Source organism: Bradyrhizobium sp. CSA207, from assembly GCF_029051685.1.
Classification (GTDB): Bacteria; Pseudomonadota; Alphaproteobacteria; order Rhizobiales; family Xanthobacteraceae; genus Bradyrhizobium.
Genome location: NZ_JAACFT010000005.1, coordinates 114,477 through 170,842, shown reverse-complemented (window position 1 = coordinate 170,842; position 56,366 = coordinate 114,477). Strand labels below are relative to the sequence as shown.

At 63.5% G+C, this 56,366-nt stretch carries 51 protein-coding genes, 4 tRNA genes and 3 pseudogenes (1 of these 58 only partly in view); 17 read left to right on the top strand and 41 right to left on the bottom strand.

Features of this window, described 5'->3' with window-relative positions; translation table 11 throughout:
- From GWG65_RS07125 to GWG65_RS07070, 12 genes are all read right to left on the bottom strand, one after another.
- On the bottom strand, positions 1-564 hold the 5' portion of the coding sequence (locus GWG65_RS07125) for an ABC transporter ATP-binding protein (protein WP_275194681.1). It extends 1,458 nt beyond the left edge of the window; the window shows 564 of its 2,022 coding nt (coding positions 1-564); it begins with the start codon at positions 562-564; its stop codon lies beyond the left edge, outside the window.
- A gap of 133 nt (positions 565-697) precedes the next feature.
- Positions 698-2,758, bottom strand: coding sequence for an FAD-dependent oxidoreductase (locus GWG65_RS07120; protein ID WP_275194680.1), 2,061 nt, complete (start codon positions 2,756-2,758; stop codon positions 698-700).
- Positions 2,759-2,950: 192 nt separating this feature from the next.
- Positions 2,951-7,147, bottom strand: a complete 4,197-nt coding sequence (gene rpoC / locus GWG65_RS07115) for a DNA-directed RNA polymerase subunit beta' (RefSeq protein WP_275194679.1) — start codon at positions 7,145-7,147, stop codon at positions 2,951-2,953.
- A 128-nt stretch (positions 7,148-7,275) separates the two neighbouring features.
- A complete protein-coding gene (gene rpoB, locus GWG65_RS07110; protein WP_148737857.1) occupies positions 7,276-11,391 on the bottom strand; it encodes a DNA-directed RNA polymerase subunit beta in 4,116 nt (1,371 codons plus the stop codon).
- Between the two features lie 504 nt (positions 11,392-11,895).
- Positions 11,896-12,267, bottom strand: coding sequence for a 50S ribosomal protein L7/L12 (gene rplL, locus GWG65_RS07105; protein ID WP_213772832.1), 372 nt, complete (start codon positions 12,265-12,267; stop codon positions 11,896-11,898).
- Positions 12,268-12,321: 54 nt separating this feature from the next.
- Positions 12,322-12,840: a 50S ribosomal protein L10 gene (gene rplJ, locus GWG65_RS07100; RefSeq protein ID WP_275194678.1), complete on the bottom strand. Its 519-nt coding sequence runs from the start codon at positions 12,838-12,840 to the stop codon at positions 12,322-12,324.
- A 576-nt stretch (positions 12,841-13,416) separates the two neighbouring features.
- The gene (locus tag GWG65_RS07095) at positions 13,417-14,370 is read right to left on the bottom strand and encodes a 2-hydroxyacid dehydrogenase (protein ID WP_275194677.1); all 954 of its coding nucleotides are present in this window, start codon (positions 14,368-14,370) and stop codon (positions 13,417-13,419) included.
- A gap of 122 nt (positions 14,371-14,492) precedes the next feature.
- The gene (gene rplA, locus GWG65_RS07090) at positions 14,493-15,185 is read right to left on the bottom strand and encodes a 50S ribosomal protein L1 (RefSeq protein ID WP_148737861.1); all 693 of its coding nucleotides are present in this window, start codon (positions 15,183-15,185) and stop codon (positions 14,493-14,495) included.
- A 6-nt stretch (positions 15,186-15,191) separates the two neighbouring features.
- Positions 15,192-15,620, bottom strand: coding sequence for a 50S ribosomal protein L11 (gene rplK, locus GWG65_RS07085; protein WP_007602986.1), 429 nt, complete (start codon positions 15,618-15,620; stop codon positions 15,192-15,194).
- A gap of 133 nt (positions 15,621-15,753) precedes the next feature.
- Positions 15,754-16,311, bottom strand: coding sequence for a transcription termination/antitermination protein NusG (gene nusG / locus GWG65_RS07080; protein ID WP_015685389.1), 558 nt, complete (start codon positions 16,309-16,311; stop codon positions 15,754-15,756).
- Complete coding sequence (gene secE / locus GWG65_RS07075; protein ID WP_007611620.1) at positions 16,311-16,502, bottom strand: preprotein translocase subunit SecE; 192 nt, start codon at positions 16,500-16,502, stop codon at positions 16,311-16,313. The genes nusG and secE overlap by 1 nt, the downstream gene beginning before the upstream one ends.
- A 328-nt stretch (positions 16,503-16,830) precedes the next feature.
- Positions 16,831-16,906: transfer RNA gene (locus GWG65_RS07070), tRNA-Trp, on the bottom strand.
- A 162-nt stretch (positions 16,907-17,068) separates the two neighbouring features.
- Here GWG65_RS07070 and GWG65_RS07065 point away from each other — a divergent pair.
- Complete coding sequence (locus GWG65_RS07065; RefSeq protein ID WP_275194676.1) at positions 17,069-18,292, top strand: serine hydrolase domain-containing protein; 1,224 nt, start codon at positions 17,069-17,071, stop codon at positions 18,290-18,292.
- 179 nt (positions 18,293-18,471) lie between these two features.
- On the opposite strand, the gene GWG65_RS07060 is transcribed toward GWG65_RS07065, so the two are convergent.
- Positions 18,472-19,239, bottom strand: a complete 768-nt coding sequence (locus GWG65_RS07060) for an SDR family oxidoreductase (protein ID WP_275194675.1) — start codon at positions 19,237-19,239, stop codon at positions 18,472-18,474.
- A 72-nt stretch (positions 19,240-19,311) separates the two neighbouring features.
- On the bottom strand, positions 19,312-20,010 hold the full coding sequence (locus GWG65_RS07055) for a histidine phosphatase family protein (RefSeq protein WP_275194674.1): 699 nt from the start codon (positions 20,008-20,010) through the stop codon (positions 19,312-19,314).
- A gap of 134 nt (positions 20,011-20,144) precedes the next feature.
- On the opposite strand from GWG65_RS07055, the gene GWG65_RS07050 reads away from it, so the two are divergent.
- Positions 20,145-20,930: an SDR family oxidoreductase gene (locus tag GWG65_RS07050; protein ID WP_275194673.1), complete on the top strand. Its 786-nt coding sequence runs from the start codon at positions 20,145-20,147 to the stop codon at positions 20,928-20,930.
- A 492-nt stretch (positions 20,931-21,422) separates the two neighbouring features.
- Complete coding sequence (gene argE / locus GWG65_RS07045) at positions 21,423-22,595, top strand: acetylornithine deacetylase (protein WP_275194672.1); 1,173 nt, start codon at positions 21,423-21,425, stop codon at positions 22,593-22,595.
- Between the two features lie 203 nt (positions 22,596-22,798).
- Here argE and GWG65_RS07040 read toward each other — a convergent pair whose 3' ends face one another.
- Positions 22,799-23,425, bottom strand: coding sequence for a LysE family translocator (locus tag GWG65_RS07040; RefSeq protein WP_275194671.1), 627 nt, complete (start codon positions 23,423-23,425; stop codon positions 22,799-22,801).
- Positions 23,426-23,575: 150 nt separating this feature from the next.
- On the opposite strand from GWG65_RS07040, the gene GWG65_RS07035 reads away from it, so the two are divergent.
- Positions 23,576-23,872 carry a GIY-YIG nuclease family protein gene (locus tag GWG65_RS07035; protein WP_275194670.1) on the top strand — a complete coding sequence of 99 codons (297 nt, stop codon included), beginning with the start codon at positions 23,576-23,578 and terminating at the stop codon, positions 23,870-23,872.
- Between the two features lie 102 nt (positions 23,873-23,974).
- On the opposite strand, the gene GWG65_RS07030 is transcribed toward GWG65_RS07035, so the two are convergent.
- On the bottom strand, positions 23,975-25,033 hold the full coding sequence (locus tag GWG65_RS07030; RefSeq protein ID WP_275194669.1) for a phosphotransferase family protein: 1,059 nt from the start codon (positions 25,031-25,033) through the stop codon (positions 23,975-23,977).
- Between the two features lie 138 nt (positions 25,034-25,171).
- Positions 25,172-26,407 carry an acyl-CoA dehydrogenase family protein gene (locus tag GWG65_RS07025; protein WP_275194668.1) on the bottom strand — a complete coding sequence of 412 codons (1,236 nt, stop codon included), beginning with the start codon at positions 26,405-26,407 and terminating at the stop codon, positions 25,172-25,174.
- A gap of 215 nt (positions 26,408-26,622) precedes the next feature.
- Between GWG65_RS07025 and GWG65_RS07020 the strand changes: the two genes are divergently transcribed.
- Positions 26,623-27,294, top strand: a complete 672-nt coding sequence (locus tag GWG65_RS07020; protein WP_275194667.1) for a TetR/AcrR family transcriptional regulator — start codon at positions 26,623-26,625, stop codon at positions 27,292-27,294.
- Positions 27,295-27,301: 7 nt separating this feature from the next.
- Here GWG65_RS07020 and GWG65_RS07015 read toward each other — a convergent pair.
- The 10 genes and pseudogenes from GWG65_RS07015 to GWG65_RS06970 form a co-directional block, all read right to left on the bottom strand.
- A pseudogene (locus GWG65_RS07015) lies at positions 27,302-27,487 on the bottom strand (RidA family protein); the annotation flags it as partial.
- A 221-nt stretch (positions 27,488-27,708) separates the two neighbouring features.
- Positions 27,709-27,924 carry a hypothetical protein gene (locus GWG65_RS07010; protein WP_148737871.1) on the bottom strand — a complete coding sequence of 72 codons (216 nt, stop codon included), beginning with the start codon at positions 27,922-27,924 and terminating at the stop codon, positions 27,709-27,711.
- A 216-nt stretch (positions 27,925-28,140) separates the two neighbouring features.
- Positions 28,141-29,370 carry a CaiB/BaiF CoA-transferase family protein gene (locus GWG65_RS07005; RefSeq protein ID WP_275194666.1) on the bottom strand — a complete coding sequence of 410 codons (1,230 nt, stop codon included), beginning with the start codon at positions 29,368-29,370 and terminating at the stop codon, positions 28,141-28,143.
- A 136-nt stretch (positions 29,371-29,506) separates the two neighbouring features.
- Positions 29,507-31,819, bottom strand: coding sequence for a pentapeptide repeat-containing protein (locus GWG65_RS07000; RefSeq protein ID WP_275194665.1), 2,313 nt, complete (start codon positions 31,817-31,819; stop codon positions 29,507-29,509).
- Positions 31,820-31,869: 50 nt separating this feature from the next.
- Positions 31,870-32,632 (bottom strand): annotated as a pseudogene (locus GWG65_RS06995) (hypothetical protein).
- 140 nt (positions 32,633-32,772) lie between these two features.
- Positions 32,773-32,976: a DUF2188 domain-containing protein gene (locus tag GWG65_RS06990; protein ID WP_275194664.1), complete on the bottom strand. Its 204-nt coding sequence runs from the start codon at positions 32,974-32,976 to the stop codon at positions 32,773-32,775.
- Positions 32,977-33,002: 26 nt separating this feature from the next.
- On the bottom strand, positions 33,003-34,337 hold the full coding sequence (locus GWG65_RS06985; protein WP_275194663.1) for a sorbosone dehydrogenase family protein: 1,335 nt from the start codon (positions 34,335-34,337) through the stop codon (positions 33,003-33,005).
- Positions 34,334-34,786: a DUF2231 domain-containing protein gene (locus GWG65_RS06980; protein WP_275194662.1), complete on the bottom strand. Its 453-nt coding sequence runs from the start codon at positions 34,784-34,786 to the stop codon at positions 34,334-34,336. Before GWG65_RS06980 ends, GWG65_RS06985 begins: the two co-directional genes overlap by 4 nt.
- A 171-nt stretch (positions 34,787-34,957) precedes the next feature.
- Positions 34,958-35,031, bottom strand: a tRNA-Gly gene (locus tag GWG65_RS06975).
- Positions 35,032-35,367: 336 nt separating this feature from the next.
- Entirely contained in the window at positions 35,368-37,779 is a 2,412-nt protein-coding gene (locus GWG65_RS06970; protein ID WP_275194661.1) for an ATP-binding protein, read from the bottom strand.
- Positions 37,780-38,128: 349 nt separating this feature from the next.
- Here GWG65_RS06970 and GWG65_RS06965 point away from each other — a divergent pair, with 349 nt between their 5' ends.
- Complete coding sequence (locus GWG65_RS06965) at positions 38,129-38,842, top strand: transporter substrate-binding domain-containing protein (protein ID WP_275194660.1); 714 nt, start codon at positions 38,129-38,131, stop codon at positions 38,840-38,842.
- Between the two features lie 29 nt (positions 38,843-38,871).
- Here GWG65_RS06965 and GWG65_RS06960 read toward each other — a convergent pair whose 3' ends face one another.
- The gene (locus tag GWG65_RS06960; protein WP_148737886.1) at positions 38,872-39,057 is read right to left on the bottom strand and encodes a hypothetical protein; all 186 of its coding nucleotides are present in this window, start codon (positions 39,055-39,057) and stop codon (positions 38,872-38,874) included.
- Positions 39,058-39,250: 193 nt separating this feature from the next.
- Between GWG65_RS06960 and GWG65_RS06955 the strand changes: the two genes are divergently transcribed.
- Entirely contained in the window at positions 39,251-39,637 is a 387-nt protein-coding gene (locus GWG65_RS06955) for a YciI family protein (RefSeq protein ID WP_275194659.1), read from the top strand.
- Positions 39,638-39,646: 9 nt separating this feature from the next.
- Here GWG65_RS06955 and GWG65_RS06950 read toward each other — a convergent pair whose 3' ends face one another.
- On the bottom strand, positions 39,647-40,237 hold the full coding sequence (locus GWG65_RS06950) for a TMEM175 family protein (RefSeq protein WP_275194658.1): 591 nt from the start codon (positions 40,235-40,237) through the stop codon (positions 39,647-39,649).
- Between the two features lie 127 nt (positions 40,238-40,364).
- Here GWG65_RS06950 and GWG65_RS06945 point away from each other — a divergent pair, with 127 nt between their 5' ends.
- Both GWG65_RS06945 and GWG65_RS06940 read left to right on the top strand, forming a co-directional pair.
- Positions 40,365-42,422: an ATP-dependent helicase gene (locus tag GWG65_RS06945; protein ID WP_275194657.1), complete on the top strand. Its 2,058-nt coding sequence runs from the start codon at positions 40,365-40,367 to the stop codon at positions 42,420-42,422.
- Positions 42,423-42,510: 88 nt separating this feature from the next.
- The gene (locus GWG65_RS06940; protein ID WP_275194656.1) at positions 42,511-43,542 is read left to right on the top strand and encodes an LLM class flavin-dependent oxidoreductase; all 1,032 of its coding nucleotides are present in this window, start codon (positions 42,511-42,513) and stop codon (positions 43,540-43,542) included.
- A gap of 6 nt (positions 43,543-43,548) precedes the next feature.
- Here GWG65_RS06940 and GWG65_RS06935 read toward each other — a convergent pair whose 3' ends face one another.
- A complete protein-coding gene (locus GWG65_RS06935) occupies positions 43,549-44,367 on the bottom strand; it encodes a helix-turn-helix domain-containing protein (protein ID WP_275194655.1) in 819 nt (272 codons plus the stop codon).
- Between GWG65_RS06935 and GWG65_RS06930 the strand changes: the two genes are divergently transcribed.
- Together GWG65_RS06930 and GWG65_RS06925 are read left to right on the top strand one after the other, a co-directional pair.
- Positions 44,362-45,381 (top strand): NAD(P)H-binding protein, encoded by a 1,020-nt coding sequence (locus tag GWG65_RS06930; protein ID WP_342760631.1) that lies wholly within the window; start codon positions 44,362-44,364, stop codon positions 45,379-45,381. The two genes, GWG65_RS06935 and GWG65_RS06930, sit on opposite strands and share 6 nt — an antisense overlap.
- A gap of 105 nt (positions 45,382-45,486) precedes the next feature.
- Positions 45,487-46,458, top strand: a complete 972-nt coding sequence (locus GWG65_RS06925; RefSeq protein WP_275194654.1) for an MBL fold metallo-hydrolase — start codon at positions 45,487-45,489, stop codon at positions 46,456-46,458.
- 78 nt (positions 46,459-46,536) lie between these two features.
- Here GWG65_RS06925 and GWG65_RS06920 read toward each other — a convergent pair.
- Positions 46,537-46,622, bottom strand: a tRNA-Tyr gene (locus GWG65_RS06920).
- Between the two features lie 206 nt (positions 46,623-46,828).
- On the opposite strand from GWG65_RS06920, the gene rlmB reads away from it, so the two are divergent.
- Entirely contained in the window at positions 46,829-47,659 is an 831-nt protein-coding gene (gene rlmB, locus GWG65_RS06915; RefSeq protein WP_275194653.1) for a 23S rRNA (guanosine(2251)-2'-O)-methyltransferase RlmB, read from the top strand.
- Between the two features lie 62 nt (positions 47,660-47,721).
- Here rlmB and GWG65_RS06910 read toward each other — a convergent pair whose 3' ends face one another.
- A complete protein-coding gene (locus GWG65_RS06910) occupies positions 47,722-48,240 on the bottom strand; it encodes a hypothetical protein (protein WP_275194652.1) in 519 nt (172 codons plus the stop codon).
- Positions 48,241-48,300: 60 nt separating this feature from the next.
- Positions 48,301-48,786: a hypothetical protein gene (locus GWG65_RS06905; protein WP_275194651.1), complete on the bottom strand. Its 486-nt coding sequence runs from the start codon at positions 48,784-48,786 to the stop codon at positions 48,301-48,303.
- Positions 48,787-49,071: 285 nt separating this feature from the next.
- Here GWG65_RS06905 and GWG65_RS06900 point away from each other — a divergent pair, with 285 nt between their 5' ends.
- Both GWG65_RS06900 and GWG65_RS06895 read left to right on the top strand, forming a co-directional pair.
- Positions 49,072-49,533 carry a hypothetical protein gene (locus tag GWG65_RS06900; RefSeq protein WP_275194650.1) on the top strand — a complete coding sequence of 154 codons (462 nt, stop codon included), beginning with the start codon at positions 49,072-49,074 and terminating at the stop codon, positions 49,531-49,533.
- 195 nt (positions 49,534-49,728) lie between these two features.
- Positions 49,729-49,803: transfer RNA gene (locus tag GWG65_RS06895), tRNA-Thr, on the top strand.
- Positions 49,804-50,626: 823 nt separating this feature from the next.
- Here GWG65_RS06895 and GWG65_RS06890 read toward each other — a convergent pair.
- The 4 genes and pseudogenes from GWG65_RS06890 to GWG65_RS06875 form a co-directional block, all read right to left on the bottom strand.
- The gene (locus GWG65_RS06890) at positions 50,627-51,046 is read right to left on the bottom strand and encodes a GFA family protein (RefSeq protein WP_275194649.1); all 420 of its coding nucleotides are present in this window, start codon (positions 51,044-51,046) and stop codon (positions 50,627-50,629) included.
- A gap of 35 nt (positions 51,047-51,081) precedes the next feature.
- Positions 51,082-51,398, bottom strand: a pseudogene (locus tag GWG65_RS06885) (class I SAM-dependent methyltransferase); the annotation flags it as partial.
- Between the two features lie 43 nt (positions 51,399-51,441).
- Complete coding sequence (locus GWG65_RS06880; RefSeq protein WP_275194648.1) at positions 51,442-51,585, bottom strand: hypothetical protein; 144 nt, start codon at positions 51,583-51,585, stop codon at positions 51,442-51,444.
- Positions 51,586-51,758: 173 nt separating this feature from the next.
- On the bottom strand, positions 51,759-51,923 hold the full coding sequence (locus GWG65_RS06875; RefSeq protein WP_187435643.1) for a hypothetical protein: 165 nt from the start codon (positions 51,921-51,923) through the stop codon (positions 51,759-51,761).
- A gap of 103 nt (positions 51,924-52,026) precedes the next feature.
- Between GWG65_RS06875 and GWG65_RS06870 the strand changes: the two genes are divergently transcribed.
- Positions 52,027-52,416: a hypothetical protein gene (locus GWG65_RS06870; protein WP_275194647.1), complete on the top strand. Its 390-nt coding sequence runs from the start codon at positions 52,027-52,029 to the stop codon at positions 52,414-52,416.
- A gap of 304 nt (positions 52,417-52,720) precedes the next feature.
- Positions 52,721-52,975, top strand: coding sequence for a hypothetical protein (locus GWG65_RS06865; RefSeq protein ID WP_275194646.1), 255 nt, complete (start codon positions 52,721-52,723; stop codon positions 52,973-52,975).
- A 26-nt stretch (positions 52,976-53,001) separates the two neighbouring features.
- On the opposite strand, the gene GWG65_RS06860 is transcribed toward GWG65_RS06865, so the two are convergent.
- The 4 genes from GWG65_RS06860 to GWG65_RS06845 all read right to left on the bottom strand — a co-directional run bounded on the left by GWG65_RS06860 (position 53,002) and on the right by GWG65_RS06845 (position 55,509).
- Complete coding sequence (locus GWG65_RS06860) at positions 53,002-53,241, bottom strand: hypothetical protein (protein ID WP_342760630.1); 240 nt, start codon at positions 53,239-53,241, stop codon at positions 53,002-53,004.
- Between the two features lie 268 nt (positions 53,242-53,509).
- Positions 53,510-54,220 carry an outer membrane protein gene (locus GWG65_RS06855; RefSeq protein ID WP_275194644.1) on the bottom strand — a complete coding sequence of 237 codons (711 nt, stop codon included), beginning with the start codon at positions 54,218-54,220 and terminating at the stop codon, positions 53,510-53,512.
- 296 nt (positions 54,221-54,516) lie between these two features.
- Positions 54,517-54,924 carry a hypothetical protein gene (locus tag GWG65_RS06850; RefSeq protein ID WP_275194643.1) on the bottom strand — a complete coding sequence of 136 codons (408 nt, stop codon included), beginning with the start codon at positions 54,922-54,924 and terminating at the stop codon, positions 54,517-54,519.
- A 213-nt stretch (positions 54,925-55,137) separates the two neighbouring features.
- Positions 55,138-55,509 (bottom strand): hypothetical protein, encoded by a 372-nt coding sequence (locus GWG65_RS06845; protein WP_275194642.1) that lies wholly within the window; start codon positions 55,507-55,509, stop codon positions 55,138-55,140.
- A gap of 248 nt (positions 55,510-55,757) precedes the next feature.
- On the opposite strand from GWG65_RS06845, the gene GWG65_RS06840 reads away from it, so the two are divergent.
- Complete coding sequence (locus GWG65_RS06840; protein ID WP_275194641.1) at positions 55,758-56,297, top strand: tetratricopeptide repeat protein; 540 nt, start codon at positions 55,758-55,760, stop codon at positions 56,295-56,297.
- Positions 56,298-56,366 lie beyond the last annotated feature (69 nt).

The window sequence follows — 56,366 nt, the reverse complement described above, 5'->3', positions numbered from 1 at the left end:
GAAACGCGACAGGATCTCGCCGCGCTTGGTGCGGCCGAAATAGGCCGCCGGCAGGTCCTGAACGTGCTCGAACAGGCGCTTGCGCACGTCGGAAATGATGCAGGCAGCTAACCGCGCGTCCCAGCGCTCGTACCAGACCGCCACGATCGATGTGAAGATGCCTGCGGCCGCGAGCACGCCGAGGATCTTGTACAGGGCCTGGAAGTCTTCCTCACCCAGTGCGTCGTCGATCAGGTATTTCAGGCTGAGCGGCATGATGACGTTGAACAGCGTCTCGATGACGACGCCGAACCCCACGAATGCCAGCATTCGCTTGTAGTTCGTCAGATAAGGTTTGACGAAACCCAGGATGGTCGCAAGCGCGCCGGCGGCTTCGCGCGCGGTAAAGACGACGAGGTCTTCGTCCTCATCGTCGTCGTCGAGCTCCAGTTCGTCGTCCTCGCCTTCGTCGTCCTCGTCGTCTTCCAGCTCGGGCTTGTCATCGGCCACGAGCTTGTCCTTGAGCTCAGCCGCCTCTTCCGCAGCGAGCTTCTGTTTGTCGGGCGAAAGAGGCTTGGACGCCATGAAACCAACCGATGCTGACGGCCGGCATGACCGCAGAGAAAGCAGGGAAATAGCGCAGAGCCGCTATCGCACCGATTCTATGCGATCAGGATCAATTCGGCAAAGCAATTGGCGAATCCATCCGATCCTGCGGCTAGTCGTCGTCCTCGTCATCGACCTTGTCGAAGAAGGAATAACGCAGGCTGTCTGCGTCGGCATACCACTGGCCCGGGCCCTTGTTGGCGGCGAGCGTCGCCTCCCAGAGCGCATCGGTGCAGTCCTTGCGGTGCATCGACAGATCGAAGCCGTTGCCGAAGAAAAGTTCCGACCATTCCCACCAGGTGCCGAGCTTCTTGACCCCGCGCAACAGGTCGTAGCGGTCGATCAGCGCAGGCGCCATGTCGGAGGTGATCGAGCCGAACACGAGTCCGGTCTTGACCACGCGGTTCAACTCCCGGATTGCGCGAACCACCTGTTTCGGGGAAACATGGCAGAGGCTGGTCTCGAACACGAAATCGAACGCGCCGTCCTTGAACGGCATGTCGAGGATCGAACCGAGCTTGTTGTACTTCTTCAGCGCCTTCGGCGTCTTGGCGTGGATGGCCCGGTTGTTCTCGACGCCCCAGGCGTCGATGCCGCGCTCCCGCAGCGCGCCAACCAGCTCGCCGCTGGCCGAGCCCGCGACCAGCAGCTTGGCGCCCGTGGCCTTGCCCCAGACGATGCCAATGAGCTTCGTCAGGTAGTCGGGATCGGTGAATTCGCGCCATGCCTCGCTATAGGGGCCGAGGCCGCGATAGCTTTCGAAATAGTCGCGGTCGATCTTGTCGGAGAGCGGCTTGTCGCCCTGCGAACGCTCGCGGCGCAGCCGCATCATCTCGCTCAGGATGATGTCGGTCGCCGCATCCGAGGAGTCGAGCAGGCCGTTCAGCGTGGAGTCGAACAGATAGTCGCCGACCAGCACGATGCCGGGGTGCTCCTTCGGGTCGGGCCGATGATTGGTCATCACGTCGCGCACGGGCAGACCGCCCGGAATCGCGTTCACCGACGACAGCCAGCGGTGGATCTTGCCTTCCATGAAATGCGCGCGCGCATCACCGAGCGAAACCGGCAGCGATTTCAGCGCGGCGTCGATCAGCTCCTGGTCCGACAGGTTGGCGAAGGCCAGCGCATCGGAGCCGGGAATGAGCCAGTTCAGGACGCCGTGCTTGCCGACATCGTGGCGCGCGCCCTCGTTATAGACGCAGCAGCCGCCGAAGGCTTCCGACATGAACCAGGCGCCGGAAATCCTGTCACCCCAGAATGGCGTGTCGAACAGGATCGAGACGCGTAGATAGTGCGCCGGACGATCGAAATAGGACACGTGCTTGACCATCGACTTGCGGAGCTGCTCGCCCTCCCAGCCGACGGTCGCAAGCCATGAATGCGGCAGGCAGACCAGCACGAGGTCGAAGTCGCGCGTCTCCGGCCCCTTGCCGTTCATCATTCTGAGCTGATAGCGGCCGCTCGGCGCCTTGCCCACGGTGAGCACGCGGTGATCGAGCTGGATGTCGGCGTTGACCTCGGACTGGAGGCACTCGATGATCTGCTCATTGCCGTTCTGGATGGAATAGAGGCTGATATAGCCGTCGACATCCATCAGGTAATTCTTGAGGGCGTTGAGTCCGTTGGTGTTGTGGCTCTCGGTGGCGATATCGGAGCGTGCCATCACCTTGAAGAAGCGTTTTGCGGTCTCGTCCTCGACCTCCTCGTCGAGCACCTGCTCGGCGGTCTTGTAGGCCCAGGGGTTCTCGTTGTCGTGCGCGCCGACGCCTTCGTAATATTCGATCGGCGACATCTGCTCGGCGCAGCGCTTGCGGAACGCCTCGATCGCAGCCGCGGTCTTGGCACCGTATTTGCGGCGCATGCCGGCCACGTCATCGAGCAGCTCGCCGCCGAACTGCACCTGTTCTGCGTCCATCGGAATCGTCTGCAAACCGAAATGCTGGATCAGCTCGCGCAGCGGGTCGGGTCCGGTCATCGAGTAGTCGTAGATCTCGGCAACGCCGGCCTCATACATCGCGGGCGCGGAATCGAATTTGCGCGTCACGATCTTGCCGCCGAGCCGGTCGGACGCCTCATAAATGGTGACGCGGCAGAGGTCGCCGAGCTTGCGCTTCAGATACCAGGCGCTCATCAGCCCGCCGGGGCCGCCGCCTACGATTGCAAGATCAAGCATGTAAGTTCCGTGGTCTCCGGCCCTGCCCCTGCCACGGGACCACCGGTCTAAGCTCCCTTAGCAGAAGCCCTTTCCAGCCTGAAGGAAAGATGAACAAAGGTTGATCCTGCATCGCAACAAGCAAACAAAGCAGCAAAAAGGCCGGCTTTCGCCGGCCTTTTCATTGTCCTCGGTATTCCTACGGATGAACCATTATTCCGCGGGCGGCAACGCCATCGGCTCAACTTCCGGCGCCGGCGGCACGACGGCCGCCTGCTTCTCGCGCTCGTCGAGAATCATCTTGTCGCGCTTCACGGCGACTTCGCGGATCTTGGCCATGGATGCGCCGGTGCCTGCCGGGATCAGCCGGCCGACGATGACGTTCTCCTTGAGGCCCTCGAGCGGATCGACCTTGCCGTTGACCGCCGCTTCCGTAAGGACGCGGGTGGTCTCTTGGAACGAGGCCGCCGAGAAGAAGGAGCGGGTCTGGAGGCTCGCCTTGGTGATACCGAGCAGAACCGGCGTTCCCGTGGCGATCTTCTTGCCCTCTTCCTTGGCCTTCTCGTTGAGCTGGTCGAACTCGATCTTGTCGACCTGCTCGCCCGAGATCATGTCCGTGTCGCCCTGGTCGGTGACTTCCACCTTCTGGAGCATCTGACGGACAATCACCTCGATGTGCTTGTCGTTGATGAGCACGCCCTGGAGCCGGTAGACCTCCTGGATCTCGTTGACCAGATAGGCCGCGAGCTCCTCGATGCCCTTGACCGCCAGAATGTCGTGCGGTGCCGGGTTGCCTTCCACGATGAAGTCGCCCTTTTCGACGATGTCACCGTCCTGAAGGTGGATGTGCTTGCCCTTCGGGATCAGGTACTCGCGTGGCTCGTCGGTCTTGTCCATCGGCTCGATCGAGATGCGGCGCTTGTTCTTGTAGTCGCGCCCGAACCGGATGGTGCCCGCGATTTCGGCGATGATCGCCGCATCCTTCGGACGCCGTGCCTCGAACAGTTCCGCCACCCGCGGCAGACCGCCGGTGATGTCGCGCGTCTTGGCGCTTTCGGTCGAGACGCGGGCGAGGATGTCGCCCGCCTGGACCTTGGCACCGACGTCGACCGAGAGAATGGCATCGACCGACAGCATGTAGCGGGCATCGCCACCACGGGCGAGCTTGAGCACCTTGCCGTCCTTGCCCTTGACCACGATGGCCGGACGCAGGTCCGCGCCGCCGCGCTGCGAGCGCCAGTCGATGACCACGCGCTTGGCGATACCCGTGGCTTCGTCCAGCGTTTCCGAGATCGACTGCCCCTCGACCAGATCCTCGAAGCCGATGGTGCCTTCGACCTCGGTGAGAAGCGGACGGGTGTAGGGATCCCACTCGGTGATGCGTTGGCCGCGCTTGACCGTGTCGCCTTCGTCGACATGCAGGCGCGAACCGTACTGGATACGGTGCGTCGCACGTTCGGTGCCGTCGGCATCGACGATCGCCACCACCATGTTGCGCACCATCGCAACCAGGTGGCCTTCGCTGTTGCGCGCGATGGCCTTGTTCCTGATCACGATCTTGCCGTCGAAGTTGGATTCGACGAACGATTGCTCGTTGAGCTGCGCCGCACCGCCGATGTGGAAGGTGCGCATGGTGAGCTGGGTACCCGGCTCGCCGATCGACTGCGCCGCGATCACGCCGACCGCTTCGCCGTGGTTGACCGGCGTGCCGCGGGCGAGGTCGCGGCCGTAGCACTTGCCGCAGATGCCGTTGACGAGCTCGCAGGTCAGCGCCGAGCGGATCTTCACCTCCTGGACGCCACCCTGGTGGATCGCATCCAGATGGCTCTCTTCCATCAGCGTGCCGCGCTTGATGATGACCTTGCCCGAGCTGTCACGCACGTCTTCGCAGGCCGTGCGTCCGAGGATGCGCGAGCCGAGCGAAGCGACCACGGTGCCGGCATCGACGATGGCGCGCATCTTGATGCCGAGCTTGGTGCCGCAATCGTCCTGCGTGATGATGCAGTCCTGCGCGACGTCGACCAGACGACGGGTCAAATAGCCGGAGTTCGCGGTCTTCAACGCGGTGTCCGCGAGGCCCTTGCGGGCGCCGTGGGTCGAGTTGAAATACTCGAGCACCGAGAGGCCTTCCTTGAAGTTCGAGATGATCGGCGTCTCGATGATCTCACCCGACGGCTTGGCCATCAGGCCGCGCATGCCGGCGAGCTGGCGCATCTGGGCCGGCGAACCGCGCGCACCGGAGTGCGCCATCATGTAGATCGAGTTGATGTCGGCATCGGCTCCACTCGCCGTCTTCTTGGTGGAGGAGATCTCCTTCATCATCGCCTTGGCGATTTCCTCGGTCGCCTTCGACCAGGCGTCGACGACCTTGTTGTACTTCTCGCCATGGGTGATCAGACCGTCGTTGTACTGCTGCTCGAAATCCTTCGCCAGCGTACGGGTGGTGTCGACGATCTTCCACTTGGAGTGCGGCACGACCATGTCGTCCTTGCCGAACGAAATGCCGGCCTTGAACGCGTTGTAGAAGCCGAGCGCCATGATGCGGTCGCAGAAGATCACCGTCTCCTTCTGGCCGCAGTGGCGGTAGACCTGGTCGATGACGCCCGAGATCTCGCGCTTGGTCATCAGCTTGTTGATGATCTCGTACGAAATCCTCGGGTTCTTCGGCAGGAGGTTGCCGAGCATGACGCGACCCGCGGTGGTCTCGATCCAGCGCGTCGAGACCTTGCCGGTCTCATCCATGCCCTGCCACCGGTACTTGATCTTGGTGTGCAGGTGGATGACCTTGGCGTGCAGGGCATGCTCGAGCTCGGCCATGTCGCCGAACCTCTTGCCCTCGCCGGGCAGACCTTCCCGCATGACCGAGACGTAGTACAGACCGAGCACGATGTCCTGCGACGGCACGATGATCGGCTGGCCGTTCGCCGGATGCAGGATGTTGTTGGTCGACATCATCAGGACGCGCGCTTCCAGCTGCGCCTCGAGCGACAGCGGAACGTGCACGGCCATCTGGTCGCCGTCGAAGTCGGCGTTGAACGCGGCGCAGACCAGCGGGTGGAGCTGGATCGCCTTGCCCTCGATCAGGACGGGCTCGAACGCCTGGATGCCGAGACGATGCAGCGTCGGTGCGCGGTTGAGCAGCACCGGATGCTCGCGGATCACCTCGTCCAGGATGTCCCAGACCTCGGGCCGCTCCTTCTCGACCAGCTTCTTGGCCTGCTTCACGGTCGTGGACAGACCCTTGGCGTCAAGCCGCGAATAGATGAACGGCTTGAACAGCTCGAGCGCCATCTTCTTCGGCAGGCCGCACTGATGCAGGCGCAGCTCGGGACCGACCACGATCACCGAACGGCCCGAATAGTCGACGCGCTTGCCGAGCAGGTTCTGACGGAACCGGCCCTGCTTGCCCTTGAGCATGTCGGCGAGCGACTTCAGCGGACGCTTGTTGGCACCCGTGATGACGCGGCCGCGGCGGCCGTTGTCGAACAGCGCATCGACCGCCTCCTGAAGCATGCGCTTCTCGTTGCGGATGATGATGTCGGGCGCACGCAGCTCCATCAGCCGCTTCAAGCGGTTGTTGCGGTTGATGACGCGGCGGTAGAGGTCGTTGAGGTCCGAGGTCGCAAAGCGGCCGCCGTCGAGCGGCACCAGCGGACGCAGATCCGGCGGAATCACCGGAACCACGGTCAGGATCATCCATTCCGGCTTGTTGCCGGAGTGGCGGAACGCCTCGACGATCTTCAGGCGCTTGGCGAGCTTCTTGTGCTTGATGTCGGAGTCGGTCTCCTGCATCTCGGCGCGCAAGGACAGTTCGAGCTTCTCGAGGTCCATGCCCTTGAGCAGCTCGCGGATCGCTTCCGCGCCGATCATGGCGGTGAAGGAATCCTGGCCGTACTCGTCCTGCGCCTTCAGATACTCATCTTCCGACAGCAGCTGACGGTCCTTCAGCGCGGTAAGGCCCGGCTCCAGCACGACGTAGTATTCGAAGTACAGGATCCGCTCGAGATCCTTCAGCGTCATGTCGAGCAGGAGGCCGATGCGCGAGGGCAGCGACTTCAGGAACCAGATGTGCGCGACAGGGGCTGCGAGCTCGATATGGCCCATGCGCTCGCGCCGGACGCGCGACAGCGTGACCTCGACCGAGCACTTCTCGCAGATGATGCCCTTGTACTTCATGCGCTTGTACTTGCCGCACAAGCACTCGTAATCCTTGATCGGCCCGAAGATGCGCGCGCAGAACAGGCCGTCGCGCTCGGGCTTGAAGGTGCGGTAGTTGATGGTCTCAGGCTTCTTGATCTCGCCGTACGACCAGGACAGAATCTTCTCGGGGCTCGCGATCGAGATCCGGATCTGGTCGAAGACCTGAGCCGGTGTCGTCGGATTAAAGAGATTCATAATTTCTTGGTTCATCGTCTTCTCCTCGCGTGCCGGTCGCCTTCGGCAGCAAATTCGAAAATCACACTGCGGGGCGCCCCGCCCTCAAGTCCCAGGGTGGAGCACCGCTGCCCGGCCGAGCCGGCCGGGCATGATGGATCGCGTTACTCGGCTGCTTCCGCCGTCCCCGGCCCGACCTTGGAATTGTGCAGGTCGACGTTGAGGCCGAGCGAGCGCATTTCCTTGACCAGCACGTTGAACGATTCCGGAATACCGGCCTCGAACGTGTCGTCGCCGCGCACGATCGCCTCGTACACCTTGGTACGGCCGGCGACGTCGTCCGACTTCACCGTCAGCATCTCCTGCAGCGTGTACGCCGCGCCGTAAGCCTCGAGCGCCCACACCTCCATTTCGCCGAAGCGCTGGCCGCCGAACTGCGCCTTGCCGCCCAGCGGCTGCTGGGTGACGAGCGAGTACGGACCGATCGAACGCGCGTGGATCTTGTCGTCGACCAGATGGTGCAGCTTGAGCATGTAGATGTAGCCCACCGTCACCTTGCGATCGAACGCATCGCCGGTGCGGCCGTCATAGACGGTCGACTGACCCGAAGCGTCGAGACCGGCGAGCTTCAGCATCTCCTCGATGTCGGCTTCCTTCGCGCCGTCGAACACCGGCGTCGCGATCGGCACGCCGTGGCTCAGGTTGCGGCCGAGTTCGATCAGTTCGCCGTCGTTGAGCGACTTGATCGTCTCGTCGTCGCCATAGACCTTCTTCAAGGTCTCCTTCAGCGGCTTGATGTCCTGCTTCGACAGATACGCATCGACCGTCTGGCCGATACGCTTGCCGAGGCCGGCGCAGGCCCAGCCGAGATGCGTCTCGAGGATCTGTCCGACGTTCATGCGCGAAGGCACGCCCAGCGGATTGAGCACGATGTCGGCATGCGTACCGTCTTCCAGGAACGGCATGTCCTCGATCGGCACGATCTTCGACACCACGCCCTTGTTGCCGTGGCGGCCGGCCATCTTGTCGCCGGGCTGGATCTTGCGCTTCACCGCGACGAAGACCTTGACCATCTTCATCACGCCGGGCGGCAGCTCGTCGCCGCGCTGAAGCTTCTCGACCTTGTCGAGGAAGCGCTGCTCGAGCCCCTTCTTCGACTCGTCGTACTGCTTCCGCATGGCCTCGATCTCGGCCATCAGCTTGTCGTTGGGCGAAGCGAACAGCCACCACTGCGACTTCGGATATTCCTCAAGCACCGCACGGGTGATCTTGGTGTCCTTCTTGAAGCCCTTCGGACCCGCGATGCCCTGCCGTCCCTCGAGCAGCTCGGCGAGACGGTTGTAGACGTTGCGGTCGAGGATCGCCTGCTCGTCGTCGCGGTCCTTGGCCAGTCGCTCGATCTCTTCCCGTTCGATCGCCAGCGCACGCTCGTCCTTGTCGACGCCGTGACGGTTGAACACGCGCACTTCGACGATGGTTCCCTGCACGCCCGGAGGCACGCGCAGCGAGGTGTCGCGGACGTCGGAGGCCTTCTCGCCGAAGATGGCGCGCAGAAGCTTCTCTTCCGGCGTCATCGGGCTTTCGCCCTTCGGCGTGATCTTGCCGACCAAGATGTCGCCGGCACGCACTTCCGCGCCGATGTACACGATGCCGGCTTCGTCGAGGTTCTTCAGCGCTTCTTCCGAGACGTTCGGAATGTCGCGGGTGATTTCCTCAGGCCCGAGCTTGGTGTCACGGGCCATCACCTCGAACTCCTCGATGTGGATCGAGGTGAAGACGTCTTCCTTCACGATCCGCTCGGAGAGCAGGATCGAGTCTTCGAAGTTGTAGCCGTTCCACGGCATGAACGCGACCAGCACGTTACGGCCGAGCGCGAGTTCGCCGAGATCGGTCGACGGACCGTCGGCGATGATGTCGCCCTTCTTGACGATGTCGCCGACCTTCACCAGCGGACGCTGGTTGATGCAGGTCGACTGGTTGGAGCGCTGGTACTTCATCAGCCGGTAGATATCGACGCCCGACTTGGTCGGATCGAGATCTTCGGTGGCGCGGATGACGACGCGGGTGGCGTCGATCTGGTCGATCACGCCCGAACGGCGCGCCGCGATCGCGGCACCCGAGTCACGGGCGACCACGCCTTCCATGCCGGTGCCGACGAACGGAGCCTCGGCGCGAACCAGCGGCACCGCCTGGCGCTGCATGTTCGAGCCCATCAGCGCGCGGTTGGCGTCGTCGTTCTCGAGGAACGGGATCAGCGCGGCTGCGACCGAAACCAGCTGCTTGGGCGACACGTCCATGTAGTCGACCTTGTCCGGCGTCACCGGCAAGACTTCGCCCGCGTGACGGCAGACCACGAGGTCCTCGGTGAAGCGGCCCTTCGGATCGAGCGGCACGTTGGCCTGCGCGACCGTGTAGCGGCCCTCTTCCATCGCCGACAGGTACACGACCTCGTCGGTGACGCGGCCGTCCTTGACCTTGCGATACGGTGTCTCGACGAAGCCGTACTTGTTCACGCGCGCGAACGTGGCGAGCGAGTTGATCAGGCCGATGTTCGGACCTTCCGGCGTCTCGATCGGGCAGATGCGGCCGTAATGCGTCGGATGCACGTCGCGCACCTCGAAGCCGGCACGCTCGCGGGTCAGACCGCCCGGTCCAAGCGCCGAGAGACGGCGCTTGTGGGTGATCTCCGACAGCGGGTTGGTCTGGTCCATGAACTGCGACAGCTGCGAGGAGCCGAAGAACTCACGCACGGCGGCAGCCGCCGGCTTGGCGTTGATCAGGTCCTGCGGCATGACCGTGTCGATGTCGACCGAGGACATGCGCTCCTTGATCGCGCGCTCCATGCGCAGGAGGCCGATGCGGTACTGGTTCTCCATGAGCTCGCCGACCGAGCGCACGCGGCGGTTGCCGAGATGGTCGATGTCGTCGATCTCGCCCTTGCCGTCGCGCAGGTCCACCAGCGTCTTGATGACGGAGAGGATGTCTTCCTTGCGCAGCGTACGCTGGGTGTCGGGCGCATCGAGGTCGAGACGCATGTTCATCTTGACGCGGCCGACCGCGGAGAGGTCGTAGCGCTCGGCGTCGAAGAACAGCGACTGGAACATCGCCTGCGCCGAATCCAGCGTCGGCGGCTCGCCCGGACGCATCACGCGGTAGATGTCGAACAGCGCGTCCTCGCGCGTCATGTTCTTGTCGGCCGACAGCGTGTTGCGGATGTAGGCGCCGACATTGACGTGGTCGATGTCGAGCAGCGGCAGCTCCTTGTAGCCGTGCTCGTTGAGCGCCTTCATGGACTTGTCGGTGATCTCTTCACCGGCTTCCGCGTGGATCTCGCCGGTCTTCGGGTTGACGAGGTCCTCGGCGAGGTAGTTGCCGACGAGCTCCTCATCCGACAGGCGCAGCGCCTTCAGTCCCTTTTCCTGCATCTGACGCGCACCGCGAACGGTGAGCTTCTTGCCGGCCTCGAGCACGACCTTGCCGGTGTCCGCGTCGATCAGGTCGTTGATGGTCGAATAGCCGCGGAACCGGTTGGCGTCGAACGGAACGCGCCAGCCTTCCTTGGTCCGCTTGTAAAGGATCTTCTTGTAGAACGTGCTGAGGATCGCCTCGCCGTCCAGGCCAAGCGCGAACATCAGCGACGTTACCGGCAGCTTGCGGCGGCGATCAATACGCGCATAGACGATGTCCTTGGCGTCGAACTCGATGTCGAGCCAGGAGCCGCGATACGGGATCACGCGGGCGGCGAACAGCAGCTTGCCCGAGGAGTGGGTCTTGCCCTTGTCGTGGTCGAAGAACACGCCGGGCGAACGGTGCATCTGCGAGACGATGACGCGCTCGGTGCCGTTGACGATGAAGGTGCCGTTCATCGTCATGAGCGGGATGTCGCCCATGTAGACGTCCTGCTCCTTGATGTCCTTCACCGACTTGGCGCCGGTTTCCTCGTCGATATCGAACACGATGAGGCGCAGCGTCACCTTGAGGGGCGCAGCGAAGGTCATGCCGCGCTGACGGCACTCATCAACGTCGTATTTCGGCGGCTCGAACTCGTAGCGGACGAATTCCAGCATCGAGGTGCCGGAGAAGTCCGAGATCGGGAACACCGAACGGAACACCGCCTGCAAGCCTTCATCGGACCGCCCGCCCTGGGGTTCGTCGACCATCAGAAACTGGTCATACGACGCCTTCTGAACCTCGATGAGGTTCGGCATCTCGGCGACTTCCTTGATGTGTCCGAAGAACTTGCGAACGCGTTTGCGACCGGTGAATGTCTGCTGCGCCATCGTGGCCTCTCATTTCGTCGCCCGCCTGGGCGCGCCGTCCAGGACGCAGCTGCCGCCGCTCCCCGGGTTGAATTTTTCGAACCCGTTTTGGGGATCGAAAGTCCAGTTTCAGACCGTCATGTCCTGAATCTGTTCTTCAGACCTTCAAAACGCAAAACGACGCGCGGGGCGCAGTGGCGCGCCCGCCCGTCACAACGATCCTCTTCACGGACTGAAAAAGCCCGAAATAGCCTGCTCTCCCAACGGCTTACAGGGAATTGCGCTATCCCCGCCACCGCGCTTTCGTGCTGTCGACCCGATATGGGGCGACAATAGTGGAGATTCGAGGGGTAAACCCTCAAATCCCCACACTTTTTCGTGTTCGGCCTGCGTCGGGACGTTCCGTCGCACGCCTTTTGCATTCGACCCGCCTCTTCGGGGCCGGATGCCGGCCGCCCAAACTGCGAGTCGGGATCCCAAGCCTTGTTGACGCTCGCCCCGGGATCTCGCGCAAGCAAGCTTCGCTTACTTGAGTTCGACCTTCGCGCCAGCCTTCTCGAGCTGGGCCTTGATCTTGTCGGCCTCGTCCTTGTTCACGCCTTCCTTGACAGGCTTCGGCGCACCCTCGACGAGGTCCTTTGCTTCCTTCAGGCCCAGGCCGGTGATGGCGCGGACTTCCTTGATGACTTCGATCTTCTTGTCGCCGGCGGCGGCGAGAACGACCGAGAACTCGGTCTTCTCTTCGGCCGGAGCGGCGGCAGCAGCGGCCGGGCCGGCCACCGCGACGGCGGCAGCGGCGGACACGCCCCACTTCTCTTCGAGGAGCTTCGCGAGTTCGGCAGCTTCGAGCACGGTGAGGCTCGAAAGGTCGTCAACGATCTTCTGCAGGTCAGCCATTGTTCAGTTTCCTTACGTGTAAGTCTGGTTCGGGTTTGAGTTTTGCGAAGGGCGTCAGGCCGCTTCGCCCTTTGAGGCATGAGCCTGGATGACGCGCGCGAGCTTGCCCGCGGGCGCATTGGCGAGCTGGGCCAGCTTGGTCGCCGGGGCCACGATGAGGCCGACGATCTTGGCACGCAGTTCGTCAAGCGACGGCAGCGAGGCAAGAGCCTTCACGCCGTCGACATTCAGGACGGTCTTCCCCATCGAGCCGCCGACGATGACGAACTTCTCGTTCGCCTTGGCGAATTCGATGGCGACCTTTGGCGCCGCTACCGGATCGTTCGAAGTCGCGATCACGGTCGGCCCCTTCAGCATGGGGCCGATGGCAACGACGTCAGTGCCTTCAAGAGCAATTTTGGCGAGACGGTTCTTCGAGACCTTCACCGAGGCGCCCGCCAGCTTCATCTGCGTCCGCAGCTTCTGCATCTGGGCAACGGTGAGGCCGGAATATTGAGCAACGACCGCGACGCTCGTGGCCTTGAAGACCCCATTGAGCTGTTCGACCGCCTCTTTTTTTGCCGCTCGTTCCACAGCAAGCTCTTTCCGGTTGGCAGTCGTCGCGACAAGCGGGACCGCCGGGTTGCACCCATCGTCCCACCCAAACCTGAACCTCTGGGCCAAAACCCTTTGGACACGCCGGGGCGAGACAACGATTAAAGCCTGCCCTCCCGAAGCCTTTTGGGCCCACGGGGTGTCGAGGTCCGAACCAAACCCATTTCGCACCTGCCCGAAAGCGGAATGCGATGTGAAATCCGGTCTTCACCCGTCTATGCAGGCCATGCGATTAAGCCATTGGGAAATCGAAACTTCCCGCCGGCGCCTGCAGTCTTGGACAGGACAAGGTCAGCCGGCGAACCGCCCGACCTCTGCCCGCATCCCACCACCCGATGGTTTTCCTCCCTTTCCCGGCAAATCCTTGCGGACGTCCTGAAAAGGAATGATCTCCTGTCGTGTCGGGTTTTCGGAATGCGTGCACGGACGCGCTAGCCATGGCCAGCACGCCCGGAAGCGGTTCTTTAACCGCTCTCTGCCTGCTTGCCAAGAGCAAAATTCACACCAGTTCCAATCGATTGCCGGCCGGACCTGACGCGGCCGAAAAGGACCGATTCAGGCCGTTTTGACCGCGTGCGGCAGCGGCTTGGCCTGGAAGAACGCGCTCAGGTTCGCCAGCACGCAGTTCTGCATGGCGACGTGCGATTCGAGGGTGTGGCCGCCGATATGTGGGGCCAGCACGACGTTGGGCAGCGCCGTCAGCGCATCAGGAGCGTGCGGTTCCGTCTCGTAGACGTCGAGGCCGGCGCCGGCGATGCTCTTGTCGATCAGCGCCGCAACGAGGGCCCTCTCGTCGATCACCGAGCCGCGAGAGATGTTGACGACATAGCCATCCGCGCCCAGGCGCTTGAGGATACCGGCGTTGACGGCATGCTGGGTCTCGGGGCCGGCGCGGACCGCGATCATCAGCACGCTGCACCAGTCGGCGAGCGCCTCCAGCGTCGCGAAATATTGATAGGGCACATTGTGCTGGCTGCGGCTGAAATAGCCGACTTCGCTCTCGAACGCCGCGCAGCGCGCAGCGATCTTGCGGCCGATCTCGCCTATGCCGTAGACGCCGATGCGGCGGCCGGGCATGCCTGCCTGCGGCCGCATCATCGGCGACTGTTTTGAGGATGCCCAATCGCCGCTGCGGACATAGTGGTCGGCGGCCAGGATTCGCCGCGTCGTCGCCAGCATCAGGGTCATGGCGATGTCGGCGACCGAGGCAGCATTGGCCCCGGGGCTGTGGCCGACCGCGATGTTGCGCGCGGCCGCCGCCTTCAGGTCGATGCCGTCATAGCCCGTACCGTAGCAGACGATTGCACCGAGCTTCGGAAACAAGTCCATCGCCTCCGCATCGAGCGGCGTGCCGCCCGCGGTCAGCATCGCGCGAATGCCGCCGAGTTCGTCGGACGAGAACAATTCCCGCGCCGGCTTGCCACCGGTGTCGAGCAGCTCAAAACGCTCGGCGAAACGCGCCAACATCGTCTTCGGAAAGCGCGAGTAGATCAGGACCTTGTCAGCCATTGTTCTTGTTTCCGATGAACGCCGCCACAAACGACGAGGGGCAGAATCGGTTGCCCAATTCCGCCCCTCGCCTCATGCAATTTTTAAACCTCAGCCGAGGCAAGCCTTAGCCCAGGCAAGCCTTAACCGAGAATGGTGCCCGGCTCGACCTTCACGCCGGGGCCCATCGTCGAGGACACCGCAACGCGCTGGATGTAGGTGCCCTTGGAGCCGGCCGGCTTCGCCTTCGAGACCGCGTCCGCGAGCGCCTTGATGTTTTCGACCAGCTTGTCCTCGGAGAACGAGGCCTTGCCGACGCCGGCCTGCAAGATGCCGGCCTTCTCGACGCGGAACTCGACCGAGCCGCCCTTGGCACCCTTCACCGCACCGGTGACGTCCATGGTCACGGTGCCGATCTTCGGGTTCGGCATCAGGCCGCGCGGGCCGAGCACCTTACCGAGACGGCCGACCAGCGGCATCATGTCGGGGGTGGCGATGCAGCGATCAAACTCGATCGTGCCGTTCTGCACCTTCTCGACCAGGTCTTCAGCACCGACGACGTCGGCACCGGCAGCCTTGGCTTCGTCCGCCTTGGCGCCGCGGGCGAACACGCCGACGCGGAGCGTACGGCCAGTGCCGTTCGGCAGGGTGACGACGCCGCGGACCATCTGGTCGGCGTGGCGGGGATCGACGCCGAGATTGATCGCGACCTCGATGGTCTCGTCGAACTTCGCTTTCGCGCGTTCCTTGACCATCTTGATGGCGTCCGCGAGCGGATAAAGCTTTTCGCGGTCAACACCTTCGCGGGCTTTGTTCAAACGCTTTCCGATTGCCATGACCGTTTACCCCGCCACTTCCAGGCCCATCGAACGGGCAGAGCCCTCGACCATCTTCATGGCCGACTCGATCGAGTCGCAATTGAGATCCTTCATCTTCTTCTCGGCGATCTCGCGCACCTGCGCTTTGGTCACCGCGCCGGCCTTGTCACGGCCCGGCGCCTTCGAGCCGGACTGGATCTTGGCAGCCTGCTTGAGGAAGAACGACATCGGGGGCGTCTTCATCTCGAAGGTGAACGAACGATCGGCGTAGATCGTGATCACCACCGGAATCGGGGTATTCTTCTCTTCCTTCTGGGTCTGGGCGTTGAACGCCTTGCAGAACTCCATGATGTTGAGACCGCGCTGACCAAGCGCGGGACCGATCGGGGGCGAGGGATTCGCCGCACCGGCCGGGACCTGAAGCTTCAGGTATCCGGTCACTTTCTTTGCCATGTATCACTCCTGTTGTGCCGGCGGATGCGCCGGCGGTTTCAGGTTCGTGGTCTGGGTCGGGTGCGGTTGGCGACCGCCCTCTCCCTCCCACGGCCTAGTTTCGCGCGAAGCCCTTCGCTTCCCGCGTACCCGATCAGACCTTCTCGACCTGACCGAATTCCAATTCGACCGGCGTGGCGCGGCCGAAGATCGACACCGCGACCTTCACGCGCGAGCGCGCCTCGTCGATTTCCTCGACCACACCCGAGAACGAAGCGAACGGGCCGTCGGCCACGCGCACGTTCTCGCCGATCTCGAACGACACCGACGCCTTCGGCCGTTCCACGCCCTCCTGCACCTGGTGCAGGATGCGCATGGCCTCGGATTCCGAGATCGGCATCGGCTTGTTCTCGGCGCCGAGGAAGCCCGTCACCTTCGGCGTGTTCTTGATCAGATGAAACGCCTCGTCGGTCAGCTTCATCTTCACCAGCACATAGCCCGGGAAGAACTTGCGCTCGGCGTCGATCTTGCGGCCGCGGCGCACTTCCGTGACCTTTTCGGTCGGCACCAGCACCAGCTCGAACAGTTCCTCGAGCCCGCGTTGCTTGGCCTGCTCGCGGATCGATTCGGCGACCTTCTTCTCGAAGTTCGAATAGGCGTGGACGATATACCAGCGCTTGTCGGACGATTGGGTTGCGGCGGCTGTTGCCATCAGTGAATGCCCAAAAGGAAGGTGATGAGGTAACGGATGATCTGGTCGGCGGCGAAGAAGAAGATCGACGCCACGGCGACCATGACGAACACCATGATGGTGGTGATCGTCGTCTCGCGGCGGGTCGGCCAGGTGACCTTCGCGGTCTCCGAGCGGACCTCCTGCAAGAACTTGAACGGGCTGACTGCCATCGTTTGATGTCCAACGTCCGTCGACAGACGCGAATGAATTTCAGGGATCCGAACAGCCGCCGTTGGCCCAGCCCTCTCGTGAAGGATGAGCCGGAAACCGGGCTCGATTGTTCGGGGATTTCAAAGCCGCGCCGGAGATCCGCGTCTAACGGGCCGGCTGCGAGTGCGGCGTAGATACTGCGGATGGGGCCAAAGGTCAAGGTGGAGGCCGGCTGGCCGGCTTGCGCGCCACGGCCGACGGACCTGATCGGGATCAATAGCTTACCCGGCCCCGATGAACCGCGGCGCGAGCTTCCGGGCGTTCTGATCTCAGGCGTCGGGAATTAGCTGGCAGGAGTGGCAGGGCTCGAACCTGCGACCCCCGGTTTTGGAGACCGGTGCTCTACCAATTGAGCTACACTCCTACGGACCCTGCGTCGCCTCAGGGTCAGGCGCGCTTTCAAGCACAGGGGGCGGCCGGATTGCAAGGCCGGATTGCAAGGGTGAAGCGCGCTGGCTTCGCTTGTTTGTGCCGCGGCTTCTGGGCCACAGTTCATCCCGACAATAATGAACAGCCGGGAGTGACCATGACCGCTACAGCCGTCCCTCAAGCCGCGATCACGCCGAAAACCCCGTCCCTGCCCGAGGCCAAGCCGGAAACGCTGGGCCTGTCCCGACCCCGCCTCCAGGCGATGTCGGATGCGTTCAAACGCGAGATCGACAAGGGAACCGTTCCCGGAATTACCGTGCTGGTGGCGCGGCGCGGCCAGGTCGGCTGGTTCGAGGCGCTTGGGCGGCAGAGCCCAACCGGCTCCGCGCCGATGGCGCATGATTCGATCTTCCGGATCTTCTCCATGACCAAGCCGATCGTGTCGATCGGTATCATAACGCTGATCGAGGACGGCCACCTGCTCCTGAGCGACGCGGTCGCCAAATTCATCCCGGAGTTCGCCAATCAGAAGGTCGGCATCGTCAGTGGCGACGAGTTGGAACTGGTTCCGGCCAAACGGCAAATGACGGTGCAGGACCTGCTCCGCCACACCTCAGGCCTGACCTATGAGCACCAGGGCGACGGCCCCGTGCACAAGCTCTACCAGGACTCGCGGGTGCGCAGCCGCAAGATCAGCAACGCTGAGCATGCCGCACTGGTCGCAAGCTTCCCGCTCGTCTGCCACCCGGGCGAGGAGTTCAACTACAGCCGCTCCACCGACATCCTCGGCCGCATCATAGAAATCGTCAGCGGCAAATCCCTCGGCAACTTCCTGACTGAGCGCGTCCTCGCCCCGCTCCAGATGGCCGAGACCGGCTTTTCGACCGCTGAGACCAATGCCGGCCGGCTCGCCGAACCGTTCGCGGCAGATCCCTGGACCGGCGACAAGATCGCCCTCTTCAACATGCTGGAACAGCCGGCGATGGAGTCCGGCGGCGGCGGCCTGGTCTCGACCACGATGGATTATGCCCGCTTCTGCCTGATGCTGCGCAACGGCGGCACGCTCGACGGCAACAGGATCATCGGCCGCAAGACGCTGGAATTGATGGCCTCCGATCACCTCGGGCCTGGCGTTGTGACCAACGGCACCCTGCTCTCCCCGGGACACGGCTTTGGCCTCGGTTTCGCCGTGCGCCGAGAGCCCGGCATTGCCCCGTTCCCCGGCAGCGTCGGCCAATATTTCTGGAGCGGTATTGCGGGAACGTTCTTCTGGATCGATCCGAAAGAGGATCTGTTCGCGGTGTTCATGAGCCAAGGCCCGGGACAGCGCGACTATACGCGCACGCTGGTGCGGGATTTGGTTTACGCGGCGGTGGATTGAGGTCCTTCGCTTAGGCGCGGCGCTGCGTCCCCACCCTTACTGTCATGCCCCGCGAAGGCGGGGCATCCAGTATGCCGCGGCGTCTCGATTCAATCACGCCTGCCGCGGAGTACTGGATCGTCCGCCTTCGCGGACGATGACACCGAGTATAAGGCAACATCGCGTCCCGCGCTGACGCCTCAACTAATCGTCGCGCCGCCGTCGATCACCATGGTTTGGCCGGTCATGAAGTCGCCGGCCTTCGAGCCCAGGAACACGGCCGCGCCGGCGATCTCGTCGGGGATGCCGATGCGCAAGAGCGGCGAGCGTGCGGTCGAGGCTTTCAGATTCTCCGGATTGTCCCACAACGCCTTGGCGAAATCGGTCTTGATCAGGCCCGGCGCGATGCAGTTCACGCGGATGTTGTCCTTGCCGTATTCGCAGGCGAGATTGCGCGCGAGCTGCATGTCGGCGGCCTTCGAGATCGCGTAGGCGCCGAGTATGGTCGAGCCTTTCAAGCCTCCGATCGAGGACACGATAATGATCGAGCCGTCCTTGCGCTCGATCATCTGCGGCACCACCATCGAGATCAGCCAGTTGTTGGCGACGATGTTGTTGTCGAGAATTTTTCGGAACTGATCGTCGGAGATGCCGGCGAGCGGACCGTAATACGGGTTCGACGCGGCATTGCAGACCAGCACGTCGATCCGGCCGAAGGCGCGGTTGCTCTCGTCGACGAGGTTTTGCAGATTTTCCTTGGACGAGATGTTCGCGGCGATCGCCACCGCCGTGCCCTTGCCGAACCTGTCGTTGATGCCCTTCGCGACCCCGTCGCAGACATCGGCCTTGCGCGAGGAGATCACCACCTTGGCGCCGTGCTCGGCCATGCGCTCGGCAATCGCAAGCCCGATGCCGCGCGTCGAGCCGGTGATGACGGCGACTTTTCCCTTCATGTCGAACAACGTCATGTTTCTCTCCCAGTGTGACGATTTCGTTTTCGCAAGCTTACGCCGCGATTGCGCGACGATACAATCACCGCATCACGCGAGCTTCTTGACTTCCGGTCCCGCCGGCTGATGCATCGCCGCGTGCGCATCGTCCGCGATCCACGGCTGCTGGTTGACCATCGGCAATCGCCAGACCGTGCGCTCGGGACTTGCAAAATAATCGAGCCGCGTCACCGAGCAATTGTCGATGTCGAACGATAGTCCCCGCTCCGGCTGGCCGTCGAGCGCGAGGCCGAGTGCGGCCTTGATCGTGCCGCCATGGGCGACCGCGATCACGTCCTGCCCTGCCGCCTCATTGTTGATGCGCTCGATGGTGCGGCGCGTGCGATTGTAGAGATCCATGAAACTTTCGCCGCCGGGCGCGGGCTCGTTGATGTCGGCGAACCAGCTCGTGCCGACGGGGCGGCTCGCGATGAAGGTGGCGCGGTTCATGCCCTGCCAGCGACCGAGATTCTGTTCGGCGAGATCCGCTTCCCACTTCATTGACGCAGGCCGGGGGAAGCCGGCCGCCCAGATCGCTTCTGCGGTCTGGTGCGTGCGCATCAGATTGCTCGAATACCAGACCGCCTTGCGTGGCAACACCTTGGCAACAGCATTGAACACATAGGTGTCGCTGATGTCGCAGGCGATGTCGGACTGGCCGTAGATGTTGCCGCCGTCGTTGCGCACCGGCGCGTGACGGACCCACCACCATCGTGTCGTGACCACATTCGCCTTGTCTGCGCCTGCCATCGAAACCCTTCCATCCCGTGTGATGTCGCTGTACGTCAGTAGCGAACGTGCCTCAAGACACTTTACCGTTTGAAATCTTGTTTGAAATTCCGTCGCGCGGCAAGCGTTGCGCGAGCAGCACAAGGGAGAAACGCATGGGCCGCCTGCAAGGCAAATCCGTCATCATCACCGGCGCCGGCAGCGGCATCGGTCGCGCGGCTGCGCTGCTGTTCACCAGGGAAGGCGCAAGACTGATCGCGGTCGATCGCACCGAAGCGGTCAAGGAGACTGTCGACGAGGTGAGGAAGGCCGGCGGGGTCGCCGAAGCGATGATCGCGGACGCAGGTTCCGAGAAAGATGTCATCGCCGTCATCGACAAGGCGGTGGCGACGCACGGCCGGCTCGACGTGATCTGGGCCAATGCCGGCGTCTCCGGCGGGCTCGTTCCGCTCGCCGAGCAGACCGTGGAGCATTGGCAGGAGGTTTTGCGGGTCAATTTGATCGGGCCGTTCCTCGCCGTGAAATATGCGATGCCGCACATGGTCAAGCAGCAGTCCGGCGCGATCGTGCTGACCGCGTCCGTCGCAGGCCTCAAGGCCGGCGCAAGCGGGCATCCCTATGCGGCAAGCAAGGCCGGCGTGATCTCGCTGGTGCAGACGACGGCCTACTCACTCACAGGCACCGGCGTGCGCATCAACGCGGTGTGCCCGGGCCTGATCGAAACCGGCATGACGAAGCCGATCTTCGACCGCGCCAAGGAGCGCGGCACCGCCGACAAGATCGGCCAGCTCAATCCGCTCAAGCGCCCCGGCCAGCCGCACGAGCTCGCCGCGATGGGATTGTTCCTCGCGAGCGACGAGGCGTCGTATGTCAATGGACAGGCGTTCCCGGTGGACGGCGGGCTGACCGCGTCGATGCCGTATGCGGGCAAGCCGGTTTAGCACGGGCTCTCTCGTGTCCCGCACGCGCTGCAACGCCCTTCGCGTTGCGGCGCTGCGTCCGGTGCGGAGGGTGGAGTTTTCGCGCGCGCCTGCATCAACACCGTCATTGCGAGCGTAGCGAAGCAATCCAGAATCCTCCCGCGGTGGCAGTCTGGATTGCTTCGCTACGCTCGCAATGACGGAGTGGGGGAAGGACATCGCTCCTTCAATTCGCATTTCAGAACGCAGACACAGCTTCGCATGCTCGCGGCGCGTTTCGCCCGACGGGCAATGCAAAGTCTTGTCGCCCTGCTGCGTCATTCCGGGGCGCGACGAAGTCGCGAAACCGGAATCCATTTCACCGCGCGTGATGCCGCCCGATGGATTCCGGGCTCAATGCTGCGCATCGCCCCGGAATGACGGCTGCGGCTTCATTTGCCCGACCGGCCGCAATATTGGTATGGTTCATGCAAGCGGCGTGCGCCTCCGCAATTCTCTGACAAGAACGTGACAATGCCAAGCTCAAGACCCGACCGTATCCGCAAACTGCTCGCCGACCTCGTTGCCTTCGACACCGTCAGCGATCGCTCCAACCTGCCCCTGATCGCCCATATCGAAAACTATCTCGCCTCGCTCGGCGTCAAGGGCGAGCGCATCGTCGACGAGACCGGACAGAAGGCGTCGCTGTGGGTCACGATCGGGCCGGAAGACCAGCCCGGCCTGGTGCTGTCGGGTCACACCGACGTGGTGCCCGTCGTGGGCCAGCACTGGAGCCACGATCCGTTCAAGCTGATCGAGCGTGACGGCAAGCTGTACGGCCGCGGCACCACTGACATGAAAGGATTTGTCGCGGTGTGCCTCGCGATGGTGCCGGAGATGCTGGAGGCGAAGCTGTCGACGCCGATTCATCTGGCGATCTCCTATGACGAGGAGATCGGCTGCGTTGGCGTGCGGCCGATGCTCGGCGAGGTCGCCAAGAAGCGCGTCAAGCCGCTCGGTTGCTTCGTCGGCGAACCGACGCAAATGCAGGTCATCATCGGCCACAAGGGCAAACACGGCGTTCGCGCGACGTTCAAGGGGCTCGCCCGCCATTCCTCAATCGCGCCCGATGGCGTCAACGCCATCGAATATGCCGCCGAGCTGATCACCGAGATCCGCCGCCATGCCGTGCAGCTTGCAAGCGAAGGCGCGCGTGACGAGCTCTACGACGTCCCCCACACCACCCTGCTCACCAGCATCGTGCATGGTGGCGCCGCGCTCAACATCGTGCCGGACCAGTGCACCGTCGAGTTCGAATGCCGCGGCATCGGCATCACCGAGTCCAAGCAGGTGACCGATGCGATCATCGCCTGGGCCAAGGCCGAGATCGAGCCCGCGATGAAGGCGAAAAATCCCGAGTGCGGCATCGCGTTCGAGGAGATCCTCGACTACCCCGCCCTCGACACCGCGGCCGACGCCGCCATCGTCACGCTCGCCAAAAGCCTCGCGGGCCGCAACGACCACGCCAAGGTCGCCTTCGGCACCGAGGCCGGCCTGTTCGTCAGCATGGCCGGCGTGCCGTCGGTCGTGATCGGCCCTGGCGGAATCGCGCAGGCGCATACGCCTGATGAGTTCGTGGAGATGTCGGAATTGCTGAAATGCGCAGGGTTTGTCGAGAAGCTCATCGCGCATTGTGTGAAGGGCTAGAGTGCCTCCTCGTCATTGCGAGGAGCTCTGGCGACGAAGCAATCCAAGCTGCCGCCGCGGAGATAGTCTGGATTGCTTCGCTTCGCTCGCAATGACGGAGTGTGTGGCAAACGCCGGTAACCCATGATAGCGAAGCGACAGGCGGGACCTCTGTCCCCGGGTGTCGCTTCGCTCACCCGGGGCTTGCGGCTGCATCGCTTGCCTCAGCGCTCCTGCAATGCCAGCCGCACGCCGATCGCGCAATAGATGCTCCCGACCACCTTGCCTTGCCATCTTGCGATGGCGGAGTGACGGCGGAGAAGATTGCCGAGACGGCCGGCGCCGACGGCGAAGACGACCGTGCTCAGCAGGCCAAGCAGCACAAAGAGAACGCCGAGGACGGCGAGCTGAAGTACGGTCGAGCCGTTCTCCGGCCGGACGAATTGCGGCAGGAAAGCGAGAAAGAACAGCGCAGTCTTCGGGTTGAGCACCTCGGTGAGCACGGCTTGCCGAAATGCGCGGGCAGCACTGATCGACGGTGCGCGAGCGGCCATTTCGATCGGGACTTTGTCGAGTATCGCGCGAATGCCGAGATAGATGAGAAACGCTGCGCCCGCGTATTTGATGATGCTGAACAGCAGCGCGGACGTGGCGATGATCGCCGAGAGGCCGACGATTGCCATGGTGGTGTGGACGATGTCTCCCGCAGCAATCCCCGCGCCTGTCGCGATGCCGGCCTTCGTTCCGGAACTCGCGGCGCGCGCCATGGTGAGAAGCGTGGCCGGCCCAGGAATGAAAACGAAGCCGAGCACGATGAGGATGTAGGTGATGAGGGTGGTGCGGTCGATCATGCTGTGAGCTCTCTCGTCGCATTATGTCGTGTCCCGGACGCGGTGCGGCACGAAGTGACGCGCCGCTGAGCCGGGACCCAGAACGATTGGCAGCCTTGTCCGAATATGCAATCTTAGATAGCACATCTCGTCAACTCGGGTTGCATTCGAATGCCCTACTTCGTGTACATCCTCGCGAGCAAGCGAAACGGAACGCTTTATGTCGGGGTCACTAACGACCTTGCTCGCAGAATGGCCGAGCATAAGGCCAAACTCATACCCGGCTTCGCACGGCAATATGGCGTGACTCTGCTGGTCTATTTCGAATCCTTCGACTCGGTGCTGGAAGCTCGCGCGCGCGAACATTCGCTGAAGCGTTGGCGACGTGCCTGGAAGCTCAAGCTGATTGAAGAACTCAATCCGGATTGGCGCGATCTCACGGAAGAGCTGAATTCCTTGGCGACGTGACTGGGTCCCGGCTCTGCGGTGCATCACTTCGTGCTGCACCGCGTCCGGGACACGAGACGGGATAGCAAAAGGCGCGGCCACATGGCCGCGCCTTCGCATTCCTTAAACCGCTCCCGCCTTCTGCGCATATTCCCATGATGCCTTCGACAGCGGCACGGTGCGCTTGGCGGATTCGAGGGCCTTGGCGTTGGCGGCGGTACCGTCGCGGATGCGGCCGGCAATTCCTTGCGTGATGCCGGCGAGGCGGAACAGATTGTAGGAGAAATACCAATTGAGGTCCGGCACGTTCATCTTGGTGACGTTGCAATAGATCTGCGCCGCCTCTTCGACGCTGGGAATGTTCAACGCCTTGAGATCGACGCCCTGCAATCCCGGCATCACCCACTGCATCAACAGATAGGTGAAGTCGGCCATGGGATCGCCGAGTGTCGACAGCTCCCAGTCCAGTACGGCCTGCACGCGCGGTTCCGTTGCGTGGAAAATCATGTTGTCGAGGCGATAGTCGCCATGGACGATCGAGACCCGCGCCTGCTCCGGCACCGTCCTCGGCAGCCATTCGGCGACCTTCTCGAACTCCGGAATGTGCTGGGTCTCGGACGCCCTGTACTGCTTGGTCCAGCGGTCGATCTGGCGCGCGAAGTAATTGCCGGGCTTGCCGAACTCGCCAAGGCCAATCGCGACGGGATCGAACAGGTGCAGCTTGGCGAGCGTCTCGATCTTGCTGGTGAAAATCTTGCGGCGATCCTCCGGCGTCTGGCTCGGCAGCGACGGATCCCAGAATACTCGGCCCTCCTCCATCGACATGATGTAGAAGGCGGCACCGATGACGCTGTCGTCCTGGCACAGCGCATAGGCGTGCGCGACCGGAAAACCCTGCTTGCCGAGCGCTGCGATCACCCGGTATTCGCGGTCGACCGCATGCGCCGACGGCAGCAATTTGCCGAATGGTTTTCGGCGCATCACATAGGAACGCTTCGGCGTGTCGAGCCGGTAGGTCGGGTTGGACTGGCCGCCCCTGAACTGGAGCACGACCAGCGGCCCTTCGTAGCCTTCGACGTGATCACGCAGCCAGGCTTCGAGCCGCAATTCGTCGAAGCGATGACGCTCCTCCACCGGCTTGGTGCCCGAGAATTCTTCGTCTTTCCTGACGCCGTCAGCCACGATGACGCTCCCTCTTCAGTCCAAACCTTTTTAGGTCAAGCATGATCCTAACCGGTCACCGCTGACGCACTTGCGTCAAGCGGTCGCCGATCATGCCCTGTCGTTTCTTAGGTCGGGAGCGCCAGCAGGGTCTCCCTCTTAACGATTGGGAGAATTTGCATACTTCCGAACTTCAAGTCTGGCAATGGCGCGATTGTGCACCTCGTCCGGACCGTCAGCGAGACGCAGCGTGCGGATGCCGGCGTAGTCCTTGGCAAGGCCGGCCTCGTCCGAGACGCCGGCGCCGCCAAAGGCCTGGATCGCCTCGTCGATGATCTTCAGCGCCATGTTGGGCGCTGCGACCTTGATCATGGCGATCTCGGCCTGCGCGGTCTTGTTGCCGACCTTGTCCATCATGTCGGCGGCCTTGAGGCAGAGCAGACGCGTCATCTCGATGTTGGTGCGGGCTTCGCCGATGCGCTGCTCCCACACCGAATGCTCGACGATCTTCTTGCCGAAGGCGGTGCGCGACATCAGCCGCTTCACCATCTTCTCCAGCGCCTCCTCGGCCTTGCCGATGGTGCGCATGCAGTGATGGATGCGGCCCGGACCGAGGCGGCCCTGCGCGATCTCGAAGCCGCGGCCTTCCCCAAGCAGGATGTTATCCTTCGGAACGCGCACGTTCTCAAGCAGCACCTGGGCGTGGCCATGCGGCGCATCGTCGAAGCCGAACACAGGCAGCATCTTCTCGACCTTGATGCCGGGGGTGTCGAGCGGAACCAGGATCTGCGACTGCTGCTGATGCTTGGCCACCTTGAAATCGGTCTTGCCCATCAGGATCGCGATCTTGCAGCGGGGATCGCCGACGCCGGACGACCACCATTTGCGGCCGTTGATGACGTAGTGATCGCCGTCCTTCTCGATGCTGGTCTCGATGTTGGTTGCATCGGACGACGCCACTGCCGGTTCCGTCATCAGGAAGGCGGAGCGGATCTCGCCGTCCATCAGCGGACGCAGCCATTTGCGCTTCTGCTCCTTGGAGCCGTAACGCATGAACACTTCCATGTTGCCGGTGTCGGGCGCGGAACAGTTGAACACTTCCGAGGCCCAAGAGATATGGCCCATCTGCTCCGAGAGCAGCGCATATTCGAGATTGGTCAGTCCCGCGCCGCGGAATTCGTCGTCCTCATGCTCGTTTGGCGGCATGAACATGTTCCAGAGGCCTTCGGCCTTCGCCTTCTTCTTGAGGTCCTCCAGGACCGGGATCACCTTCCAGCGATCGCCGCTCTTGTCCTGCTCGTTGTAGATCGGCACCGCCGGGCGCACGTGCTTGGTCATGAAGGACTGCACGCGGTCGAGCCATTCCTTCTGCTTGGGCGACAGATCGAAATCCATGGGACGCTCCTCGTCTCTCTCTTTTGCAAAGCTCTTTTGCGCCGGACTGTCCTCCCGCTTGCACCGGTCCGCAAGCGCGAATGCATCGCCTGCGGCCTGCCGAGAAACCTTGTCGCAGTTGCGACGGGTTCTCTGTTGCGGATTGACTTTTCCCGGCCTTCAAACGATAGTTTCATACAACTGTTTGAAATGCAACTCCCTCCCAGAGGGCTTCCATGGCCAGCGATCAGACCCGGACGTCCATTCTCGCCGCCGCCGAGCGGCTGTATGCCGACCGCGGTTTCGGCGACGTGACGTTGCGCGACATCGTCGCGGAGGCCAATGTCAACCTGGCGGCAGTGAACTATCATTTCGGCTCGAAGGACGAATTAATCGCGGAACTGTTCGTCACCCGCTCGATCGCCACCAACCGCGAGCGCCTGCACGAATTGAAAACGGCCGAAGAGCAAGGCGGCGGCCGCGCGCCGATCGACGTGATCTTGCGCGCCCTGGTCGGACCGACCTTGCGCGGCTGCCTGGGCCCGCAGAACCAGCGCTCGACCGCGGCGCGCTTCATGATCCGCGCCTCGATCGAATCCGTGCCGCCGATCCGCCGCATCAAGAACCGCGAGATCGACCATCTGCGAAAATTCATCGGCGCGATGCGACGGTCCCTGCCCGACCGCAGCGACGTAGAGATCTATTGGGGCCTGAATTTTGCGCTCGCGATGGCGCACCACACCATCCGCGAGAGCGAGCGGCTGACGAAGCTGTCGGAAGGCAAATGCGATCTCGACGACGTCGAGGACGTGGTTGCGCGCGTAGTCAGCGTCGCGACGATGGCACTGACGGCGGGAAAGATCGAGGCCAAGACGCCGGCGCGCGCACTGGCGAGAGACGCGCGTTAGCGCCCGCTCATATCATCGCGGTGCAGTCGATCTCGACATCGAAGGGGCCGAACCATTCCGGCGTGCAGACGAAGATCCGCGCCGGTGGATCCAGCGGAAAGTAGCGGGCATAAACCGCGTTGAATGCGGCGAAATGCTTCACGGAGGTGCAGTAGACGTTGCACTTCATGACGTTGTCGAGGCTGGCGCCCGACGCGGAGTGCTTCGCGTTTCATGGGCGGCTACCTTCGGTTCGAGCGGGAACAGCGCCTGACTACACAATCTCGCAGCCGGCATGCTTCGCTTCTGATCGAAGTGTATTCGCCAGACTAACGCGCGATGGAATCGCGCTTTAGCTTATTGTTTGAGCATGATCCCTTCGGAAAACCGCTGCACATTTTACGCGAGCGCGGCCCTTCGGGTCCGGATCATGCGCTAGGCGTGCTGCGGCATCTCCTCGGCCTCTTCCTTGGCGAGCAGCAGCAGCATCTCGATGCCCATCTCGCCTTCCTGCGGCGAGCGGATGAACTTTATCTCGTCGGCGCTTTGCCGCAGCGCGGCAATGATCGCGACGGCCTGGTTGGCGGTTGCCGCCTCGGTCGCCAGGATTGCCTTCTGGTTCTTGGCTTGAAACCCGATCGTGTAGGACATTGGTTCCCTCCCCGGATTGAGTATGGAGGATCGAATCAGAGTCGGGCACGAAGCGGAAGCCTGTGTGAGTACGGACCGGGTTTATCTGGGGATTGCGCGCAAGCCTCAGGCAAGCCCGAGCATCGCGCGTGCATCATGCGCGGTCGCGACGGGCGCGCCGAGGCTTTTCATCGCCGCGGCGAGCCACCCTCTCCCATAATAAGGGGACAAAAAGCGTCAGATCACGCCCTGCTGCTTCAGCGTCTCGATCTTGCCGGCATCATAGCCGAGTTTGCTTCCGAGCACCTCCTGGGTGTGCTCCCCGAGCAGCGGCGGAGCGCGGTAGGTCTCGATCGGCGTCTCCGAGAAGGTCAGCGCGTTGCGGATTAGCGACAGCTCCGGCTCGAACTTGTGCTTCGTCTTCACCCGCATGCCGCGTTCCTGCACGTGCGGATCGGAAAATACCTGCGAAAAATCGTTGATCGGGCCCGAGGGCACGCCGGCCTTCTCGAGCTCATCGAGCCAGTAGGCCACCGGCTTTTTCAGGAACAGGCCGGCGAAGATCGCCATGATCTCCTTGCCGTGCACGACGCGGTCGTTGTTCTTGAGGAAGCGCTTGTCATTGGCAAGCTCGGGCTCCCCGAGCACCGCGCAGGTACGCTGGAACTGGCCGTCATTGCCGACCACCAGCATCAGCTCGCCGTCAGTGCAGCGGAACACGCCGGCCGGCATGCCGCCATTGCCCCAGGTGCCGCGCCGCGGCGGGGTTGTGCCGTTGACGAGGTAGATCTGCAGCCAGTGGCTGAGCGAGGCAATCACGGTGTCGAATAGGCAGACGTCGAGGTGCTGTCCGACACCATCATTGGCGTCGCGATGGTAGAGTGCCGAGAGAATCCCGATCGAGGTATTCATGCCGGTCATGTAGTCGACGATGGAGGGGCCGACCTTCATGGGTCCCTCGCCTGGCTCGCCATCCATATGGCCGGTGACGCTCATCAGGCCGCCCATCGCCTGCAGGATGGCGTCATAGCCCGCGCGCGGCGCGTAGGGGCCGGTCTGGCCGAAGCCGGTCACCGAACAATAGATGATGCCTGGATTGATTGCCTTGATCGCCTCGTAGTCGAGCCTGTAGCGCTTGAGATCGCCGACCTTGTAGTTCTCCATGAAGACGTCGACGTCTTTGGCAAGCTCACGGATGATCGCCTGCCCTTCGGGCTTGGCGATGTTCACGGTGACCGACTTCTTGTTGCGGTTGGCGCAGAGATAGAACGAGTTGTTGTTGTTCGCCTTACCCTCGGGATCGGTCAGGTATGGCGGGCCGAAGGCGCGCGCGTCGTCGCCGGTGCCGGGCCGCTCGATCTTGATCACCTCCGCACCGAGATCGCCCAGCATCTGGGCCGACAAGGGCCCCGCGAGCACGCGCGTGAGGTCAAGGATCTTGATGCCTGAAAGCGGCAGGGCCGACATGTCGATTTCCTCCGGGAACTGGGTCTTGGCGCGGCGGCTCGTAGCGCCTGCGCTCCCTGCGGATACACTATTTCAGACGTCTGAGCCCTGCACTGGCGGCATGCCGCCATCCTCCGCAATGCACCCTCGATGGGCGCTATCGTTTGGAGCTGGCCTTTCCCAACTTGATCTTCTCCAGAAACCGCCTGTCCTCCCTTGACAGCTCGCGACTCGCTGGGCACGCGCTTTCGTCGAGAAGATCGCCGGCCAGCTCCTCTAGTCCGTATACGTTTGGATGTCGTTTGAGCAATGCATGCACGATGTAAGGAGCATCGTCGGTCCAGCACCAAGCCCACCGCAGACCGTCGCGTCGCTTCTTGTCGTCATCGTCGCCCCTGGTCGGCGACGCCTTAGCGAGATTGCGCCAGACCGCCATTCCGTCGGACTGCTGTTCCGCCAGATGGGGATCGAGGCGGCTGATGCGCTGGAGAGCAACATTGCGACGTCTGGCATCTGTTACGTTCTCCTGAAGCGACAGCTTCAGCGCTTCAAAGGTCTCGGCCGTCCACAGGCATCGCTCGTCACGATCCTGTTTGCATGTCGCGAACCGCTGGTGTTCATAGCGCGCCTCAAAGACCAGGTTATCTATGAACGGGCGCTCTTCCGGTCGCGGAGGATCACTTCGCCAGATGTAAACGTCGTCAAGATTGGCCCCCTCCATGGACGCATCGCCAAGCTGAGCCCCCTGCAGCTCCGTCCGCCGCAACTCGGCTCGCGACATGCTCACTCCAGTAAGGATTGCACCATACAGCTTTGCCGAAGCCAAATCCGCACCATCCAGCTTTGCGTGCTCCAGAGAGGCTCCATATAGTTCCGCCTGCGTCAGGAGGACGTACCATAGCCAAGCATCATCCATTGATGCACCGTGCAGACGGGCACGCGTCAAGTCCGCACCTTGCATATTGCTCCTCTCCAGCATCGCGCCCTGCAGCGACGCGTTTCTTAGAGAAGCCCCCTGCAATCGGGCGCAGTCGTGCCTGATATACGCATTCTTGAAGGTCCTGAAGGTTACGTTGTCTAACCGGAAGCGGGTTTCCGATTTGGCTACGTCGGCGGGATCTGCCTTTGCTCTCAGCGTGGCCTCACCGCATCCGAACTGCGCGCTCCGTAAATCAGCTCCGTCAAAATTGGCTTCCTGGAGATACGCCCCCGTGAAATCGACGCCGGCCATGCGAGCGGCAGTCAGCACGGCCCCTTCCAGTCGACGGCCTCGCAGCGACAGGGGTTCGCTCGACGGCGATGCCGCATTCAGCTCTGGCAGCACAAGCCGGTTGGACCACAGACTCATCGGCCGCCGCGTCACCGGATCAACGTCTCCGGCGATCAGCAACGTATGGAGGGATCTGAATTTGACATTGAGAAGGAGGTCTTCGATCCTGCTCAAGAAGGCGAAGCGCCAGCGCTCGAACGGTCCTGCATCTACCGCCAGGGTCGGCGCCAAATTCCAGCCCTCCTCATAGGGCTCGTCGGCCAATCGCGTCGTCGGCACTACCGGAACGGAGGGCAACGCTGTGTGAAGCCATTCACCCGGGAAGGTGGCGATCGTACCGACCATGAGAATGGTCAGCAGGCTCGCGAAAGCCGACGCGGCAACCCGCCAGCGCAGGAAATCGCGTAACTCAAGCCGTGATATCTCGCCGCGATTGATGGAAGGCCAGAGGACCCAGATGAGAGCAAGGTCGATCACAACCGCGACCCGCTGCCACCAGGTGACGGGTTCGCTATGGTAGGCCAGGAACTGAAGCTGAAACAGCACAAACAGCCCGATCGGCAGCACGATCAGGCTGATCTGTGCAATCGCGCGAAACATCAGGCCAACCCCGCCGGAACGGACGCCGGGCGGGCCTGCAACGAATTGAACGAAGATATTGCTCGGCAGTTGGCGGCGCAGACCGGCCCTGGTGTCCTCGTCCTCGATCTGCTGCCGGAGCTGCTGGTGGAAGGCCCCCGCTTTGTCGGCGAGGAGCATGAAATGCAGCAGCACATAGGCGTGCACGACGAGGAAGAGACCCGGCCCCATCACGAAGAAAGGCACGAGCGGCAGCTCGACATTGAGGAACGGCAGCTTGACCGACTTTTCGAACAGAAGATCGCGATGGGTCACACTGCCGGCGGCGATAGCGAGATAGAGCAACGCAAAGAGATAGCTAAGCCAAAGTCCGGCGCTAACGTTTGCGGCATCGACGACCGCGCTGCGTAGCGCCTCAAGGTCGTTGGCCTTGGATGCAAATGCCGGCGGGCTCGGCGGCGGCTTGGGAGGGTCATGCTCGGCTTGCGCTTCCACGGGCGCCGGGTTCGGACCTGTGGACTGCTCGGGACCTCGTGAGGGTGCTACCGAATCCGTCATCGCTGAAATCGCTTTCGGGCAAAGCAACCGAAATGGAGAGCGAATGGCAATATCGCCGCACAAGCGGCCGCCTAACCTACCCGAAACGCGACCGGCAATCTACGGGTGCATCCTTACACCGCACCGGCCGCAGCCACAGCGCCGGGACGACGCCGGCCGAGCAGGAGCAGGATCAGCACCGTTGCGCAGGAGCAGACAAAGGTGAGACCGAGCGCACCGCGGCTGCGCGATCATCGACATCGCCCTGGTGAACTTGGCCTGGTCGTAGAAGACCAGCGGGATCGTTGCCCGCGCCACCGCCATCGCGCCGCTGCCGGCGCCATAGAGCAGGATGAAGACGGCAACCGCCCAGGTCGCGCCCTCGCTCATCATCAGCAGCAGCATCGCGACCGGCAGCGCCGTGCCTGCGACCAGGCCCGTCGTGATTCCGTCCCATCGCCCCGTCACCAGCATCAGCGCGCCGATGGCGTTCTTGGCCTGCCGCCCGGCGACCTCGTTCAGCATGATGTAGGCGCCGGTCGAGAGCGTGGCGCTGCCAGCCATGCCGAGGATGATCCAGGCGGCGAAATAGAGCATCGGCTCGCGCGCCAAGGATAGGAGAACGAAGCCGGGTGCGGCCAGAACCGTGCCGGTCATCATGACCTTTCGCGCGCCATGCCGCGCAAAGACCCCGGCCAGCCAAGGGGCGCACAGCCCCATCGCGATATAGAGGACCGAGGTGCCGGCGAACACCGCCGGCAGGCTCATGGCGAGATCGGCCGCGATCTCGCGCCCGACGATGGCAGGAAGCCCGATGGTGCCCCACCCGACCAACTGGGTGATCGCCAGCACCAGCAGGACGCCGACGAGCCTGCTGTCAGATTTCAGGAACCGCATTCCAATCGTCGCCCGCCCGGCAGGCGCGGATCACGCCTGTGCGGAATGTCTTACCCGGAGACTCAGCTCGCGGGAATATCGGTTCAGAATGGCACGACGGCGTCCACCGCAGAGCAGTGCCCTTTGTGCGTCTGGCTGGACTAACTCCCGAGCGCAGTCTCGCCCGGCTCGCGCCCGGGCACGCTGACATGGACTTCATGTCCCTCACGAAGTGCCAGCGATGCTGCGGCGACCGCCGACTCGAACGCGGCTTCCTTGGTGGCGTATCTACTGTTGACGTTACCGTCGTGCAGCACGCCCCATTCGTCCTGCACCGGCACGACCGCGTATTGAGCAAGGCCCATTGTCGAACTCCTCCCGTTCTCAAGGTCTATCGCTGCGTGACCTGCGGATGTGCTGCGGTGACCCGCCACACCGTGTTGCCGCTGTCGTCGGCGATCAGCAGCGCGCCGGTCTTGTCGATGGCGACGCCGACGGGGCGGCCGCGCGCCTGATTGTCGCTATTCAAGAAGCCGGTGACGACGTCCTGCGCCGGTCCGCTCGGCTTGCCGTCGCTGAACGGCACGAACACGACCTTGTAGCCGTTCAGCACCTGCCTGTTCCAACTGCCGTGCTCGCCGACGAAAGCGCCGCCATGATAGGCGCTCGGCAGGCTGTTGCTGGTGTTGAAGGCGAGGCCGAGCGGCGCGACATGCGAGCTCAGCGCATAGTCCGGCACGATCGCCTTGGCGACGAGATCCGGCCGCTCCGGCTTGACGCGGGGATCGACATGCTGGCCGTAATAGCTGTAGGGCCAGCCATAGAAGCCGCCATCCTTTACCGACGTCATGTAGTCGGGCACGAGATCGGGACCGAGTTCGTCGCGCTCATTCACCACCGTCCAGAGCGCGCCGGTCTGCGGCTCAAAACTCAGGCCGTTCGGATTGCGCAGCCCGCTGGCAAAGACGCGCCAACGGCCGCTAGCGCGATCGACCTCGAGGATCGCGGCGCGATTGTGCTCGGCCTCCAGGCCGTTCTCGGTGATGTTGCTGTTGGAGCCGACGCCGGTATAGAGCTTCGATCCGTCGGGGCTCGCGACCAGGCTCTTGGTCCAGTGATGGTTGATCGGCCCGCCCGGCAGCGGCGTCAGCACCGTGCCCGGCGCGGTGATCTTGGTATCGCCCTCCGTATAGGGATATCTGACGATCGCATCGGTGTTGGCGACATAGAGATCGTTGCCGACCAGCGCGACGCCGAACGGCGAGTTGAGATGGTCGACGAACACGCTCTGCGTCTCCGGCACGCCGTCGCCATTGCTGTCGCGGAGCAGCGTGATGCGGTTGCTCGGACCGCTATCGCCGCCGGATGTCGCCCAGGATTCGACGAAGCCCATCACGATTTCCTTGGGCCGCTTGATCGAAGCGCCCTTCGGCGCCTTGGATTCCACCACCAGCACGTCGCCATTGGGAAGCACATAGAGGAATCGCGGATGCTGCAAGCCCGTCGCAAACGCCTTGGCCTGCAGGCCCTGTGCAACCGTCGGCGTCTCGTCCTTCTTCCAGCCGACGATGCGCGCGATGTGGATCGGCGGCAGCAGATATTGCTGGATGTCAGGCAGCGTCGGGTTAGGGCCGACTTGCGCCTTGGGATCGCCGCTACCGTCATCGCAGCCCGCGAGACACAGCAGCGAAGAGCACAGCAGCGCGCGGGCAAGCATCGATCTCATGGCGCAACTCCCACGCCGTGGCGATACACCATGGTCCAGCCAAGCCAGCCGGTGACGGGCAGGATCAGCACAGTGATCACCGAAAGAATGAGCCCCGTCGGCCACACCGAGGTCCAGGCGTCGCGCGTGTGGATCAACGCATTGACGATCGCCAGGATCAGCGCCAGCCCGTTTCCGATCAGATGCGGCCAAGCCGGCGTCTGCGCCCGCACCAGCCGGTTGCCGAGAAAATCGGTCAGGCCTGCGATGGCCGCTAGCACGCCAAAGAGGACTCCGACGATCAAAAGCCAGGCCGAAAAATCCGCCCACATGATCTCAGCGCTGACGACATAGGCAATGTCGGTCAGCAGCGCGCCGACGAAGCACGCGATCGGAACCGGCACCAGCATCGGATGAATTGGATGGCCGGCGATTTGCGCGGTGGAGCGCAGGCGCACAGCTTCTTGCACGGTTGGCCTCGTGACATTTCGTCCACTCGACCCGCCAACTCGTCTTTACCGCGAAGGTTCCTGTGGAAGAGTTCACTCCCGCTTCCAACGCGCTGTGCGGCCGGGCCTCGCGCCTGCCGTCAACTGGACCAGCAGTCCCGGAGAATACCAGAAAAACTGCGGCACCGAATTTGGAGCGGGTGAAGGGAATCGAACCCTCGTATTCAGCTTGGAAGGCTGCTGCTCTACCATTGAGCTACACCCGCATCACCGGCTCCCTAACACGGCCGGGCGGCGGTCTCAACTGTCCAGGAGGCGGCTTTCCGCAGCCTTCCCGGCTCTCGCGAACAGCGCTGGTTCCTCCCTAGCCCGCCTCCCCTTAACAAGAGCGGCGTCGCCGCCTATATTGAAATCTTCCGAAACCAACGAAAGGAGGTGATCCAGTGTCTTTTACCAAGCGCTGTCACCTCGCTGGGATCGCCCGCTAAGCTTTTGAAAAGAGCTTGGCATCGGGGCGCTCTCGGCCCTGGACCAGCGAGCAAGAAATCGGGCGCGACGGGGCTTCCCCGCCGCGCCTTTTTCGTTGGTATCGTGCGTGCTGCTCAGGCGCGCAGCTCGCCGGCGAGCACCTCGCGGATCCTCAGTGACAGGTCCGACTTCCGGTACGGCTTTTTCAGCAACGCCACACCGGGATCGAGATGGCCCTCGTGGTCGAGGGCGTTGTCGGTATAGCCGGACGTGTAGAGCACCCTCATTCCCGGGCGGAGGCGCCGCACGGCCTCGGCCAATTCCTGCCCGTTCATGCCGCCGGGCATGATGATGTCGGTGAACAGCAGATCGAATTTGGCGCCCTGCTCCACCAGCGCCAGCGCGGTTGCGCCGTCGCCGGCTGCGAGCGTGCGATAGCCGAGGCTGCCGAGCTGGGCGATGACATAGCCCTGCACCAGCGGATCATCCTCGACCACGAGAATCGTCTCGTGCCCGCGTGCCGCCGCGGGCGCCTGCAGCGGCCCGGTCCTTGCCGGCGCCCCGCCCGCCGATCGCGGCAGAAACAGCCGAATCACGGTGCCGCGGCCCTCCTCACTCTCGATCGCAACGGTGCCGCCGCTCTGTTTGGCGAAGCCGTAGACCATGCTGAGGCCGAGCCCGGTGCCGCGACCGACCCCTTTGGTGGTGAAGAACGGCTCGAACACGCGGTCGCGGATGTCGGCGGGGATGCCGTGGCCGGTGTCGGCCACTGCGACCATGACGAAGGCGCCGCGCTTGACGTCGCCGTCACCGGCACCATCCGCGCCGTCGAATTCCCGGTTTGCGGTCTCAAGCGTCAGCCTGCCGCCGCCAGGCATCGCATCGCGCGCATTGACAGCGAGATTGACGATCGCCGACGACAGCTGCGACGGATCGGCCATCGCCGGCCAGGCGTCGTCCGCGAGGCAGGTCACGATTTCGACGTTTCCGCCCAGGATCGGCTTCAACAGCTTCGCCGTCTCGAGCACGAGGCCGTTGACGTCGATCTCGCGCGGCTCCAGCGGCTGGCGACGCGCAAAGGTCAGGAGCTGCGAGGTGATCTCCGCGCCGCGCGACGCCGCATCGTCGATGAGCTGGGCGATCGCGGCGAGGTCGGGCTTGTCCGCCAGCCCCTCCCGGATGATCTCGATGGTGCCGGTGATGACGGTGAGCACGTTGTTGAAGTCATGCGCGACGCCGCCGGTGAGCTGGCCGATCGCATCCATCTTCTGCGACTGGCGAAGCCGCTCCTCGGTCTCGTGCTGCTCGGTGAGGTCGGTGGCCGAACCACGATAGCCCATGAAGCGTCCGTCCGCGCCGAATACCGGCTGGCCGTTGACGCTGAAATGGCGCGGGCGTCCGGCCGCGTCGCGGCCGCGATACTCGAATTTCCGGAACGGCTCGTGGCGATCCAGCATCGCCAAGTGACCGCGCCATTTCTGCGGCTCGGCATCGTGGTCGAAGGCGGCATCCGAACGGCGCTTGCCGATCAGGGCATTGTGGTCCATGCCGAAGGCATCGGCCCGATCCGAAATGTAGGTGAACACGTGGTCCGATCCGGTCTCCCAGAACCAGTCGGACGCGGTCTCGGCATAATCACGGAAGCGCTGCTCGCTCGCGCGTGCGTCCCCCTCGGCGCGCCGGCGGATCTTCAGGTCACGATCGAGATTCCCATTGGCCTCGCGCAGCTCGCCATAGGCACGCTCGAGATTGGCGCACATGGCGTTGAAGGCATCGATCACCTTGTCCAGCTCGTCGGGATCATAGGGCGGCCGGCGCTCCAGGTGCAAAGGCGGCGGCGGCCGTCCGAGGCTGTATTTGCCGACGTACTCGGCGATGGCGACGAGATGCCGCGTCACCAGCAGATGAAACATGTAGATGATGAACAGGGAGACGAGGAACGTCTTGGCTGCCTGGCTTGCCAGAATGACGAGCACCCGGTTCAGCAATTGCTGATAGACGTCGGTCAACGTGGCCTCGACCCGGAGCGTGCCGATAGCGCGCGAGGTCCCCTGCACCATGGTGGTCAGCGGAAATTCCCGGGTCATGACCGAACGGGTATTTCGCTCGCCGACCTCGACGCGGATCGGATTGGGCCGATCGGCGATCTCGCGGACCTCCGCCGCACGGATGTCAGGCAGCCGCAGAATGCCGTCGAGCTGGAGCTTGAGCTGGTTCTGGTCGAGATTCCACATGCTCTCTCCGAGGCTGCCCGTGGTGCTGCGGCCGATCTCATCGAGCCGTGTCTCGATCAGTCCGACCTCACGATTATAATCCAGATAGAGCTGAAGCGCGGTCAGCGTCAGCGTCACGACCGATGAGAACAGCAGCACGGCGGCAAGCAGGCGGGGCCCGACGCCACTGCGCGACCAGTTGAATATCCGTGACAGGAGCGCCGCGAACATCGGGGCCGCGAGCGCGGCGCCGATGCCGGTCAAATCCTGCTTCGCTGCCGCCGGCGCAATGGCGCGGCCGCGCTTGGGATCATCGTCACCTGCATTGCCCATGCACCACGTCCCCGAAAATGGCAGCACCTGCTCAGCCTGCCGATCGCAGCCGCGAGCAAATTCAACGGTTGAGACTCTCCCTCAGCGCGCGATGCGCGCAGCGATCCTGTCGGCCCATGGGCGGCTTGAGGTCGGCGGGGTCATATCTTGCGCCCAGCAGCAGGATTCCCAGGCAAACTACCACCTCGCGTGCTAGAATGACATCGGTGAAAGTCTGGAGCCGCCCGCACAGCGGGAACGCGCTGTGAGCGTTGCGGCCCGGCGCAGGCGCCAGCTCCGGTAGATCGCGCGGCACCGGAGTCCGGTGGTAGCAGGGCACGCCCAAAAGGCACGCTCAGGGAGACGCGCCATGTGGCGGATAGTCGTGGTCTGCCTGTCGCTGCTCGCAGCCGGCCCGTCGCAGGCGCAAGAGGTCATCCGGCTGGCGCGCATCGCCGACATCCCCGATCAATATGTCGGCGGCGAGATGCTGCGCGCGGTCTATGCCAGGCTGAACATCAAGCTCGAATTCGAGGACGTCCCCGGCAAGCGCGCGCTCGCGCTGTCGAGCGCCGGCGAGGTCGACGGCGAGATCCAGCGGATCGGAACGCTCTCGCGCGACTACCCGACGCTGATCCAGGTGACACCTGCGATCAATTACATCGAGCCCGCAGTCTTCACCACGAAACTGCATTTCGACGTCGCCGGCTGGAATTCGATCAGGGACTACAGCATCGGCATCGTGCGCGGCGTCGGTTCGTCGGAGGCCGGTACGCGCGGCATGGCCCGCGTCACGGCGACCACCAGCCTGGAGAGCATGGTCAAGATGCTCGATGCCGACCGCTTCGACGTGATGGTCACCGACTTCTTCAGCGGGCTGGTTGCGGTGAGGAAACTCAATCTTCAGGCCAGGATCCATCCGCTCTCCCCGCCACTCGAGCGCATCAGCATCTACCACTATTTGCATCAACGGCATCGCGATCTCGTGCCGAAAGTCGGAAAGGTGATCGAGCAGATGGATGCGAGCGGCGAACTCGCCCGGTTGCGGGAAACCCTGATCAAGCAGGTGCTGAGCGGAATGTGACGCGCGGCAACCGTTCAACGCGCGAAAGGTCAGAAGCCGCAGACGTTAGGCGAGCGCGGGCGCTTGCCGCGTCGGCTTTCGGCGATGCGCTCGCCGCCCTTCTCGGCGGAGCTGCCGTAATAGCGGTGATGGCCGGCATGGTCGTGCAGATCGGCAGGCTCCGATTGTCCCGCCCGACGCGCATCGCAGATGATCTTGATAGTGTGACCCGACATTGCCGCCTCCAGTGTTCTTGGTGGTCATCAGTCGTGGCCCCGTCCCGCGGCGTTCACGCCAGAGGCCGGCAATCGGGTTTCGGGACGGTTTCGTCGCGCCGTGGCGACGCAATATTTTGTGTTCCGGCTTTGTCGGCAGCGGGCGCGGTGATACGTCCTTTGAGCTTGCGACAACAAAAAGAACGAGGTGACGATGCTCTACGCCATCCTGGCCTACCATGTGGAAGACGAGATTTTGTCGTGGACGCCGGAGCAGGACGCCGCGGTCGTGGCCAGAGTCCTGGAGGTTCAGGCGCCCTTGAGGGCAAGCGGACACTTTGGGCCGGCCGCCCGTCTGGATCGGACCCGAAAGGCCCGCACCTTGCGTGGTCCCGGCGCGGGCATGGTGCTGGACGGCCCATTTGCCGAGACCAAGGAGCAGCTTCTCGGCTTCCACCTCGTTGAATACGACACGGACGAAGAGGCGATCGCGGCGGCGCGGACGCTGCGTCAGGTCAATCCGACCGCGGTCTACGAAATCCGCCCGGTCAAGCTTTACGTGCCAGCGGAAGGGTTCGGCGCGACGCCGTCGGATGGATGACCGCGGGGCCTACGCGTCCGCCCCGGTCGGCGCGGCATAGAAGCGCTGGATCACGAGCCCGCCGAAGGCGATGAACCACACGAAGGGCGCGACGTGCGGCGCGAACACCGCGACGATCGTGCCCGGAATGAACACCAGAAGCGGAAACAGCGAGGCCATGATCTCGTGGCGCCAGCCGCCCAAAATCCTCCACCACAGCCAGGCATTGAGACCGGCGATGGCGGTCAAATTCAGGCCATAGAGCACGGCGACCGCGCTGCTCATGGCATAATTGGTGTAGAGGCCGTTGGTCACGGGCAGCAGCACGATCGAGAGCAGAAAGAACAGGTTGAGCACCACCGTGCCGCGGCTGCCCACGGGCTGGCGCGCCAGCCGGCGGTGGTGGCTGATCCAGAACACGCCGGCGATGATGAAGCTGAGCGCCAGACCGGCGAGCTTGCCGGAATAGACCTGTGCGAGATCGCTCCAGCCAGGTGCGTTGGTGAAGACGGCGGCCTTGGGCAGGTCATAGGCCAGCAGCGTCATGGCGACGCCGAAAATGGTGTTGCTGAGCGACTCCAGCCGCCGCATCTCGAACTGGTCGGGCTTGAGCTCGGTCATTCCTGGCAGGCTTCGCGGACTGGAACTTTTGGTCCGTCTCTCCCCTAAGTCCTAAATCCGGTTCCGTCCAGCCGCATTGCGATTCGCAAGCAAATCGCCGACGCTTGATCTTTCACCGGGGCGATTCGTGGCGACATATCTGGACACGCTCAATGCGGAGCAGCGCCGCGCCGTCGAGCATGGCGTGGCCGATGGGTCGACCGTGGGCGCCCCCCTGCTCGTCATCGCCGGCGCCGGCTCCGGCAAGACCAACACGCTCGCCCACCGCGTCGCGCATCTGATCGTCGCGGGCGCCGATCCGCGCCGCATCCTCTTGATGACGTTCTCCCGCCGCGCCGCGGCCGAGATGGCCGGCCGGGTCGAGCGCATCGCGCGAAAAGTGCTCGGCGAGAACAATGCCGCGATCATGCGCGGCGCCTTGAGCTGGGCTGGTACCTTCCACGGCATCGGCGCGCGACTGTTGCGCGAATATGCCGAGCGGATCGGCGTCGACCCGTCCTTCACCATCCACGACCGCGAGGATTCCGCCGACCTGATGAACCTGGTCCGGCACGAACGCGGCCTGTCGAAGCCCGAGAGCCGCTTTCCGGCCAAGGGCACGTGTCTTTCGATCTACTCGCGCTGCGTCAATGCCGAGATGGAGATCGAGAAGGTGCTCGGCCAGCATTATCCCTGGTGTGCGGGCTGGGCCGCCGAGCTGAAGAGCCTGTTCGCATCTTACGTCGAGGCCAAGCAGGCCCAGCACGTGCTCGACTACGACGACCTCCTGCTCTACTGGTCGCAGATGATGAGCGATGCGCTGATCGCCGAGGAGATCGGCGGCCGCTTCGATCACGTGCTGGTCGACGAGTACCAGGACACCAACCGCCTGCAATCCTCGATCCTGCTGGCGCTGAAGCCTGACGGACGCGGGCTCACCGTGGTCGGCGATGATGCGCAGTCGATCTACTCGTTCCGCGCCGCCACCGTGCGCAACATCCTCGACTTCCCGCAAAGCTTTTCGCCGCGCGCCGAGCTCATCACGCTCGACCGCAATTACCGCTCGACGCAGACCGTGCTAGCGGCGGCCAACGGCGTCATCGGCCTCGCCCGCGAGCGCTTCACCAAGAATCTCTGGACCGACCGCAATTCCACGCAAAAGCCGCAGCTCGTCACCGTGCACGACGAGGCGGACCAGGCCCGCTACATCGTCGAAGAGGTGCTGGCCAACCGCGAGCAAGGCGCGCTGCTCAAGCACCAGGCGGTGCTGTTCCGCACCTCTTCGCATTCGGGGCCGCTGGAGATCGAGCTGACCCGCCGCAACATCCCCTTCGTCAAATTCGGCGGGCTGAAATTCCTCGACGCCGCTCACGTCAAGGACGTACTGGCGCTGCTGCGCTTTGCCGAAAATCCGCGCGACCGCGTCGCGGGATTTCGCATCCTGCATCTGTTGCCGGGCATTGGGCCGGCGACCGCGCAGCGCGTGCTCGACCAGATGGCAGAAAGCCCCGACCCGCTGCACGCACTCGGCCAGCTCCCGGTGCCGCCGCGCACCGGCGCGGACTGGACCGACTTCGTCCGCACCATCGAAAACCTGCGCTATTCGGAATGGCCGGCCGATCTCGAACGCGTGCGGCTGTGGTACGCGCCGCATCTCGATCGCATCCACGAGGATTCCGAGACCCGCCGCGCCGATCTCATGCAGCTCGAGCAGATCGCGAGCGGCTACGTCTCGCGCGAAAAATTCCTGACCGAGCTCACGCTCGACCCGCCGGATGCGACCAGCGACAAATCCGGGCCTCCCTTGCGCGACGAGGACTACCTGATCCTGTCCACCATCCACTCCGCCAAGGGGCAGGAGTGGAAGTCGGTGTTCGTGCTCAACGTCGTCGACGGCTGCATGCCCTCCGATCTCGGCGCCGGCACCAGCGCCGAACTCGAGGAGGAGCGCCGGCTTCTCTATGTGGCGATGACGCGCGCCAAGGACGATCTGCACCTGATCGTGCCGCAGCGCTTCTTCACCCACGGCCAGGCCGCCAAGGGCGACCGCCACGTCTATGCCTCGCGCACCCGCTTCATCCCGGAGCAGCTGGTTTATCTGTTCGAGCGCACCGCCTGGCCGAAGGCTGCCGCCGGCGCCGCGCGCACCGCGGCGCAAGGCCCGAAGGTCGACATCGGCGCGCGGATGCGCGGGATGTGGCGGTAAAACGGAAACCGAGCATTTCCGAAAGCCGCCTTGTGGCAAAGCGGTCATCCATTAAGTCTCGAACATCTTCCCCGCAGAGACCTGATCGATGACCGCACCGCTCGAATTCGGACTGGATACCTTTGGCGACGTCACGAGGGACGCCTCCGGCGCCATGCTTGCGCATGCGCAGGTGATCCGCAATGTCGTCGATGAGGCGGTGCTGGCCGACGAGCTCGGCCTCGACTTCATCGGGCTGGGTGAACATCACCGCGCCGATTTCGCGATCTCTTCGCCCGAGACCGTGCTGGCCGCGATCGCGTCCCGCACCAAACGCATCCATCTCGGCTCGGCGGTGACGGTGCTCAGCTCGGATGATCCCATTCGCGTGTTCCAGCGCTTTGCCACGCTCGACGCGGTCTCGAACGGACGCGCCGAGGTGATCCTCGGCCGCGGCTCCTTCACCGAATCCTTTCCCCTGTTCGGCTTCGACTTGCGCGCCTACGAGGCGCTGTTCGAGGAGAAGCTCGACCTCTTCACCGCGCTGCTGCCGCAGAAGCCCGTGACCTGGGAAGGTAAGCTGCGTCCGCCGCTGAAGGACCAGCTCGTCTATCCGCCGGTCGAGCACGGCGCGCTGAAAACCTGGATCGGCGTCGGCGGCAGTCCGCAATCGGTGGTGCGCGCCGCGCATTACGATCTGCCCTTGATGCTCGCGATCATCGGCGGCGATCCCACGCGTTTTGCGCCTTACGTCGATCTCTATCACCGCGCCTTCAAGGAATTTGGCCGCCCGGCAAAGCCGATCGGCGTGCACTCACCGGGCTATATCGCCGAGACCGATGAAGAGGCGCGCGAGGAGCTATGGCCCGACTACAAGGCCATGCGCGACCGCATTGGCAGGGAGCGCGGCTGGCCACCGATGGGCCGCGACGAGTTCGTCAGCGAGGCCGAGCACGGCTCGCTCTATGTCGGCTCGCCGGAAACCGTCGCGCGAAAAATCGCGGCAACCGCAAAGGCGCTCGGCATTTCGCGCTTTCAGTTGAAGTATTCGGCAGGACCGCTGCCGCATGAGAAGCTGATGCGCAGCATCGAGCTTTATGGGCGCAAGGCGGTGCCGATGGTCAGGGAGATGATGGGGTAGTCGGAGTCATCCGGATCCACGCATGCGACGCAGATCGCCCGGTGTATGACCAAACTCGCGCCGCATCCATCGCGACAAATGGGATTGGTGAGCAAAGCCGGCCTCGAGCGCAACCTCGCTTGTCCTCAGATCACGATTTAAGATGAGAAAGCGCGCTCGTTCGAGCCTTCTCCGCAACACGTAACGGTGCACCGTCATGCCCGTCGCGACCTTGAACCATGTCCGCAGGTGCGAGCTGCTGACACCAGCCTCGCGACTCAATCGATCGAGCGTGAGGGGATGGTCCAAATGCCCGTCGATGAAGTCCAATACCCGCTTCAGCTGCTGGCTGGACAACCGTCCCGACCGGAGCGGCTCATGATCCGTCATGCCGAGCAACTGAATTGCCAAGGCTGTGCCGACGCTGTCGGCGTATAAATCGCCGCTCGGAGACCCTGCACGTATCTCGGCTGCGAGCGCGTTGGCCAGGTGAACGATGCGCTCGTTCCGCAACTGATGGCGCACGTCAAACTTCTCAACGGGTCTCGCGCGCCTTGCCTCGGCCGCAACTTGGTCAAGCATGGCCGGCGAAAGACGGATCTCGAGCGAATCGTATGCGCTCTCCGCGTCGAAACCTCCCGTTGCTCCGGAGGGGATGAGGTCAATGTCGCCTGCTTCGCGCAGAGCGGCGTAGCCGCTCTCTCGGCAAAACGAGCGGGTAGCGGCACTCAGGTGCACTATGATCCGATGCATCCCGATCGGAAGCAGAATCTGCGGGCCCGGTTCACGGTGCGCGGAGAAGACGCTGACGGCCGATATTGGTGCAAGGCCGCGCTGAAAATGCATGCCGGTGTCCGAAGCTTTGGCGGAACGTGTCCACTATTTGGCGCATCATGCGCGAATTTCAATGAGACTACGTCCACAACTTCGTCTGTTGCCGCAAAAGCAGATGAGGATCGCATGAGTTCTTATGTCGTCGTTGGCGCCGGCCCGGTCGGGCGTGAAACGGCACGTCTCCTGGTAGAAGACGGGCATGACGTTGTCCTGACGAGCAGGAACGCCGGATCGATCAGTGCCGCGGGTCTGCGCACAATCTCAGCTGATGCCAGCGATCCCAAACAGCTTGCCACAATGGCCAAAGGCGCCGAAGCCATTTTCATGTGCGCGATGGCCGCCTATCACCGATGGCCGACCGACTTCTTCCCGATCATGGACGGAACGGTCAAGGCCGCTGAGGCCGTCGGCGCCAAGCTCGTCGTGCTCGGCAACGCTTATGGCTATGGGGAGAATGCCCCAAGCCCGCTGACCGCTGCCCTGCCATTGGATCCGACCACCCGAAAAGGCACCGTGAGGAACATCATGTGGCAGCGGGCTCTCGCGTCCGACGTTCCTGCGATCGAGGTTCGCGCCAGCGACTATTTGGGCCAGAGCGCGGTGACCTATTTCTCCCTGCTGGCACTTCCATCGCTGCTTCGGGGTCACGCGATCTCGTTCCTGGGCGACTTGGATGCTGCCCACGCGTGGTCCTTCACCAAAGACACCGCAAGGACGCTCGTGGCAGTCTGCCGCTATTCCGGAGCGTGGGGACGTGCGTTTCATGTACCCTGCCGGAACGCATCAATTCGCGAGCTCGTCGGAAAATTTGCAGCTGCACTGGAAATCGAGGCGCCCGAACTCCATCGGCTGACCGCGGACGAATTGGAGTCTATCGGCTTTCACGAGGGCGTCGAGATGTCCTATTTGTTCGACAAGTCCCTCCTGATCGACGCCTCCGACACCGAAAATCTCCTCGGCGTCAAGGCAAGCAGCCTCGAGGCGATGATCCGAGATACCCTGCCTGCTTCATGGCAGGCGATTTAACTTCGACAGACTTCCGCTCTCAATAGCAAGCAAATAGATGATTACGTCGTGACGGGCACAGTGGTGGCCCTGCGAACATCCACAAGAGCTGATGGAGATGAGAATATGAAGATCGACCGCCGAACCTTTGGCCGCGCCGCGCTTGGCGCAGGTACCTTGGCCTTTGCAGGCACCGGCTCCTTTGCGGCGAAGGGTGCAACACCTGATGCGACCACAGCCGCGCCGCTACCCGCCGCCCATCGCTTCGCCCTCGGCGACTTCACAATCACGGCGCTCAGCGACGGCTACCTCAATCTCGGCCTTGATCTCTTTCCCGCCGCTGATCCGGGTGCCGCGGAGGCGCTGCTGACGAGAGCGTACCTGCCGAAGACTATCGCCACCTCCGTCAATGCCTACCTTGTCACGCGCGGCAGCCGGCGGATACTCATCGATACGGGCACGGCATCGGCGATGGGACCAACGCTCGGCCACCTGCCCGAGGCGCTTGTCGCGGCTGGCGTCAAGCGCGAAGAGATCGACACCGTGATCGTCACACACCTGCATCCTGACCACGCGAACGGCCTGATCGGCGCGGGCGGCGAGGCTGCTTTTCCCGCGGCTGAAATTGTGGTTGCCAACGTCGAATTCGCTTTCTGGCACGACGACGGCATCCTGTCCCAGGCGCCTGATCCGATGAAGCCATTCTTCGAAATGGCACGCAAATCGCTCGGACCGTACCGCGGCAAGATCCGGCAGATCGGCGGCGAGGTTGAAATCGCGCCCGGCATCGCGGCGGTGCCGGCGCCCGGCCACACGCCGGGACATCTCGCCCTGCGGATCGGCTCTGGCGACGCCAACATGCTGCTCTTCACGGACGTGATCCACTCATCGGCATTGCAATTCGCGCATCCGGAATGGGCGATAGCCTTCGATGTGGACCAGGCGGCTGCGGTCGCCACCCGCAAGAAGGTGCTGGATATGGTGTCGGCCGATCGCCTACTCGTAGCCGGTATGCACTTGCCCTTCCCCGGCGTCGGTCACGTCACGCGTGAGGGCAACGCCTACAGCTACATCCCGATGCCTTGGCCGGCACTGTGAGAGCTCGATAGGGGGCTGGCCGGGCCAAAGCCATGCGTGCCGGCTTGCCAAGCCGTAGCTCGCGAAGCGAGCGAAGGCTGGTGGGGGAGGCAGGACTCGAACCTGCGAAGCCATAAGGCGGCTGATTTACAGTCAGCTCCCTTTGCCACTCGGGACACTCCCCCGCTCGACGGCAGCACAATCGGGCCGGACCTTGCCGGCGGACCGAAGACGGCCATGGAACGTGAAGGCCGCGACAGCCCGGATGGGGGCGCGACCGGGCGCGGTTATGAGCGAAGCCGTGGGGTAAAGTCAACCGAGGCGGACAGCTAAAATCGCCTCCTTGGACGCCCAAATTGCCATATTCCGGAACCCGTGACACAAGCGCACCATGAACGAGCGCAAATTCACACCCAAGCGCCCCCGCGGCGGTGGTAAGCCCTTCAACAGACCGGGGAAATCCGCAGGCCGCCCAGCCTGGCGCGACCGCGATTCGGCCCCCGACGGGCCTGTCATCCTCTATGGCTGGCACACCGTCACCATGGCACTCGCCAACCCCGAGCGGCGTATCCGCAAGCTGACGCTGACCGAGAACGCCGCCCGCCGCCTGGCGGACGAGAACATCGAAACCCGCATCGCGCCCGAGATCGTCCGGCCCCAGGAGATCGATCGCCTGCTGTCGCCCGACGCGGTGCACCAGGGCCTGCTTGCGGAAGCCGATCCCCTGCCCTCGCCCGACATCGAGACGCTGGAGCCGGAAGGCATGGTGCTGGTGCTCGACCAGATCACCGATCCGCACAATGTCGGCGCGATCCTGCGCTCCGCCGCGGCCTTCGCGGTCAAGGCGATCGTCACCACCGCGAGGCACAGCCCGGAGGCAACCGGCGTGCTGGCGAAGGCGGCTTCAGGCGCGCTGGAGCTGGTGCCGATGATTACCGTGCAAAACCTCGCCCGCGCGCTCACCGCGCTGAACGAGCGCGGCTTCCTGACCGTCGGGCTCGATAGCGAGGGTAGCGAGGATCTCTCCGCTGTCACGCTGCGCGAGCCGCTCGCGCTCGTGCTCGGCGCCGAAGGCAAGGGCCTTCGGCAATTGACGCGCGACACCTGCAGCGTGGTGGCGCGGCTCGACATGCCCGGCGAACTCAAGAGCCTCAACGTATCGAACGCCGCCGTGCTCTCGCTCTATGTCGGCGCGAGCCGGCTCGGGTTGATGAAGCGGTAGCAAAACAAAACGCCCGTCCGCATCATGCGGGCGGGCGTCTCGTTGGCTCAACCGATCAGAGATCAGTAATAGCGACGCAGCACGCGGTGACCGCCGTAATAGTACGGCGCGGGCGCGCGACGTTGGGCGTAGCCGTAACGCGGGGCGTAGCCATAGCGCGGGCCGTAGCCGTAATGGACGCGCGGCAGGTAGCCTTGGCGCGGACCGTAGCCGTAGCGATACGGACGATAGTACGGCCGGCGATAGGGATAGGCGGCCGGCGCTTCGATGGCCGCGGCACGATAGCCATAGCCGTAACCGTAACTGACGGGCGCGACCACCGCGTCCTCGCGATAGGTCGGATACGGCGCGAAGGCGCCCGGGCCGGTGTAGGTCGGGCCCTGGTTGACGTAGTAGTATTGGGTCGTCGGCTCGGCGAGGCGCTCGTAGGCGCCATAGCCGTAGCCGCCGCAGCCGGTGTTGCAGCCGGAATACACCGGCGCAACCGGCTGGCACGGATTGAAACCGCAGGCCATGGCGGGTGCGGCCCCTGCAATCATCACGGCAGCCGCCGCGACCAGTCCCGAAATCATTTGACGCATTACTCTCTCCTGTGATTTCCGTTTCATTGGATTTGACGTTTCTTAACCGGGTGGCTTGTCTTAACCGGGTGGCTTGCCGGCTCCCTCGGCATGTGGCCGCGGCCGACGATGCTGCGGATTGACGTTGATCTGCGGTGCCAGAATCACCGGCGGCGGATCGACGGGAATGTCCATTTGCGGAGACAGCGGCGCGGACTGCGCACCCCAGCTCCGCTGGTAGCTCTCTGCAGGCTGCGGCAACTTACGGTTCGCGGGCGGCTCGACCTCGAGGCGGCCGTAGCCGGGCCGCAAGCCCAGGGTCGGATAATAATGACCGACATCGGAAGGCTGCCGCTCGGCGACATAGCGCCCGCCATAGATCGTGGGCTGCACCTGGACGTTCTTGCCGAGGCCCCACACGCCTTCGACGACGGTGTAGGACGCATCGATGCCATTGATGATGATGGGGACGCCGGGCCGGCCGGGAACGACGATATCAAAGCCGCCGCCGGCAAACGCCGACGCGGGCAGTCCGATCAGAAAGGCTGCGAGCGCCACAGCGCGCATAGGCGGGATCCCGGTTGTTCCGGAACGCAACCTATCCGATTGCGGCACACAGGGGGTTAAGGGCGATTGACCAACTTCCGGTAAGCCTAACGCGCAAGGATTGCCTGCCCTTCAAATGCGGCAAAGCGCAGTAGCGAAGCGTTAACAGCCCGCGGCGCGCGGCCGGAACCGTGTTCCCTCGCTCACACCGGTTTGACCGAAGCGGCGAAAAATCGGGCTGTTTCGCCGGAACGTCCGCCGCCTTGCGCGTTTAGCCCCCGTCAATCACAGCGGGAGTCAACAACCATGAACATCAAACTCCTTGGCGCCGTCGCGATCGCGGCGACGACTTTTGCTGCGCCGGCCATGGCGCAAGCGGTGATCAACAATCCGGGGCGCTGCTCGGCGCAATACCCCAACGCCAATTGCCAGAATCTCGGACCGGGAAACCCGTCCACCGATAGCGGCTATCGCCATCGCCGCACGTCCTATCGCCAGACCAATGCCGACCGGTATAACGACTGGAACAGGACCCGCACCGGCTTCTGGCCGACCGATGTCGCCGGCGACGTCGCTGGCGCCGCCATCGGAACTGCGGGCGCGATCGCAACCGCACCGTTCCGCGCCTTCGACAATTCGTACGCCTACGACAATTCGCGGTACAACCCTGGCTGGGATACGCGCAGCTACGCCGAGCGCAACGGCTTCGTCTGCACGCCTGGCACCTGGGTCAAGGGCGACGACGGCCGCCGGCACCGGTGCCAGTAAACTGATCCAATTCAAGCTGATCCAAGTCGAACTGATCCAAGTCGAGCGCGACAGGATAGGCGGCCTTCGGGCCGCCTATTTCATGCCGGCGATCAGTCGCGGGTTCTGGCACTTTCCAATCAAGTCTGATATTGCGGCGCCCGGGCAGACTGAGAGCCCCGGCGCAGGCCGGGCTCTGCCCCGCTTTCCAGCGTCGCCGGCTTAGCTCAGCGGTAGAGCAGCGGTTTTGTAAACCGAAGGTCGGGAGTTCAATCCTCTCAGCCGGCACCAGCGATTTAGCCGACACAATGGCCTTACCGATCGGGGCTGCCTTTGCCCCCATCGATAGGGCCGTTTGGACGGCCTCATACCGGAGCCGCACGCGCCGCAGCGCAGAAACCCTGACAAGAGACGCTGCGACTTGGGACGCTTTCGCGCGGCGGGAGCCCCGGCTGCAAACCGTCTCTCGCGTGCCGCGTTGAACAATTTGTCGTTAAGGATGCGCAACTGCGGCACGTCCTGAGTCACCCACCGATGGGCGGCTGCCATTGATGCCGCCGATGTGACGGCTCGTGAAAGTTCGTGCCGATTGCAGCCTGCGCGGCCGGCCTTACGTGAGCACGCGTGCCAGCTTCTTTGGGAGATGATGCGATGCGTTTCTTTTTGAGCTTAGGCTTTCTCATTGCCCTATGTGCCTCGGCAAATGCCGCGACGGCACACCACCCACACCGCAAACACGCCGTTGCCCCTCGGGATCCTGGCGTGATCGTGAGCCCCGTTCCCTATGGGGCCTACGCGGGGCCTCGTCCGCCGGTTTACTACAACGACCAACCGAATCCCCTGGTGGATAGTCCCTACAAGAACTGGGGGGGCTAGAGCATGATTCGGAAAAGTGCGCAGCGGCTTTCCGAAAAGATCGTGCGCAAACAATAACCTAGTTCACTTCGTCCGAACAGCCACCCGGCTGGCCTCCCGCAGCGGCCTAGCTGTGCTTGGGGCGTCCCGGCAGCAAGCGTTCGGCCTCCGACCAGACTCCGAAGCTCACAATTCCCGGGGATTCCTGTCGGCTGTACTGACCAATCCCCTCAGCCGGCACCAGCGCTCGATGCGATCCTCAGCTTGAATTCTTCGCCACGCTGCTTTGCTGGAAGTGTTCGACGGCCGCGCCGTTGATGTCGACCCAGCGATGCTTCGACTGCTCGAAAACAGATCTCACCGGCGCCGGGTAGTTTGGGTCCGCGATTGCGCCAACGGCAACGCCGATCATCGCAGGCAGATTGTCGGCCTTCCAATACACCGTTGAACCGCAGTCGGGACAAAAATAGCAACGCACCTTGCCGCCGCTTGCGGCGGCGCGAACGTACTCCTTTGGAGCTCCCGAGATCGTGACGACCTCAGCGGGGTAAAAGGCACCCACACCGAACGGCGCGCCCGTTCGCCGCTGACACTCGGTGCAGTGACAGGCCGCGACGAGGCTTGACGGCCCGGGAAGCAAAAGCGCAACAGCGCCGCAACTGCATCTGGCGGTTATCATTAGGCCCTCCCACCCGTCGCACCGGCATGATCAGCGCGCGGAGCCGGCCAGTTGAACGGCGCCCGCGTCATGTTCATTTCGGCACGGGGCAGCGTATCGCGCGTGATGTCGGCAATGCGGAAGCGGCCGGACAATTCGCCGCGCACTACCCGCTCCCTGTTTGCCGCGATCAGCGACGGTACGATATCGATGCCGGTGTAATCGACATCGAGCCTCATGCGGCCGATCCAGCCTGCATCGCCACAGGGCGCATCGAGCAGCGAGCGCGCGCCGAGCCGTTGCAGCAGCGCAGGCAGCATTCCCGGATCGCAGCCGTGGCCGGGTCCTCCGAGCCGAGGCCCGAGACCGAGGTTGTCCGAAATCTCCGAACATGAGGTAGTGTGCGCATCGGATGCTCAACCACCATCCGACAGAAGGCCAAGATCATCGCCGGTGCCGTGGCGGCGATCGTCGCGACAGGCTTCCTGTTCGCGATCGCCATGGCCCTCCTCAGTGATGATCGAAGAGACCTGCTGGGTGCCGTGGGCCGCCTGCTGCACGTTGCGGGCGATCTCCTTGGTCGCGGCGCCTTGCTTCTCGACGGCCGCGGCAATGGTCGAGGAGACCTCCGACAGCCGCCCGATCGTGGCGGAAATGCCGGGATCGCGTTGAGCAGGTCCGCGTGGTCGTTGCGCCCTTTGTGCCCAACGTCAATCCGCGCGCGCGATAAGGCTCACGTCGGTGAGGCCTCCTGGCCCTCCCCGGGCCGGCCATGAGCACGCACCAAGGCCTCGACGAACGCGATCACCTCTGCCCGCTTGTCCGGCGACAGCGACAGAAAGGCGCGCACCAGCCTTAGGCCCTGCGCTTCCTCCGATTGTTCTTCTCCGGCATCCATCGGTTGAGTGTCGGACAATCGGGAAAAATATGCAATCCTGCAAATGCCTGACTTGATTCGGCGGACCAGCTTTGGTGGAATGGATCCAGCAAAGGGTGGGACCATGAAGTGGATCAGGGAGCGCGACGCGCTGATCGCTCAGACACTGGCCTTCGTCCAATCGGTCTCCGGCAGGACCGACGACTTTCCCCCGCCGCAGGCCCCGGCGGCCGCGTCCGCCGTGATCACCGAGATCGTCGCCGTCCGGGCTGCTGCGGTCGAAATCGAGCCGCCAGCGGCCACCTCGCCGCTCGCCGGCCCGCAGCCTCGACTCGTCCAGGTCCCGCCGCGGACCGGCGTCGATTTCCGCACCGAGATGCAGGCCCGCATCGCCAGTTTCCGCAAGCACCAGGAGCGGTTCGAGCGCGAACGGGAGGAATATTGCGCGGCGACCCTGACCAGGCTCCGCGCCGCCATCCGCGACGTCCCGCCACCACCGCCGGCGGACAAGTAGAGCCGGTCTCTCAAGGCCCTTGTTACAGCCACGACCACACCAACCAGAGATTGGCTGCACAGGCGCCGAACAGAGCCAGCGTCAGCGGCAGGAGCATGTGCCCGCAGGATGTTTTCAGGTCGGTCGTCATGGCCGAAAACATCCGCTGATTCCGGCAAACGAGTCCCAGGGATTCTTTTTTTTGGGATTCAGGACTCGTTTACGACTCAGGGCCCGCTGCCAGGATCACGGCCCCGTGATTGACCTGCCGGTGGGAAACCCTCACCCCCACAGCACGTTAACGGTCTTTACGGGAGCGGGAAGGATGCCGTACGCGCTGTTTTGCAACGACGCCCAGATCAGCAAGGCCTATCCGGGCGAGTCGGACGTCTGGAAGCTCGCGCAGCGCAGCGGCCTCGTCGTGGACGTCAGTACCGACCAGCAGCGACCCGGGCCGCGCCGGGTGCTGGACAACGACTATGAGATCAAGCCCTGCCAGGCCGCCCAAGGCGAAGACCCCGCCAAGAACAAGGCGGACGCCGAGCTGGAGGCGAGGATGGAGCTGCAATTGAGTTCGTAAAGATCCGGCCGAACGCCGCTTCGGCGTCAGGGCGTGGCGGTCGCCAGCGACGCCTGCTCGCCGGCCAGGGCCACGCAGGCCTTACGGCGGTGCAGCCCGCGGATCGCGCCGGTGACCTTCAGCACCTTGCCGGACGGACAGGCCCCGTCCCGGACGAAGGCGACCTCATAAGGTGCCAGCATCAAAGGCTCGGATTTGAGGATTGTCTGTGCAGAGCACGGCAGCGCAAGGAAGCACGAGACCACCCCCGACACCAAGATACGCATGTTCGTTGTCCCACCAGCCCGGTAATTCTCATAATAACGCTTCCGGAGCGCGAGTTCCGTAAGCAGCAAAAATTATTTTTGCTTTACCTCAGCCCCGTGACGCGCGTGAGGAGGCCCGCGCGGGAATGTTTGCCTGCAAATGACGCGCCAGATGGTTCACGCAAAGCAAACAACCGGCTGACAAGCAAGGGCTGGCAAGCGAAAGGCCGGCGAAGCCGGCCTTTGTCGGATCGTAGCGCCTGGTCAGATCGTCGCGCCTGGCGGCAGCTCAGTAGCGCGAGGCCGACGGGCCGCCCCAGCCGAAGCGGTAGTTCACACCGACCTTGGCGGTATGCTCGTCCTCCCGGCCGCGGACGCCGACGATGTCCGCCGGGCCGGAGGTGAAGGTGGTGCTGCCGAAATTATAGTATTGGTACTCGGCCTTGGCCGACCAGTTGGGCGCGAACATGTATTCAAGGCCGGCACCGACGGTGTAGCCGTCCTTGTTGTTGCCGGTGGTGGTAAAGGCTTGCGGCACGCCGGCGATGTTGACGCCGAGGCCGTTGTTGCGCCAGGCGTAGCCGCCCTTGGCGTAGACCAGCGCCGGCCCCCAGGTGTAACCGATCCGGCCGGTCACCGATCCGATCTGGTCGGTGTTGGAGGTCACCTGCGTGCCCAGCGGGAACAGGACACCGTTGTTGCTGGTCGGCAGCCACGAATATTGGGCCTCGACGCCCATCACCCAATTGGGCGCGAACTGATAGTCGAAGCCGCCCTGCACGCCGCCCATGAAGCGTGCGTCGCTCGACTGGAAGCTGCTGTCGCCGGCGAACGCGCCACCGACATGGCCGCCGATGTAGAAACCGGTCCAATTATAGATCACCTGCGGCGGCGTGTAGGCCGCCGGCGCTTTGGTGTAGGGGCGCGGCTGGATGTCGGCCGCTGCGGCTGGCGCTGCCAGCGCGAGCAGTGCCGCCGCGCCAAGCCAAATCGTTTTCATGATCATCCCCGTTCTTTCATATTCGACACTCAGCAAACAACGTGGCGTGAATTGGGTTGCTTCGCGGCGATGCCGGAACGTTGATCGTCCGCAACTGTGACGGGGCGGCAACAAGCCGATTTTGTTCCGTCACGTCTGCTCGTGCCGACAGATTTTATCCTCTGCACGAGGTCCGCCGTAACCATTTGTCACCATTTGTCGCGAGGCGAAACAACCCGTTCAAAGCTCGCCGAAATGTGATCCAGCAGCTCCTGCAGGTGCTGTTTTAGCACCCGGCGATGAAGACTGCGTTTGCGCTACCGCGCCATCTTTTCGAGTTCCGGAAAGGGTGCGTAAACCGCTCCGGTGCAGAGCTCGCTGGCGCGATCGACGACGCGGTCCGCCCGGCCGTTGACGAAGACCACGGCGCGCTCGCGCATTCCCTTGTAGCTGCCGTCGGTCTCGCGTGGCGTCAAGCGCAGGCAGCTCACGTAAAACTGCCGGCCCCCGACCTCGCGCAACACCGGCTCGGCCATGCCGGCGTCGCGAACGCCGACCGGATTGTTCAGATAGGTGCGCATGAGCGCCAGCGTGTCGCTGCGGAAATTATCGGGGAACGGTTGCGGACCTGCGTCCACCAGGGACGGTCGGTCATCACTGCCAAAACAGGCCGCAAGCGCCAGCGGCAGCAGGAGGATCGCCGCACGTTTTGCCAATCGCCTCACGGAATCGCATTCTCCCGCCAATCAGTGCCGGCGACGTTCTAGCCCCAAGGTTGCGCAAAGGGAATTCGGTCCTGCGAGCAAAGCTCGCGAATAGCCCACCGGCCCACCGCCGGTGCCTGCCCTTTCGCGCAGGCGCCGAGACGACAGGCCGGGCCTGAATTCCGCGCGCGGCGGCGGGGCAATGCTGGGGGTGCCGCCGCGCGGGATCAGTCGTTAGCTACGCTTGTCGGCTGTCGCCGGCTTGGCGAGGTCCGGCTGCGCCTTCAGCTGCTTCTTGGCCGACACCTGCTTGTGGTGATGGCGGTGCGTGCGCACGCTCTTGTGCTCGTCGGGCTTAACGGCGGCGTTGGCGTTCATAGCGTTCGCCTTGGAGTCCGGCTTGGCGCCCGCCTTGACGTCGGCGGCCTTGGTGTCGGCCTTGACGCCGGAGTCCGGCTTCGCGGCGGAGTTCGACGCCTTGGTCTGGCTCTGGTCCGCCTTGATCACCGGCGCGGTCGTGGTGGTGGTCTTGCCGGTCTCGGCCGCGAAGGCCGGGGCTGCGATGACGGACGCTGCAAGCAAGGCTGCGGAAATGGTCTTCAACATGGTGGTCTCCTCTGTGAAGGATCTCGAGGCGGCGCCCTTTGCCATCCCTTCGATCGTAGGTCGGAGCCTAGGCGGCGCGCACTGAACCCAGTCTGAAGCCCGCTGCAGGCTTCCGTTCATCTCGATGACAAGTTTGTCATCTATGGCCGGACGAATAGGCTGGGCTGCCGGGAATGTTTTGGTCCGTTGGGTGTTCCGGTCTTCAGGCAATCGTGTAGGATCGCCACGTTCCATACGGGAGAAGATGAATGCGCAAACTTTCCATGCTTCTGGTACCGGGACTTGTCTCGATGGCGCTGGCCGCCGGACCGGTGCTGACCAGCGCCTACGCCGCGGGCAGCGACGAGCCCTCGCCGCCGAAATCGGACACCTCGACCAAGAAGTCGAAGAAGAAAAGCTCCTCCGTCAGCGATCCCAAATTCCTTGCCGCCTATCGCACCGCCTACACCACGATCTACGATGGCCACGACTACACCGGCGCGATCGACCAGCTGAAGTCGCTCAAGCGCGACGACGTCGCCGACGTTGCCAATTTGATCGGCTACTCCTATCGCAAGCTCGGCGACTATCAATCGTCGAAGGTCTATTACGAGCTGGCGCTGAAGGACGATCCGAACCACGTCCGGACCTGGCAGTATTACGGGCTCTGGCAGCTCGAGCAGGGCAACCGCGAACAGGCGCAGTATCATCTGAACAAGATCGCCTCGCTCGCCGGCACCGACAGCTCCGAATATCGCTCGCTTGCTGCGGCGCTCGACAAGCCGACCGGCGCGACGCTCGTTTACTGAGACACCCGATCTGCGAACGACAAGAACCGGCACGACCCGCGGGGGTTGTGCCGGTTCTGCTTTTTCGGC

Coding starts and splice junctions, on each gene's coding strand:
- GWG65_RS07120 (WP_275194680.1), bottom strand. CDS start 2,758: ATGCTTGATCTTGCAATCGTAGGCGGCGGCCCCGGCGGGCTGATGAGC.
- rpoC (WP_275194679.1), bottom strand. CDS start 7,147: ATGAACCAAGAAATTATGAATCTCTTTAATCCGACGACACCGGCTCAG.
- rpoB (WP_148737857.1), bottom strand. CDS start 11,391: ATGGCGCAGCAGACATTCACCGGTCGCAAACGCGTTCGCAAGTTCTTC.
- rplL (WP_213772832.1), bottom strand. CDS start 12,267: ATGGCTGACCTGCAGAAGATCGTTGACGACCTTTCGAGCCTCACCGTG.
- GWG65_RS07095 (WP_275194677.1), bottom strand. CDS start 14,370: ATGGCTGACAAGGTCCTGATCTACTCGCGCTTTCCGAAGACGATGTTG.
- rplA (WP_148737861.1), bottom strand. CDS start 15,185: ATGGCAATCGGAAAGCGTTTGAACAAAGCCCGCGAAGGTGTTGACCGC.
- rplK (WP_007602986.1), bottom strand. CDS start 15,620: ATGGCAAAGAAAGTGACCGGATACCTGAAGCTTCAGGTCCCGGCCGGT.
- nusG (WP_015685389.1), bottom strand. CDS start 16,311: ATGGCAACAGCCGCCGCAACCCAATCGTCCGACAAGCGCTGGTATATC.
- secE (WP_007611620.1), bottom strand. CDS start 16,502: ATGGCAGTCAGCCCGTTCAAGTTCTTGCAGGAGGTCCGCTCGGAGACC.
- GWG65_RS07065 (WP_275194676.1), top strand. CDS start 17,069: ATGACCGCTACAGCCGTCCCTCAAGCCGCGATCACGCCGAAAACCCCG.
- GWG65_RS07060 (WP_275194675.1), bottom strand. CDS start 19,239: ATGACGTTGTTCGACATGAAGGGAAAAGTCGCCGTCATCACCGGCTCG.
- GWG65_RS07055 (WP_275194674.1), bottom strand. CDS start 20,010: ATGGCAGGCGCAGACAAGGCGAATGTGGTCACGACACGATGGTGGTGG.
- GWG65_RS07050 (WP_275194673.1), top strand. CDS start 20,145: ATGGGCCGCCTGCAAGGCAAATCCGTCATCATCACCGGCGCCGGCAGC.
- argE (WP_275194672.1), top strand. CDS start 21,423: ATGCCAAGCTCAAGACCCGACCGTATCCGCAAACTGCTCGCCGACCTC.
- GWG65_RS07040 (WP_275194671.1), bottom strand. CDS start 23,425: ATGATCGACCGCACCACCCTCATCACCTACATCCTCATCGTGCTCGGC.
- GWG65_RS07035 (WP_275194670.1), top strand. CDS start 23,576: ATGCCCTACTTCGTGTACATCCTCGCGAGCAAGCGAAACGGAACGCTT.
- GWG65_RS07025 (WP_275194668.1), bottom strand. CDS start 26,407: ATGGATTTCGATCTGTCGCCCAAGCAGAAGGAATGGCTCGACCGCGTG.
- GWG65_RS07020 (WP_275194667.1), top strand. CDS start 26,623: ATGGCCAGCGATCAGACCCGGACGTCCATTCTCGCCGCCGCCGAGCGG.
- GWG65_RS07010 (WP_148737871.1), bottom strand. CDS start 27,924: ATGTCCTACACGATCGGGTTTCAAGCCAAGAACCAGAAGGCAATCCTG.
- GWG65_RS07005 (WP_275194666.1), bottom strand. CDS start 29,370: ATGTCGGCCCTGCCGCTTTCAGGCATCAAGATCCTTGACCTCACGCGC.
- GWG65_RS06990 (WP_275194664.1), bottom strand. CDS start 32,976: ATGGGCCTTGCTCAATACGCGGTCGTGCCGGTGCAGGACGAATGGGGC.
- GWG65_RS06985 (WP_275194663.1), bottom strand. CDS start 34,337: ATGAGATCGATGCTTGCCCGCGCGCTGCTGTGCTCTTCGCTGCTGTGT.
- GWG65_RS06970 (WP_275194661.1), bottom strand. CDS start 37,779: ATGGGCAATGCAGGTGACGATGATCCCAAGCGCGGCCGCGCCATTGCG.
- GWG65_RS06965 (WP_275194660.1), top strand. CDS start 38,129: ATGTGGCGGATAGTCGTGGTCTGCCTGTCGCTGCTCGCAGCCGGCCCG.
- GWG65_RS06960 (WP_148737886.1), bottom strand. CDS start 39,057: ATGTCGGGTCACACTATCAAGATCATCTGCGATGCGCGTCGGGCGGGA.
- GWG65_RS06955 (WP_275194659.1), top strand. CDS start 39,251: ATGCTCTACGCCATCCTGGCCTACCATGTGGAAGACGAGATTTTGTCG.
- GWG65_RS06950 (WP_275194658.1), bottom strand. CDS start 40,237: ATGACCGAGCTCAAGCCCGACCAGTTCGAGATGCGGCGGCTGGAGTCG.
- GWG65_RS06940 (WP_275194656.1), top strand. CDS start 42,511: ATGACCGCACCGCTCGAATTCGGACTGGATACCTTTGGCGACGTCACG.
- GWG65_RS06930 (WP_342760631.1), top strand. CDS start 44,362: ATGCATGCCGGTGTCCGAAGCTTTGGCGGAACGTGTCCACTATTTGGC.
- GWG65_RS06935 (WP_275194655.1), bottom strand. CDS start 44,367: ATGCATTTTCAGCGCGGCCTTGCACCAATATCGGCCGTCAGCGTCTTC.
- GWG65_RS06925 (WP_275194654.1), top strand. CDS start 45,487: ATGAAGATCGACCGCCGAACCTTTGGCCGCGCCGCGCTTGGCGCAGGT.
- rlmB (WP_275194653.1), top strand. CDS start 46,829: ATGAACGAGCGCAAATTCACACCCAAGCGCCCCCGCGGCGGTGGTAAG.
- GWG65_RS06910 (WP_275194652.1), bottom strand. CDS start 48,240: ATGCGTCAAATGATTTCGGGACTGGTCGCGGCGGCTGCCGTGATGATT.
- GWG65_RS06905 (WP_275194651.1), bottom strand. CDS start 48,786: ATGCGCGCTGTGGCGCTCGCAGCCTTTCTGATCGGACTGCCCGCGTCG.
- GWG65_RS06900 (WP_275194650.1), top strand. CDS start 49,072: ATGAACATCAAACTCCTTGGCGCCGTCGCGATCGCGGCGACGACTTTT.
- GWG65_RS06890 (WP_275194649.1), bottom strand. CDS start 51,046: ATGATAACCGCCAGATGCAGTTGCGGCGCTGTTGCGCTTTTGCTTCCC.
- GWG65_RS06875 (WP_187435643.1), bottom strand. CDS start 51,923: ATGGATGCCGGAGAAGAACAATCGGAGGAAGCGCAGGGCCTAAGGCTG.
- GWG65_RS06870 (WP_275194647.1), top strand. CDS start 52,027: ATGAAGTGGATCAGGGAGCGCGACGCGCTGATCGCTCAGACACTGGCC.
- GWG65_RS06865 (WP_275194646.1), top strand. CDS start 52,721: ATGCCGTACGCGCTGTTTTGCAACGACGCCCAGATCAGCAAGGCCTAT.
- GWG65_RS06860 (WP_342760630.1), bottom strand. CDS start 53,241: ATGCGTATCTTGGTGTCGGGGGTGGTCTCGTGCTTCCTTGCGCTGCCG.
- GWG65_RS06855 (WP_275194644.1), bottom strand. CDS start 54,220: ATGAAAACGATTTGGCTTGGCGCGGCGGCACTGCTCGCGCTGGCAGCG.
- GWG65_RS06845 (WP_275194642.1), bottom strand. CDS start 55,509: ATGTTGAAGACCATTTCCGCAGCCTTGCTTGCAGCGTCCGTCATCGCA.
- GWG65_RS06840 (WP_275194641.1), top strand. CDS start 55,758: ATGCGCAAACTTTCCATGCTTCTGGTACCGGGACTTGTCTCGATGGCG.